At 66.0% G+C, this 57671-nt stretch carries 47 protein-coding genes (1 of these 47 running past the window's edge); 28 read left to right on the top strand and 19 right to left on the bottom strand.

The genetic code is table 11. The features are described 5' to 3' along the window. Positions 1-546, top strand: a 546-nt coding sequence (locus AB4Z00_RS09435) for a methyl-accepting chemotaxis protein (protein ID WP_442045732.1), incomplete at its 5' end; no start/stop codon positions are given. A 63-nt stretch (positions 547-609) separates the two neighbouring features. Here AB4Z00_RS09435 and AB4Z00_RS09440 read toward each other — a convergent pair. The 4 genes from AB4Z00_RS09440 to AB4Z00_RS09455 form a co-directional block, all read right to left on the bottom strand. Then, positions 610-1062, bottom strand: a complete 453-nt coding sequence (locus tag AB4Z00_RS09440; RefSeq protein WP_442045733.1) for a tRNA (cytidine(34)-2'-O)-methyltransferase — start codon at positions 1060-1062, stop codon at positions 610-612. A 65-nt stretch (positions 1063-1127) separates the two neighbouring features. Further along, positions 1128-2450 carry an NtaA/DmoA family FMN-dependent monooxygenase gene (locus AB4Z00_RS09445; RefSeq protein WP_243841195.1) on the bottom strand — a complete coding sequence of 441 codons (1323 nt, stop codon included), beginning with the start codon at positions 2448-2450 and terminating at the stop codon, positions 1128-1130. A gap of 112 nt (positions 2451-2562) precedes the next feature. After that, positions 2563-3285: a 4-carboxy-4-hydroxy-2-oxoadipate aldolase/oxaloacetate decarboxylase gene (locus tag AB4Z00_RS09450; RefSeq protein WP_134095709.1), complete on the bottom strand. Its 723-nt coding sequence runs from the start codon at positions 3283-3285 to the stop codon at positions 2563-2565. Next, positions 3282-4238 (bottom strand): hydroxyacid dehydrogenase, encoded by a 957-nt coding sequence (locus AB4Z00_RS09455; RefSeq protein WP_132266100.1) that lies wholly within the window; start codon positions 4236-4238, stop codon positions 3282-3284. Before AB4Z00_RS09455 ends, AB4Z00_RS09450 begins: the two co-directional genes overlap by 4 nt. A 149-nt stretch (positions 4239-4387) precedes the next feature. Between AB4Z00_RS09455 and AB4Z00_RS09460 the strand changes: the two genes are divergently transcribed. Continuing rightward, positions 4388-5311, top strand: coding sequence for an SMP-30/gluconolactonase/LRE family protein (locus tag AB4Z00_RS09460; RefSeq protein WP_442045734.1), 924 nt, complete (start codon positions 4388-4390; stop codon positions 5309-5311). 60 nt (positions 5312-5371) lie between these two features. Here AB4Z00_RS09460 and AB4Z00_RS09465 read toward each other — a convergent pair whose 3' ends face one another. Further along, on the bottom strand, positions 5372-8119 hold the full coding sequence (locus tag AB4Z00_RS09465) for a TonB-dependent receptor (RefSeq protein ID WP_442045735.1): 2748 nt from the start codon (positions 8117-8119) through the stop codon (positions 5372-5374). Between the two features lie 234 nt (positions 8120-8353). After that, positions 8354-10024, bottom strand: a complete 1671-nt coding sequence (locus AB4Z00_RS09470; RefSeq protein WP_442045736.1) for a family 43 glycosylhydrolase — start codon at positions 10022-10024, stop codon at positions 8354-8356. 200 nt (positions 10025-10224) lie between these two features. On the opposite strand from AB4Z00_RS09470, the gene AB4Z00_RS09475 reads away from it, so the two are divergent. Genes AB4Z00_RS09475 through AB4Z00_RS09485 form a run of 3 tightly spaced genes read left to right on the top strand, consistent with a single transcriptional unit; the run spans position 10225 to position 17286 of the window. Then, on the top strand, positions 10225-12606 hold the full coding sequence (locus AB4Z00_RS09475) for a DPP IV N-terminal domain-containing protein (protein ID WP_442045737.1): 2382 nt from the start codon (positions 10225-10227) through the stop codon (positions 12604-12606). 19 nt (positions 12607-12625) lie between these two features. Further along, the gene (locus tag AB4Z00_RS09480; protein WP_442045738.1) at positions 12626-15415 is read left to right on the top strand and encodes a DUF5695 domain-containing protein; all 2790 of its coding nucleotides are present in this window, start codon (positions 12626-12628) and stop codon (positions 15413-15415) included. Between the two features lie 2 nt (positions 15416-15417). After that, positions 15418-17286, top strand: a complete 1869-nt coding sequence (locus AB4Z00_RS09485) for an Svx/AvrXca family virulence/avirulence protein (protein WP_442045739.1) — start codon at positions 15418-15420, stop codon at positions 17284-17286. Positions 17287-17313: 27 nt separating this feature from the next. Here the strand turns inward: AB4Z00_RS09485 and AB4Z00_RS09490 are convergent, their stop codons facing one another. Beyond that, positions 17314-18210 carry a LysR family transcriptional regulator gene (locus AB4Z00_RS09490; RefSeq protein WP_442045740.1) on the bottom strand — a complete coding sequence of 299 codons (897 nt, stop codon included), beginning with the start codon at positions 18208-18210 and terminating at the stop codon, positions 17314-17316. A gap of 182 nt (positions 18211-18392) precedes the next feature. Between AB4Z00_RS09490 and bdcA the strand changes: the two genes are divergently transcribed. Beyond that, entirely contained in the window at positions 18393-19106 is a 714-nt protein-coding gene (gene bdcA / locus AB4Z00_RS09495) for an SDR family oxidoreductase (protein WP_132266089.1), read from the top strand. A 188-nt stretch (positions 19107-19294) separates the two neighbouring features. Then, positions 19295-19573: a hypothetical protein gene (locus tag AB4Z00_RS09500; protein ID WP_243654233.1), complete on the top strand. Its 279-nt coding sequence runs from the start codon at positions 19295-19297 to the stop codon at positions 19571-19573. Between the two features lie 114 nt (positions 19574-19687). Here the strand turns inward: AB4Z00_RS09500 and AB4Z00_RS09505 are convergent, their stop codons facing one another. The 3 genes from AB4Z00_RS09505 to AB4Z00_RS09515 all read right to left on the bottom strand — a co-directional run bounded on the left by AB4Z00_RS09505 (position 19688) and on the right by AB4Z00_RS09515 (position 21477). Further along, positions 19688-19840, bottom strand: coding sequence for a hypothetical protein (locus tag AB4Z00_RS09505; protein WP_165921400.1), 153 nt, complete (start codon positions 19838-19840; stop codon positions 19688-19690). Between the two features lie 5 nt (positions 19841-19845). Further along, positions 19846-20856 carry a ribosome small subunit-dependent GTPase A gene (rsgA, locus tag AB4Z00_RS09510; protein WP_431567138.1) on the bottom strand — a complete coding sequence of 337 codons (1011 nt, stop codon included), beginning with the start codon at positions 20854-20856 and terminating at the stop codon, positions 19846-19848. 219 nt (positions 20857-21075) lie between these two features. Next, positions 21076-21477 (bottom strand): hypothetical protein, encoded by a 402-nt coding sequence (locus AB4Z00_RS09515; RefSeq protein WP_132266085.1) that lies wholly within the window; start codon positions 21475-21477, stop codon positions 21076-21078. Positions 21478-21737: 260 nt separating this feature from the next. Here AB4Z00_RS09515 and AB4Z00_RS09520 point away from each other — a divergent pair, with 260 nt between their 5' ends. From AB4Z00_RS09520 to AB4Z00_RS09530, 3 genes are all read left to right on the top strand, one after another. Next, on the top strand, positions 21738-22718 hold the full coding sequence (locus tag AB4Z00_RS09520) for a sterol desaturase family protein (RefSeq protein WP_442045741.1): 981 nt from the start codon (positions 21738-21740) through the stop codon (positions 22716-22718). Positions 22719-22851: 133 nt separating this feature from the next. Beyond that, entirely contained in the window at positions 22852-23457 is a 606-nt protein-coding gene (locus AB4Z00_RS09525; protein WP_442045742.1) for a hypothetical protein, read from the top strand. A gap of 142 nt (positions 23458-23599) precedes the next feature. Then, on the top strand, positions 23600-25177 hold the full coding sequence (locus AB4Z00_RS09530; RefSeq protein ID WP_442045970.1) for a tetratricopeptide repeat-containing sulfotransferase family protein: 1578 nt from the start codon (positions 23600-23602) through the stop codon (positions 25175-25177). Positions 25178-25290: 113 nt separating this feature from the next. On the opposite strand, the gene AB4Z00_RS09535 is transcribed toward AB4Z00_RS09530, so the two are convergent. The 4 genes from AB4Z00_RS09535 to AB4Z00_RS09550 form a co-directional block, all read right to left on the bottom strand. Then, positions 25291-27711 carry a TonB-dependent receptor gene (locus AB4Z00_RS09535; protein WP_442045743.1) on the bottom strand — a complete coding sequence of 807 codons (2421 nt, stop codon included), beginning with the start codon at positions 27709-27711 and terminating at the stop codon, positions 25291-25293. Between the two features lie 207 nt (positions 27712-27918). Next, positions 27919-28893, bottom strand: a complete 975-nt coding sequence (locus tag AB4Z00_RS09540) for a sterol desaturase family protein (protein ID WP_442045744.1) — start codon at positions 28891-28893, stop codon at positions 27919-27921. Between the two features lie 275 nt (positions 28894-29168). Beyond that, complete coding sequence (locus AB4Z00_RS09545) at positions 29169-30182, bottom strand: MBL fold metallo-hydrolase (RefSeq protein WP_442045745.1); 1014 nt, start codon at positions 30180-30182, stop codon at positions 29169-29171. Between the two features lie 17 nt (positions 30183-30199). Then, the gene (locus tag AB4Z00_RS09550; RefSeq protein ID WP_442045746.1) at positions 30200-31288 is read right to left on the bottom strand and encodes an MBL fold metallo-hydrolase; all 1089 of its coding nucleotides are present in this window, start codon (positions 31286-31288) and stop codon (positions 30200-30202) included. 292 nt (positions 31289-31580) lie between these two features. On the opposite strand from AB4Z00_RS09550, the gene AB4Z00_RS09555 reads away from it, so the two are divergent. From AB4Z00_RS09555 to AB4Z00_RS09615, 13 genes are all read left to right on the top strand, one after another. After that, on the top strand, positions 31581-32054 hold the full coding sequence (locus AB4Z00_RS09555; RefSeq protein WP_132266307.1) for a CopG family ribbon-helix-helix protein: 474 nt from the start codon (positions 31581-31583) through the stop codon (positions 32052-32054). A gap of 195 nt (positions 32055-32249) precedes the next feature. Next, complete coding sequence (locus tag AB4Z00_RS09560) at positions 32250-33344, top strand: putative urea ABC transporter substrate-binding protein (RefSeq protein WP_132266073.1); 1095 nt, start codon at positions 32250-32252, stop codon at positions 33342-33344. Positions 33345-33425: 81 nt separating this feature from the next. Then, positions 33426-34241, top strand: coding sequence for an ABC transporter permease (locus AB4Z00_RS09565; RefSeq protein ID WP_132266072.1), 816 nt, complete (start codon positions 33426-33428; stop codon positions 34239-34241). Further along, positions 34238-35020 (top strand): ATP-binding cassette domain-containing protein, encoded by a 783-nt coding sequence (locus tag AB4Z00_RS09570; protein WP_442045747.1) that lies wholly within the window; start codon positions 34238-34240, stop codon positions 35018-35020. The genes AB4Z00_RS09565 and AB4Z00_RS09570 overlap by 4 nt, the downstream gene beginning before the upstream one ends. 13 nt (positions 35021-35033) lie before the next feature. Continuing rightward, a complete protein-coding gene (locus tag AB4Z00_RS09575) occupies positions 35034-35513 on the top strand; it encodes a CopG family ribbon-helix-helix protein (RefSeq protein ID WP_132266068.1) in 480 nt (159 codons plus the stop codon). Next, positions 35510-36334: an urea amidolyase associated protein UAAP1 gene (locus tag AB4Z00_RS09580; RefSeq protein WP_442045748.1), complete on the top strand. Its 825-nt coding sequence runs from the start codon at positions 35510-35512 to the stop codon at positions 36332-36334. The genes AB4Z00_RS09575 and AB4Z00_RS09580 overlap by 4 nt, the downstream gene beginning before the upstream one ends. Before the next feature lie 13 nt (positions 36335-36347). Beyond that, positions 36348-36983, top strand: a complete 636-nt coding sequence (locus AB4Z00_RS09585) for an urea amidolyase associated protein UAAP2 (RefSeq protein ID WP_442045749.1) — start codon at positions 36348-36350, stop codon at positions 36981-36983. After that, positions 36980-40576 carry an urea carboxylase gene (gene uca / locus AB4Z00_RS09590; RefSeq protein ID WP_442045750.1) on the top strand — a complete coding sequence of 1199 codons (3597 nt, stop codon included), beginning with the start codon at positions 36980-36982 and terminating at the stop codon, positions 40574-40576. The genes AB4Z00_RS09585 and uca overlap by 4 nt, the downstream gene beginning before the upstream one ends. Further along, on the top strand, positions 40573-42372 hold the full coding sequence (atzF, locus tag AB4Z00_RS09595) for an allophanate hydrolase (RefSeq protein ID WP_442045751.1): 1800 nt from the start codon (positions 40573-40575) through the stop codon (positions 42370-42372). The genes uca and atzF overlap by 4 nt, the downstream gene beginning before the upstream one ends. Before the next feature lie 60 nt (positions 42373-42432). After that, complete coding sequence (locus tag AB4Z00_RS09600) at positions 42433-43371, top strand: Vgb family protein (protein ID WP_442045752.1); 939 nt, start codon at positions 42433-42435, stop codon at positions 43369-43371. Positions 43372-43477: 106 nt separating this feature from the next. Continuing rightward, a complete protein-coding gene (locus AB4Z00_RS09605) occupies positions 43478-44416 on the top strand; it encodes a LysR family transcriptional regulator (protein WP_132266057.1) in 939 nt (312 codons plus the stop codon). Positions 44417-44508: 92 nt separating this feature from the next. Then, the gene (locus AB4Z00_RS09610; RefSeq protein WP_442045753.1) at positions 44509-44673 is read left to right on the top strand and encodes a hypothetical protein; all 165 of its coding nucleotides are present in this window, start codon (positions 44509-44511) and stop codon (positions 44671-44673) included. A gap of 555 nt (positions 44674-45228) precedes the next feature. Further along, positions 45229-45561 (top strand): UrcA family protein, encoded by a 333-nt coding sequence (locus AB4Z00_RS09615; RefSeq protein WP_132266055.1) that lies wholly within the window; start codon positions 45229-45231, stop codon positions 45559-45561. Positions 45562-45714: 153 nt separating this feature from the next. On the opposite strand, the gene AB4Z00_RS09620 is transcribed toward AB4Z00_RS09615, so the two are convergent. The 3 genes from AB4Z00_RS09620 to AB4Z00_RS09630 are packed head-to-tail and all read right to left on the bottom strand — an operon-like array spanning position 45715 to position 50085. Next, positions 45715-46647 carry a 2-dehydro-3-deoxygalactonokinase gene (locus tag AB4Z00_RS09620; RefSeq protein WP_442045754.1) on the bottom strand — a complete coding sequence of 311 codons (933 nt, stop codon included), beginning with the start codon at positions 46645-46647 and terminating at the stop codon, positions 45715-45717. After that, positions 46631-47371, bottom strand: coding sequence for an SDR family NAD(P)-dependent oxidoreductase (locus tag AB4Z00_RS09625; RefSeq protein WP_442045755.1), 741 nt, complete (start codon positions 47369-47371; stop codon positions 46631-46633). The genes AB4Z00_RS09620 and AB4Z00_RS09625 overlap by 17 nt, the downstream gene beginning before the upstream one ends. A 29-nt stretch (positions 47372-47400) precedes the next feature. Further along, complete coding sequence (locus AB4Z00_RS09630) at positions 47401-50085, bottom strand: TonB-dependent receptor (protein WP_442045756.1); 2685 nt, start codon at positions 50083-50085, stop codon at positions 47401-47403. A gap of 165 nt (positions 50086-50250) precedes the next feature. Here AB4Z00_RS09630 and AB4Z00_RS09635 point away from each other — a divergent pair, with 165 nt between their 5' ends. Genes AB4Z00_RS09635 through AB4Z00_RS09650 form a run of 4 tightly spaced genes read left to right on the top strand, consistent with a single transcriptional unit; the run spans position 50251 to position 54405 of the window. Further along, the gene (locus tag AB4Z00_RS09635) at positions 50251-51168 is read left to right on the top strand and encodes a dihydrodipicolinate synthase family protein (protein ID WP_442045757.1); all 918 of its coding nucleotides are present in this window, start codon (positions 50251-50253) and stop codon (positions 51166-51168) included. 2 nt (positions 51169-51170) lie between these two features. Continuing rightward, positions 51171-52337, top strand: coding sequence for a mandelate racemase/muconate lactonizing enzyme family protein (locus AB4Z00_RS09640; RefSeq protein ID WP_442045971.1), 1167 nt, complete (start codon positions 51171-51173; stop codon positions 52335-52337). Between the two features lie 48 nt (positions 52338-52385). Then, complete coding sequence (locus tag AB4Z00_RS09645) at positions 52386-53108, top strand: IclR family transcriptional regulator (RefSeq protein WP_442045758.1); 723 nt, start codon at positions 52386-52388, stop codon at positions 53106-53108. A gap of 1 nt (position 53109) precedes the next feature. Further along, entirely contained in the window at positions 53110-54405 is a 1296-nt protein-coding gene (locus tag AB4Z00_RS09650) for an MFS transporter (protein WP_442045759.1), read from the top strand. A 10-nt stretch (positions 54406-54415) separates the two neighbouring features. On the opposite strand, the gene AB4Z00_RS09655 is transcribed toward AB4Z00_RS09650, so the two are convergent. Beyond that, positions 54416-55438, bottom strand: a complete 1023-nt coding sequence (locus tag AB4Z00_RS09655) for an alpha/beta hydrolase (protein ID WP_442045760.1) — start codon at positions 55436-55438, stop codon at positions 54416-54418. Positions 55439-55716: 278 nt separating this feature from the next. On the opposite strand from AB4Z00_RS09655, the gene AB4Z00_RS09660 reads away from it, so the two are divergent. Then, a complete protein-coding gene (locus AB4Z00_RS09660) occupies positions 55717-56553 on the top strand; it encodes a class I SAM-dependent methyltransferase (protein WP_442045761.1) in 837 nt (278 codons plus the stop codon). A gap of 15 nt (positions 56554-56568) precedes the next feature. On the opposite strand, the gene AB4Z00_RS09665 is transcribed toward AB4Z00_RS09660, so the two are convergent. After that, on the bottom strand, positions 56569-57671 hold the 3' portion of the coding sequence (locus AB4Z00_RS09665) for an MFS transporter (RefSeq protein WP_442045762.1). The gene runs 331 nt beyond the window's last position; 1103 of the gene's 1434 nt are visible here — the last part of the coding sequence; the start codon falls outside the window, past its right edge; the stop codon is at positions 56569-56571.

A 57671-nucleotide genomic window follows, 5' to 3' on the forward strand; every position in this document is an offset into this window, starting at 1 on the left:
CGCGTCAGCCGCGTCAGCCAGAGCGCCAAGGGCATCGATTCGGTGATCGAGGGCGTCGACAAGATCGCCTTCCAGACCCGCGTGCTGGCCATGAATGCCGCTGTCGAGGCGGGCCGGGCCGGCGATGCCGGGCGCGGCTTCGCGGTCGTGGCCGATCTTGTCTCGGCGCTGGCCATGCGCTCGGAAGAGGAAGCCAAGCGCGCCCGCGAACAGCTGACCGCCACCCAGACCGACATCGGCACCGCGGTCGATGCCGTCCAGCGCGTCGATGGCGCCTTCGAGACGATCTCGGAAGGCGTGGGCGAGGTCCATGCCCTGCTCGGCCAGATGGCGCAGGACAACCAGGCGCAGTCCACCGCGATCACCCAGATCAGCGTGGCGGTCTCGACGATGGACCATTCGACGCAGCAGAACGCGGCGATGGTGGAGGAAACTTCCGCCGCCGCACGCAATCTCACCACCGAGGCCGGATCGCTCAACGACCAGGCCGCCCGCTTCGATACCGGCGCGCGCAGGCAGGAGTTCCGTCTCTCCTCCGTCGCCTGACGGCGTATCGCCCCGAATGCCTGCCCGGTTCGATGATCGGGCAGGCATTTCGATGTGCGCCGGTCAGTTCGGCAGGGCTTCCGTCTGCCGCAGCGCCTCGCCCAGCGCGAGCGCTGCCGAGGTCGCCAGGTTCATGGAGCGGACCTGCGGCCGCATCGGGATGCGCAGCCGGGCGTCGCAGATATCCGAGACCTCGACGGGAACGCCCGCGCTCTCCTTGCCGAACAGCAGGATGTCGTCGGGCCTGAACGTGAACGTGTAGGCCGATTGTTCGCTCTTCGTCGTGAAGAGGACCAGCCTGCTCGCGCCGATCGTGCTTCGGAAAGCCTCGAAATCGGCGTGGCGCGTGATGGTGACGTGGTCGATGTAGTCCATGGCGGTGCGCCGCACGCGGCGGTCGTCCCAGGCGAAGCCCATAGGCTCGACAAGGTCCACGGCCGCGCCGAGGCAGGCGCTCAGGCGCAGGATGGCGCCGACGTTTCCAGCGATTTCCGGTTCGAAGAGTGCAATGCGCATCGAGGCTCATTGGCCCCGGTCGATGCACCATGCAAGCCCGAGCATGATGCATGCCGACCGGCGTTTCAGCGCAGCCCCAGATTGGCGGCGAAAGTCCGGCCTTCGTAGTCGCTGCGGAACACCCCGCGTTTCTGGAGGATCGGCACGACCTCGTCGACGAAGTTCGTGACCGAGGAGGCCATGACCGTGGGCGTGAGGTTGAAACCGTGGCACCCGGTTTCGCGCCAGATCTCCTCGAGCCTGGCAGCGACCTGTTCGGGCGTTCCGACGATCTGCGGCATGCCCACCGCAAGGCCCCACTTGATGGCGACTTCGCGCAAGGTGAAAGGGCGGTCGCCCAGAACCGAGGTGAAAGCCTTCATTAGGCCCTGCGAAGCCTGCGTCGCCTGTTCCTGCATCGGCTGATCGAGTTCGATGCCGGAAAAATCCACGCCCATCGTCCCGGAGAGGCGGGAGAGGCAACCGTCCAGCGGCAGCCGTTCGATGAGATCGTCCAGGTGTCGCTGCGCTTCTTCCTCGGTGCCGCCGAGGATCGGTTGCACGCCGAACAGCACGCCCGGCGCCTTGCGGCCGAGCCCGGCGGCGGCTTCGTCAAGCTGGCGCATGGTGCGCTGCATGCCGGGCAGGTTGGGCTGGATCGCGAAGACCACGTCGCCATGCTCGATGCCGAAGCGCATCCCGCGCCCGGAGGTGCCGGCCTGGAACAGCACCGGCCGTTTCTGGGGGGAGGGCAGGACCGGCCCGACCGTCTGGCACTTGTGGAACTCGCCCTTGAAGTCGACGAATGCGACTTTGGCAGGATCGGCATAAACGCCCGCGTTCCGGTCGGCGAGCACGGCACCTTCGCCGATCGAATCCCAGAGGCGGTAGCAGATCTCCATATATTCGTCGGCCGCGTCGTAGCGGCGGTCGTGCTCCAATTGTTCGAGGCCGAGCGCCCGATGCTCGCCGCGCAAGTGCCCGGTCACGATGTTCCAGCCGACGCGCCCGCCCGAGAGATAGTCGAGCGTGGAAAGCTGCCGCACGATCGTCCAGGGGCGGTAGGAACTCGTGGACATCGTGGTCGCCAGGCCCAGATGCTCGGTGGCGGCGGCGAGGGCGGAGAGCAGGACCACGGGATCGTGATTGGGCCAGCAGATGCCGTACTTCACGGCGTCCTCGTGGCTGTCGCGGTAACGGTCAAACACGCCGGGTGTGTCGGCGAAGAACAGCCCGTCGAACCGGCCGCGCTCCAGCGTGCGGACTAGGTCCTGCCAGGCCTTCAGGTCGGCCATGGCATCAAGCCGGTTGTCGCCGGGGGCCGCCCAGCTGAGCACGGTGTGGTTGATCGGGGAATGGATCTGGAAGCTGACCAGATGCATTCGCCGGTCTGCAGCCTTTGCGGTCATTGGCTCTCTCCTCGCAGCTCAATTATGCCGGTTTCCCGGGGGCCGGTTTGCAGGAAGCACCGAAGCCGACGATCGCCGGCCTCGGCACTCCCTGCAAGACCCTGCCGGACCGCTAGCGGTCCCCTCCCCAGGTGCAGTCGTGAATCTCGATGCCGAGTTCGGCGACGATCCTGTCCATGCCGAGGATCCCGAAAAGCACTTCGCCTTCGCCGATGCGGCGGCGGAATTCGACTTCGGCGGCGGCGCGTGCCTCCGCCCTGTCTACAGTCTGTTCTATCAAGGCGCGCGGGATCACCAGCACCCCGTCGGAATCGCCGACCACGAGGTCTCCGGGTTCCACCCGCACCCCGTCGGCCACCACCGGCACGTTGACGGCGGCAGGCCCGCGTTTCTTCGGGTGCTCGACCGAAACGGCGGTGGACCAGACCGGATAGCCCAGCGCGCGGATGGCATCGACGTCGCGCATGGCGCCATGCACCACGGTTCCGGCCAGGCCCTTGCGCTGCGCATATGTGCAGGCGACATCGCCCCAGAGGGCACCCTGGTGCCCCCCGCCATTGGTGAGAACCAACACGTCGCCCGCTTCGGCCACCCAGAGGGCGGCGTGGATGGCGAGATTGTCGCCGGGGAAATTCCATGCGGTGACGGCGGGGCCGCAGAGTTTCTGTCCCGGCGCGATCGGCGTCATGGCAGGGCTCATCAGCCCCATGCGCCCGGCGATTTCACCCAGGCCCTCGTGCAGGTCGGCCACGCCGAACCGGGCGGCGCGGGCGACCAGGGCGGGGTCGGGTCTCGGGATCTGACGATAGATGACGGACTTCAGCGGCGCGGTCATGCAAGGGCCTCCGGATTGAGCAGGGTCTTCGGCCGCTCCCCGCGGCTCACGTCTTCGACGACTTGCGCGACGTTCAAGGCCATGTCGCGCATGCCCGCCTCGGTCACGCCGGCGACATGCGGAGAGAGCAGGCAGTTCGGCAGAGCGAACAGCGGATTGTCCGGCGCGGGCGGCTCCGCCTCGAAGACGTCGATACCGGCGCCGGCGATCTGTCCCGCTTTCAAGGCATCGGCCAGTGCCGCCTCGTTGACGATGCCGCCGCGAGAACAGTTCACGAGGATCGCGTGGCGCGCCATCATGCCCAGTTCCACGGTGTCGATCAGGCCGCGCGTGGCTTCGGTCAAAGGCGTGTGGATGGAGATCACGTCGCGGCGCAGGATCTCCTCCAGCGGCAGCGGTTCCGCCCCGGCCCCGCGGATCTCCGTATCCGGCACCATCGGGTCATAGGCCGCGACTTCCGCGCCGAAACCGGCTGCGCAGATCCTTGCCACGCAGCGGGCAATGCGGCCGAACCCGATGAGGCCCACGCGCGCGCCGGTCAGGTCGCCCAGCCGCACCGTCCATCGTTCGTTCCAGCGACCCTCGCGCACCAGGCCGTCCATGTCGCGCGTGCGGCGCAGCAGGGCCAGCATCATGGCCACGGCGCCTTCGGCCACGGCAGTGGAATTGTTGCCGCCGGGGGTATTGGCGACGATGACGCCGCGGGCGGATGCGGCGGCCATGTCGATATTGTCCACCCCGGCGCCGTGCTTCACGATCGCTTTCAGCCGCGGCATGGCCCCGAAAATCTCCGGGCCGAGCGGGCTGGTGCGGATCACGATGACGCTGGTTTCGGCGAGCCGGGCGTCGTCCCGCCAGTTCGCCGGTGCGATGATATCGTGTGCTTGCGACATCCGCTCTACGCCGATGGCATGAATCGGGTCGATGATGCAGACGAGCTCGCGAGAACTCATGGGACCTTCACCTCTCCAGCGATATGTATACGTGTTGTTGCTGTTTGGAAGGGTAGATCCTAAAAATTGGCCGTCAAGCGGAGGGCGGTATATTTAATGTATCCAATAAGTGCAAACCGTCTGGGCGATTTCAGGAAAGGATAGGAAGCATGTTCGCAGCGCCGCCCGCCGTCATGGCGGAAGTATTCTGCCGCATTCCCGACACGCTGCGCCGGTTCGGCGAAACCACCGAATGGGCGCGCGTGCAGCTTCATGGCGCCGCCGCGCCGGTCTTCCTCGAAGGGCCGGTCTTCGACGCAGAGGGCAACCTCTGGGTGACCGACATTCCCTGGGGCCGATTGTTCCGCATCGATCCCGAGGGCCACTGCAAGGTGGGTTTCGAATACGATGGCCAGCCCAACGGCATGAAGTTCCTGGCGGACGGACGGCTGCTGGTGGCGGATCATCACAAGGGCATGGTGATCTGCGACCTGGCCAGCGGTCAGTCCGAGGTCTGGTTCGATCGCTATCTGCTGGAGCCGTTCCTGGGCTGCAATGACCTGACCATCGCGCGTAACGGCGATATCTATTTCACCGATCAGGGCCAGTCGGGCTGGCAGAACCCCAATGGCCGCCTGTTTCGCGTACGCGCCGGCAGTGGGCGGCTGGAACTGCTGCTCGATGGCATTCCCAGCCCCAACGGCCTCGTGCTCAACAAGGCCGAGACCGCGCTCTTCCTGGCCGTTACGCGCGCGAACGCGGTCTGGCGCTGCCCCTTGATGGACGGCGGCGCGGTTGTGAGCAAAGTCGGGACCTATATCCAGATGTCGGGAGGTTCCGGCCCCGACGGGCTCGCCATCGACGAGGAGGACAACCTGGCGGTCTGCCATGTCGGCTTCGGCGCCGTCTGGCTGTTCAGCAACCGGGGAGAGCCGATGCTGCGGATCGACGTGCCGGAAGGGCGCTATACCACTAACGCAGCCTATGGCGGGCCGGACAATCGCTGGCTCTATTTCACGGAATCAAGCACCGGCACCATCTATCGCACCGAGATGCCGGTGCCGGGGCGCCCGATCTTCACTGCAAGCATCTGAAACGCCAGGACGCCATGACTGCCGGGTGGCAATCATGGCGTCCCGCCGATGGGCTCTGGATCAGAAGCGGAAGCGGACGCTGCCCTGGACGGTACGCGCCAGAGTGCGGACGCCGAGGGGAAGCAGGTCCTCGCTGCCGTGATAGCGGTAGACATCGCTGCCCAGGATGTTCGAGGCTTCCAGCGACAGCGTCATGAACGATATGGGCGTATAGTTGATCGCCGCATCGAGCCGGTCGGTTGCGCCGTTATAGGGCGAATACCGGGCGCGGTCCGAGCCCTGGCCGTCGAGCCAGAAGCCGATGCGATAGGACGAGCGGTAGTTGTAGGCCACGCGTGCGCTGAAGCTGGGCGTGTCGTAGAACAGGGTCGCGTTGGCCGTCCACTTCGAGGTGTTGGGGGAGTCGAACTCGCCCGGGAAGCTCTCCTCATCGTCGTATTCGACGCGGGCCTTGAGAATGTGCGAGGCGTTCAGGCTGACGCCGAAGTTGCTGAGAATGCCCGGCAGGAAGTCGAAGAACGACTGGACCGTGCCTTCAAGACCCACGAAAGTACCGTCGCCTGCGTTCCGCTGCTGCTCGACATAGCCGAACGCAGCGCCATAATCTGCGAGGTTGACGCCGTAAGCCGCCATTTCGGCCGCCGATGCCTGTTCGCGGCTATAGAGCAGGAAGCCGGTGGCCTTCTTGTAGTAGCCTGCCAGCGAGATCTGGCCGCCGCGACCGAAGTAGTATTCGGCGCTGACGTCGAAGGCCTGGTCGCGTTGCGCCTTGAGGCTTGGATTGCCGGCATAGACGATCGGCGGATTGTTGGTGAGGTTAAGCGAATAGAACGGACGCGCGTCGGAAAAGGTCGGACGTTGGACGTTCGTGGAGTAGGACAGGCGCAGCTGTGCTTTCGGCGTGAAATGGATGACGGCCGAGACGCTGGGCAGGATGTCGGCGTAGTTGCCCTGGCCCTCTGCGGCCTCGACGATATCCTGATTGCCGTTGGAGGCATCGCCCGGCCGGTAGCTGAAGCTGCTCGACGTGCCCCAAGTGTTGGTGAAGCGAGCGCCGATCAGCCCTTCGACGGGGATGTTGCCCATGTCGAAGCCGTAATTGATCTGCGCATAGGCCGCGAAGTTCTTTTCGTTGGAGCTGAAAGTCTGGCCGCGGTCGCTCGGCGGATCGATGGTGGAGAAGCGCGCGGCATTGGCGGGATCGTACTGCTGAATGAAGGCACGAACGTCGTCGATCTGGCTCAGCACCAGGGAGCCGGGGATGCGGTACCACTGCATCGTCGATCCGCCGATGTCGGGGCCGACCTGGGATGCCATATCGTAGCCGGGGAACAGGCTGAGCGGAGCGGGCGCGCCGTTCACGCGGGGCAGGCCGTCGCGGTAACCGTAGTAATTGCTCGTACGACGCTGGTTGAAGCGGCCACCGACCTGCAGGCTGCGCAGCAGCGAGGTTTCGCTGAGCTGGATCGTCAGGTCTGCCTGGGCCGCGAATTCCTTGTTCTTGGAGCCGCCGAGATTGTCCTGGAAGCGGTCGACGCCGTAGGACGAGACGTCGTTCAGGTCGGCGCCGTTGAGCGTGATCGAAGGCGCGCCCTTGCTGTAGATGTCCGAGGCGAAATCGACGGAGGCGGAGGTCAGGCCCTGAGGCTTGAGAATGCTCTCGACGAAGTAGTTACCCGTCTTCGACCAGTTGTATTGCACGCCGGTATTGATCTGGACTTTGTCCGAATGCCAGTGCGCTTCGAAGTTCGTGGTGTAGAGATCCGAGTGGATCGAGTTGTACAGGGAATCGATGCCGGCATTGACGCCATTGGCGTTGCTGACGGTCAGCGATTTCACGGTTCTGCCGTCGGGCATCAACACGATGTCGCTGTAGTTGCTGGCGTAAGGCATGTCCTGGACGTAGAGACGCTCCACCGAGCGCTTTTCGCGTGATCCAACGTAGCCGCCTTCCAGCACGAAATCGAGCTTGTCGCTGGCCTTCCACTGCAGAACCGCATTGATCGAAGGACGCTTCACGTTGCCCTGCTCGATGCCGTACTGCGCGCGATAGGGGATGACGATGGTACTGCCGCCAACGACAGTCTGCGTGGGCGACTCGCTCTCGATGAAGTTCTCGCGGTAGTTGGTCTTGGTCCAGGAGCCGTTGAGCAAGAAGCCGATCTCACCGATACCGGTCTCGATGCGGTTGGCAATCAAGAGACTGCCGTAAGGACTGACTTTCTCGGACTGATCGTCGTAGGAGCCGCGAATGCTGCCCGCGACCGTAAGGCCCTTCTTGAGATCGAAGGGGCGGCGCAGTTCGACGTTCACGGTGCCCGCGATGCTGCCTTCCACCTGATCGGCCGACCGGGTCTTATAGACGTCCACCTGCTTCAGCAGTTCCGCCGGAACATCGGAAAGGTCGATCGAGCGGCCAGCACCGAGGTTGGTGTTGTTGCCGTTGATCGTCGTCTGCACCTGGTCGAGGCCGCGGATGGTCACGCTCTGGCCTTGTCCGCGGGCGCGCTCGATCTGCACGCCGGTGACACGCGCGAGGGCTTCGGGGACATTGTTGTCGGGCAGCTTGCCGACGTCTTCCGAGACGACGGAATCGACGATCTGCTTGGAATTCCTCTTCTTGGTCGCGGCGGCTTCGACACTGCCGCGCACGCCGGTAACGAGGATGTCTACGGGGGCGGCCTGGCTCTGGTCCGACAATTCGGAAGCGGTGCCCAGCGTGCCCTGTGCCCATGCAGGAGCAGCCATCCCGACCGCGACGATCGAAGTCAGCGCCGTCGAAAGCTTCAAGACTCTCAATGATTTCATCGAAAAACCCCCTGTTTTGATCCGCGGCACCTTCGATCCGATGCCCTTACTTATATCGTATACGTCCTACGATATTCGTAACGAGTCAAGGCGATTGTGACGGTTTGGAAACATTTTTGTCCGACTAGATGGGGTTCGGCGACAGATCTGAAAAGCGGATGGCAAAAGAGGCGCGGGTTTGTAACCCGCGCCTCTCCTGAGCTTTTTGAAGGTTTGCTGACCCGTTCGGTAAGATCAGGAGCAGCTATCCGGTGGCGAATTGTCCGAGCGGACGGCAATGGGCTGAGGTTTCGGAGCCAGGACTTCCCATTCCTGGACGGCCAGTGCCGCATGGGTCTTTCCGTCCGTAGAGGCGTCCATCACCGCGCGGAGGCAGCGGGTCGTGATCGCAGGGAACGAAACATCCTGGAACGCGCCGGGGGTCGTACCGTAGGCGCTGGCCCTGGGAACGGTCTTCCAGCCGCGCTTGCCTGTAGTATTCCAGTATTCGAGATGCCAGCTTGCAGGCGGCGCCACGCCCACGCCGGATCCGGCCGGCTGGTCGTTCCAGAACCACAGGCGCGACCCGTCGATCGTCACCGGCTTGTCCCAGCGATATTCGATCCACTGACGCGGCGGATTGTTCGGTGACCAGCTGCCCCACATGTCGGGCGGGAGCGGTGCTTCCTTGACGGCGCCGTTGTTCAGGGCCTTGATCCAGAACTGCACCGGCACGGGATCGTTCGAGGCGGTGGCCCAGGCCGCGCGCGCAATGTTGCGGCTGGGCGGCAAGGGGGGCTGCGGGCGCAGGGTCGGCACGACGGTGCGAATGCGCGCGGGGACAACGCTGTCGTCCCATTCCATCCTGTCCAGCGCGACGCTGCGGCGGAAGTGTCCGCCGCCTTTCGCATCCGCCGTGTGATAGGCAAGGTACCACTGCCCCTTGAACTCTACCGCGCCCGGATGGGAGGTGGTGGAGGATACGGGATGCAACATGACGCCCCGATAAGTCCACGGTCCCATTGGAGAGGGCGCGCTGCCATAGGCGATGCAGGCATAGTAGACGGCCTGCGTGCAGTCGGATTTCGGGCCGGCGTTGTTGCCGGCGTAGAGCATGTAATAAGTGCCCTTGCGTTTCATGATCCACGGGGCTTCGAAGAAGCCGGTCAGGCCGGTGACGGTCTGTTCGGGTGCCTTGGGCGTGATCATGTCACGCGCCAGTTCCATCCCGCGAAGCTGGCCGAACGTGCCCCAGTAGATATAGACCCGCTGGTCGTCGTCGACGATCACGGTGGGGTCGATGTTCTGGATCTTGTTGGGATAGGGCACCTTCTGCGAAATGATCGGACCGGCTGGATGGGCATCGCGCCACGGCCCCAGCGGACTGTCGGCCACGGCCACGCCGATCGCGAACTTGTCCTCGGCGTCGCTGTCGCTCTCCAGCACGGGGGCATAGAGGTAGTAGCGCTTCCTGCCGTCTGCGGCGCGAGGCCCCTCGACGATCTGGCCGGCGTAGGCGCGGGCCTTCTCGGCCCAGGCGAAGACATTCTCCGGCTTGATGATGGCAGGGTAATGCGTCCACTTGCCGGAGGCGGGATCCGCGGTCTTCAGCAGTTGCCATTCGGGCATGATGAAGTCGTTGACGTCGCTGGCCGCCTCGTCGCGACCCGTGAGGATCCAGAGCTGGCCATCGGCGACGAGCGGTGCCGGGTCGGTGGAATAGTAGTCGCCGTCGGCGAGAATGGGATTGCCGGGAACCGTAAGCTCGCGGCTGACCGGGGCGGTTTCCTGAGCGCCGACCGCCGCCGGCGAAAGGCCGATTCCCAGGATCGCCGCCCATGCGCAGGCCTGGGTTCGGGCCGAGGCGGCACCGCGGCCGAGGGGAAGGGCAGGGCGCCGGCCAGTTCCACGCCTAGTTGATTGCACGCTGATACTCCTATCGAATATCGTATACAGTGGAGGCGTTCCTGGCTTTCAGTCAATAGGTTCCTGCGCAAGTTCTGGGGTAGCGCTATCAAACAGCGCATTAAGACAAAACTGATTATATATCGTATATTTTCCTTGATTATCGATTAGCCGGAGGTCATGACACGATGGTCTTCCGAAACAACCGAGCGATTTCAGCCGTGCGTGCTTCGACCTTACCTTTCGCGAAATCGATCAGCCTCGTTGCCCTGGCCTGGGCGGTGCCGATGCTCACGGTCACGGCCGAAGCGCGCGATACGCGCGGCGCGGCCGCAGCCGTCCCCAGCATCGACGCGCGTTATGCCGATGCCGAGAAATACCTGGGCAGCGCGCTGGGCGACCTCATCGACAATGCCGATGTCGCGCCTCGCTTCGTGGAGGGCGGGTTGTTCTACCGCACCGGCAACCGGCTGGAGCAGCATTACCACTTGCTGGACCTTGCCAGCCAGCAGAGCCGGGAGATCACCTCCACCGCAGCGCTGCTGGCGGCGCTGACCGCTGCCAAGGGCGCTCCGGTCTCGATCGACGATGCCCGGATCGCCGATGTCGACTACGACCCCGCGCAGGGCGAAGTGCGGTTCCGCGCCTTCGACGGTGCGCTCTGGAGTCTGGATGCGGCCGGCAAAGCCCTCCAGGTCGAAGCGGCCGATCATCGCGAGATGGATCTTGCTTCGCCGGACGGCAAGACGAAGATCGTCGCCCGGGATTTCAATCTCTACGCCGTGGATATCGCCAGCGGCCGCGAAGTGGCCCTCACCACGGACGGTACGCGGGAGCAGCCTTATGGCCGCTCGATCCCGGAATTGTCCGATATCCTGCGCGAAGGAACCGAGGAACCGGCCATGCCGGTATCGGCGCAGTGGTCACCGGACGGCCGCTACCTGCTGAGCTGGCGGCTCGACACGCGTGCGGTGAAGAAGCTTTCGATCACCCAGCAGAACCCGCCCGGCAGTTTCTACCCGCGCAGCTTCAGCTACGTCTATCCGCTGGCGGGGGCCGAGAAGCTGCCGCAGGCGACGCGCTTCGTGGTGGATGTCAGGCAGGCCCTGCGCAAGGGCAAGGCGCAGATCGTGCCGATCCAGATGCCGGCGGAATCGCTCCTCTATCCCGCGCCGCCGGACATGGGCTGGCTGGATGGCAAAGTCCGCGCGCTCTGGACCGAGCGCGGCTACGGGCAGCAGGCCGTCTACCTCGCCGATCCGCAGACAGGCGCGGCCCGGATCGTCGTGCACGAGGCGGTGAAGCCGGTCGTCACCGTGACTTCGAGCATGATCTTCCCCGCGCCCGAACTGGGCGGCGAACTCTCGATCTCCGAGCGGACCGGCTGGGCGCAGCTTTACCTCGTCACACCAGACCTCGGTCCGGATGGCGGGAAGGCGCTGACCACCGGGGCCTGGGAAGTGCTCACCGTCGATAATGTGGCGGAGGACAAGGCGTCGCTGGTCGTCACCGGCGTCGGCCGCGAAACATCGGGAGAAGGCGCGCGCAATCCCTATTGGCGCGCGCTGTACCGGGTTCCGATCGCGGGCGGCGAACTCACCGAACTCACGCCCGAGCCGCTCGATCACAATGCCCAGGTCTCGCCCGACGGCAAGTGGATCGTCGATCAGATGTCGAGCCCGACAACGCCCACGCGCGCGGTGCTGCGCGAAGGTGCGACTGGACTGATAGTCAAGGAACTGGCGCGGGCGGACGACAGCCGCCTGCGCGGAACCGGCTATACCCCGCCCGAACCGTTCAAGGGTGTTGCCGCGGACGGCACGACGCCGATCTACGGCATGATCTACCGCCCGGCGCATTTCGATCCCGGCCGCAGCTATCCGGTGATCGACAACGTCTACACCGGCCCGACCACCACGGATGTGCCTGCCACCTGGAGCGACGCGCGGCGCGTGGCCGGCAACAGCGTGGCGCAGATCGGCGCGATCGTCGTGATGATCGACGGCACCGGCACCTCGCGGCGCGGACAGAAGTTCCGCCTGCCTGCCTTCCAGAACCTCGGTGAGGTGGGGCTGGACGATCACATCGCGCTGATCCGCCAGATGGCCGCGAAATACCCTTATATGGACGTGAACCGCGTGGGCGTGTTCGGCGGTTCGGCCGGGGGCTATGACACCGCACGCTTCGTGCTGCGCCGCCCGGACTTCTTCAAGGTGGGCGTCGCCTCCTCGGGCAACCACGACTTGCGCCTCGACAAGACCTGGTGGCCGGAAGTCTCGATGGGCTATGCCGACGAGGCGACCTGGGAGCGGAATTCGAACATGGCGGTAGCGGGCCAGCTCAAGGGCCACCTGCTGCTCGTCCACGGCGACATCGACGACAACGTGCCCATCACCGAGAGCTACCGGCTCGCCAAGGCGCTGATGGATGCCGGGAGGGACGTCGATCTGATCGTGATGCCCAATGCCACGCACAACGTCTACCGGCCCTTCTTCTGGAAGAAGCTGCGCGACTATTTCACCCAGTACCTGCTCGGCGAAACGCCGCCTGCACTCGGCCCGGTACAGCCGGCCAAGCCCGCCGTCGCCACGGCCGCCCACTAATTTCCTTCAAGGATCAGAAATGAAGCGTCTCCTGAAGCCCCTTCCGCTCATTGCCCTGGTGCTCGGCACTCTGCCGGCGGCGTTGCCCACGAGCATCGCTCACGCGGAGGAGGGCGAGGCGCCGAAGCCGAAGAAGGTATTCCCCCCGATCCGCAAGACCGAGATGGAGACGGCAACCTTCGATCTCGCCTTGCGTGCGGATACCCAGACGCTGGCCCATCTCTCGCCCAAGGGTGACACCGCTTTCGACTTCGTGCCGGCAGGCCGCGAGGCCGAACGTGCAAGCGACGGCTACGTCCACATCGGCGACATCCACATCCGCCTCAAGACGGCGGGTTCCGAGTGGCAGGACTATTCTTCCGCCCATGCGCGCCAGCAGATCACGGCGCTGCCGGGCGGCAAGGACGTGCTTGCCGCCGCCGACATCACCGCGTCGATGGGCACCTCCGGAAATGGCGGGGCAATGCCGCTGCGCGTCGAGCGCCGCTGGGTGAACGAGGCGGGCGTGCTCGCCATGCGCTTTACCCTGGTCAACACCAGCAGCGCCGCGGTCGAGATCGGCGGCCTGGGCATGCCGATGGTGTTCGACAACATCATCCTCGATCGCGATCTGGACCAGGCCCATGCCGAGGCGAGCTTCGTCGATCCCTACATCGGCCGAGACGCGGGCTATCTTCAGGTCACGCGCCTCAACGGACAGGGACCGGCGCTGCTGGTGCTGCCCGAGAAGGGCACACCGCTCGAAGCCTATCGCCCGATCATCGAGGCGCGCGCCGCCAGGAATGGCGATATCTTCACTGACAAGAGCCAGCGCAGCCAGGTCTCGGAAGGGTTCTACGACTGGACGGTGGCCAGCAAGGGCTTCGCCGAGAAGGAATGGGCCAAGGCCGGCCAGCAGTGGAACGCGCCGACCAGCATCACGCTAGCTCCGGGTGAAAGCCGCACGATCGGCCTCCGCTTCGTGACTGCCCCTGATATCCGCAAGATCGAGGACACGCTGGTGGCGAACAAGCGCCCGGTCGCGGTGGGCATTCCCGGCTATGTCGTGCCGACCGACCAGACCGCCAGCCTGTTCCTCAAGACACCGAGCAAAGTGGCGAAGATCGAATCCTTCCCCGAAGGCGCGCTCACCGCCACTTCCGAGAAGAGCGGCACCTACAAGAACGGGGGGGGATGGTCCCGCTATCAGGTCAAGGCTTCCGGCTGGGGCCAGGCGCGGCTGACCGTGACTTATGCCGATGGCCAGAAGCAGACGGTCAGCTACTACATCACCAAGCCGCTCGAACAGGTGATGGCGGACATCGGCCACTTCACCACCACCGACCAATGGTTCGAGGGCAAGGGCGATCCCTTCCACCGCAGCCCTGCGATCCTTTCCTACGACCGCGAGGACAACAGGATCCTCACGCAGGATGGCCGCGTCTGGGTGTCCGGAATGAGTGACGAGGGCGGTGCCGGTTCGTGGGTTGCCGCGATGATGAAGCAGCTCGACAATCCCAATGCCGAGGAAGTCGCCAAGCTGGAGCGCCTCGTCAACGAGACCGTGCTCGGCACCCTGCAGGTCGAGGATGGCCCGCAGGCGGGCGCGGTGAAGAAGAGCATCTTCTACTACGATCCGGTCGAGTTCCCGAACTACTACGATCCCAAGATCGACTGGAAGAGCTGGACGGCCTGGTCGAAGAAGGATTCGGATGATCTCGGCCGCTCCTACAACTATCCACATGTCGCCATCGGCCACTGGGTGCTCTACCGCCTTGCGCGTGACAACCAGGGCCTGGTCAAGCAGCACGATTGGAAGTTCTACCTGGAGTGGGCCTACCGCACGTCCGTGGCGATGATGCGCGATGCGCCGTACTATGCGCAGTTCGGGCAGATGGAGGGCGATGTCTTCATCGACATCCTCAAGGATCTCAAGCGCGAGGGCCTGAGTGCCGAAGCCACGGAAATGGAGGGCCTGATGAAGGGCCGCGCCGACCACTGGCGCACGCTCAAGTTCCCGTTCGGCAGCGAGATGGCCTGGGATTCCACCGGCCAGCCCGAAGTCTACGCCTGGATGCGCTATTTCGGCTATCAGCCCCAGGCGGACGAAACGCGCGAGGTCATCCTCGCCTACGATCCCACCATTCCGAGCTGGGGCTACAACGGCAATGCCCGCCGCTACTGGGATTTCCTTTATGGCGGCAAGGTCTCGCGCATCGAGCGGCAGATCCACCACTACGGCTCCGCGCTGAACGCAGTGCCGCTGTTCGACGCCTATCGCCAGAATCCCACCGACCTGCACCTCCTGCGCGTCGCCTACGGCGGCATGATGGGCGGCGTGACCAATATCGACCAGCAGGGCTTCGGTTCGGCCGCGTTCCACTCCTGGCCCGACATGATGAAGTGGGACGCCATCACCGGCGACTACGGCATGGGCTTCTACGGCCACGCCATCACCTCGGCGACTTACATGGTCGACGATCCGCAGTTCGGCTGGCTGGGCTTCGGCGGCGAACTGACGGCTAAGGGCGCCCGGGTTCATGTCGAACCGAAGGACGGAGCCCGCCGCCGCCTCTTCATCGCCCCGGCAGGCCTGTGGATCACGCTGGAATCGGGCCGCATCAAGAGCGCCGATTATGACGCGAAGACCGGCAAGGTCGTGCTGAAGCTCGATCCGGCCACGGCGATCGCCCCGCGCGCGCGTCTCCTGTTCGAGACGACCACGGCTGGCGGCAAGACTTACGCCGCGGACACCGGCACCGCCGATCGCGGCGGCTTTGCGATCGCGCTGGGCGATGCGGAAACCACCGTCACGCTAAGCCCGCGCTGACGATGAAAGTCCTGCTTCAGGCTTCGGTGCTGGCTGTTCTTCTTTCGGGAGGGGCCTTCCCGCCAGCGCCGGTGCTTGCCTCCCCGGTCACCGGCTCCACACCGAGTGCGGCCTGCGTGGCCGGGGACTGGAAGGTGGCCGCCACCGATCCTTCGGACGCGGCGAATTCCGCGCTGCCGCTCCAGATGGAAAGCCCGCATTTCGCGCTTCACTGGAAGGCGGGCACGGTCGACCCCGAAGTGGCCAGGGCTGCCGCGAAGCATCTGGAATATGTCTGGGACTATTTCCTCGGCACTCTGAAATTTCCCGAGCCGCATTGCGACTCTGCGGGCAAGTTCAAGGTCAACGCCTATATCGGCGTGGGTTACGGCCTTACCGGCGGCGCCGATGAGCTGGGCCACATGGGCATGTGGATCGATCCGGGTGCCCTCAAGGACCGCTTCGGTCTTGCCCATGAACTGACGCATGCGCTTCAGGCCGCCACCGGCCGCCTGATGGATTCGCCCTACACCGGCTGGATGTTCGAGAGCCATGCCAACTGGATGACGGTGCAACTGCCCGAATTCCGCGAAAACACGCATTGCTCGGTGCTGCTCAAGCAATATCCGCACCTCTATTACGGCTCCACCCGCAGCCGTTATTGCAATTGGCAGTTCTTCGAATACCTCAAGGACACATACGGCTTCGAGGCGGTCAACGCGATCTGGCGGACCGCCCCTGGCAAGGACGACCCCGCGCGTCTCACTGCCGATCCCTTCTCCGTCCTCCAGGCTAGCCGGAACTGGACACAGGCGCAGCTTAACGACGTGTTCGGGAACTGGGCGCTGCGGAACGCCAATTGGGACTACACCAACCCCGATGGCAGCGACCAGGGCGCGGTTTTTCGCCGGAACTACGGGGCTTACGAGCAGACGACCGACGCCGGCATTCTCTCCGCGACAGTGCTCGATCCGGTGGACCTGCGCCGCCGCCGCTTCGCCGTGCCGGACATGTGGGCGCCGCAGCGCTGGGGCTACAATGTGGTCAGGCTGCATCCCGATCCCGGCAGCGCGCGGGTGACCGTGACGTTCCGGGGTATCGTCCAGCAAGCCAGCGCGACAAACGCGTTGCCGGGGCTGGCGGACGAGCCGGAAACGATCGCGCCGCCCGCATCCGACTGGCGCTGGGGTGTCGTCGCGGTGGGGGCGGACGGCAAGAGCCGGTACTCCCCCTTGCAGAGCGGCGCAAAGGGCGTGGCTGCGATGGCTGTTCAGGCGGGCGACACCGGCCTCTACCTCGTCGTCATGGCTACCCCTTCGCGGATGCAGAAGATCCGCTGGGACCAGCCCTATTACGCGATCTATCGCTATCCCTGGATGGTCCAGTTCGAGGGCGCGATGCCCGACCGCTGGCAGGCCGGTGCGCCGGAGTCGATCCCGGGCGGCCACCGCCACGCGAACGGCGGCGGCTGGGTCGGCCCCGCCGCCACGGTGGCGCCGGGCGCTTATGTCGGCCCCTATGCCCGCGTGGTTTCCGGCACCGTTTCCGGCAAGGCGCGGATCGAGGATCACGCCGTCGTGCTCGACAAGGCGCAAGTAAGGGACGAGGCGGTGGTTTCGGGCCTCACGGTGCTGCGCGGCGACACCGTGCTGAAGGACAAGGCCCGTGCCGCCACCGCGATGCTGGGCATAGGGGAGTACGAGAAGGGCATCGTTCTTTCGGGAACGGCGCAGAACCTTGGCGATGTCGAGCAGCGCGGCGGTTCAGCCTCCAGCGGGGTGTTCTACGGCTTCGTCGATCCCGAGAGCGTCAAGGATCCAAGGCACGGCGCGAATCTTTCCGCGCCCGTCCCGGAAGTCACCGCAAGACCGCGATACCGCTGGATCCCCTGAAAGGATCGCCCGCGCAGGGCGGCGCGGTCACGATTCCCAGTAGGGTGGATCGCCGAAGCTGCGGCGCAGACTTTCGGCCAGGGCGCGGATCTTGGGGGCGGCGCCGTGGTCGCGGGGATAGGCAAGGAACAGCTCCGCGCCCTCGGCCTGAAGCCCGATGTCGATCTCTTCCAGGGTTCCGCTGCGGACGGCGTCGTGCACGAAGAAACTGGGCAGCAGGGCGATGCCGAGGCCCGCTGCGGCGGCATCGCGCATGACCAGTCCATTATTGACGCGGAGCCCTGCATTCGGGCGGATCACGGACCATCCCGTCTCCGTGGCGAAGCGCCAGTCGCCAGACCTGTTCGAATAGAGGATGCCGCGGTGGCGCTCCAGTTCCGCCAGCGAGGCGGGCCGGCCCTCCCGCTCGAGATATGCAGGCGAGGCAACCAGCAGGCGCCGGCTGGCGGCCAGGCGGCGGGCGATCAGGCGGCCATCGCCCACCGCACCGTGCCGCAACACGGCATCGAAGCCGTCGCTGCCCGCATCGACGAAGCCGTCATCAAGCTCCAACGACACCTCGATATCGGGATATTCGCCAAGAAATCGCGCAAGGGCGGGACCCAGATGCAGGATGCCGAAGCCGACCGGGGCGGAAAGCCGGAGCGGGCCGGACAGTCTGCCGCTGCGGGCCGCTAGTTCCGCGGCGGCTTCCTCCGCCTCGCGCAGGATTCGCCGGGCGCGGGGCAGGAAGGTCTGGCCGCTGCTGGTCAGGGAGAGTTTGCGCGTCGAACGTTGGAGGAGCGTCGCGCCCAGCGAGCGCTCCAGTTCGGCCAGCCGCTCGCTCACCACGGACTTGGCCAGGCCAAGCCGCCGCGATGCCGCGCTGATGGATCCTGCGTCGGCCGTGGTGAGGAAAGCCACGATCCCGTCGAACTTCATCATTGTTCGGAAATCCCGTCGTCCAGTTCCGGCATTTGCCGGCTAGTTCGAACGATGCCCGCAAGGCATCTACAAGTCCAGAGGGCGGGCCGAACCACCTTGCCGGGATCTTCCCGGGGAGGCGGCCCACCGGCAGGATCTGGTTCCAGAACCTGAGAGACAACCACGAGAATGGAGACAAGGTCATGAACGAATTCACTGGCAAGAACGTCCTGATCCTCGGCGGCAGCCGCGGAATCGGCGCCGCGATCGTCCGCCGGTTCACCGCCGGTGGCGGCGATGTCGCCTTCACTTACGCCGGTTCGCGCGAAGCGGCCGAGGCCCTGGCAGCGGAAACCGGCGCCGTGGCGATCCGCGCCGACAGCGCCGATCGCGGCGAAGTGATCGCTACCGTGGCCGGACGCGGCGCACTGGACGTGCTGGTCGTCAATGCCGGCACGCTGGTGCTGGGCGATCCGCTGGAACTCGATGCCGACGCGGTCGACCGCATGATCGACATCAATGTTCGCGCGCCCTATCACGCCGCCGTGGAAGCGGGACGCCGGATGAACGCCGATGGCCGCATCATCGTCATCGGATCGGTCAATGCAGACCGCATGCCTTTCGCGGGCGGGGCGGCCTATGCCCTGACCAAGGCGGCCATGCAGGGCATGGTGCGCGGCCTGGCACGCGATTTCGGCGACCGGGGCATCACCGTCAACAGCATCCAGCCCGGCCCGACCGACAGCGAAATGAACCCGGCCGAAGGACCCATGGCAGCCACCATGCACAGCTTCATGGCGATCAAGCGCCATGCCCATGCGAGCGAGATCGCCGAACTCGCGGCCTTCGTCGCCGGCCCGCACGGGGCGATGATCACCGGCTCCATGCAGACCATCGACGGCGGCTTCGGGGCTTGATCGTCAGTCCGCTGAAAAGGCTTCAGTCACTTTAGCAATAGGGGCCGGGCGAGGGTATTTCCTCGTCCGGTCCGTCTGCGCGTTGCGGCTTTCCCTCATGCGCAAGACCAAATTACCCCTACTCCGATAGCCCAATTGAAACCCTTCCACGAGGCGCGCATTCTTGGTTACGTTGAGGAGACTCGGTAGTGGCAAACGAATGCATTGCGTATCGTGATTCAAAGGGGGGCCTTCACGGCTCGGCGGAAAAGGCCACGCTGGAAGACCTGGCCGGCGTTCTGGGGCGCGTGGGAGACGAAGGCGGCATGACGGCCGGCGTTGCCCGCATGATTTTCGACAAGCGGGCAGAAATCGAGCGGGTCTTTGCCGAGCACGACGCCATCATGGCTTCGGCCGACAGCCGCCGCCCGGAAGACCCGGTGGAACTCATCACCACCCCGGCAGCACAGATCCACGTCGTGAACTAGGCTGCGACTTGCGCGCTTTGCCTGGTGCTGGCGACAGCATCCAGGCGTGAGCGCGCGCTTGAAGTTCGCAGTGCCGCCGTCCGATGCCCATGCGGGCATCCTTCGGCGGAGTCTTCAGGCCTTGCGGGCCTTGTGTTCGGCCAGGAGCTTGTCCAGTTCGTCGATCCGCAGCCGCTCGGGCGAGCCCTTCGGAAGGCCTTTCAGGCGGCATTCGGCCCAGAGGCTCCTGCGTTCGGACTCCAGAGCCTTGAGATAGAGGTCAGCCACGGTGTTTATCTCCTGTCGCTGCGGCCACGCCGTTCGGGCACGCCAGCGGTGTTGTTGATGTCTTCGGCGGAGAGCTTGCGCCAGCGTTCCAACCGCTCGGGCTCCAGCGTGCCTGCGGCGAGCGCTGCCTGTATCGCGCAGCCCGGCTCCTTGTGATGCCCGCAATTGGAAAAGCGGCATTGGCTGGCGAGAAGCGTGATGTCGTCGAACACTTCGGCAAGGCCGGTGGCGGCCTCGGCCAGCTTGAATTCGCGCATGCCCGGGGTGTCGAGTAGCCAGCCGCCGCCGGTCAGCCGGTGCATTTCGCGCACGGTCGTGGTGTGGCGGCCCTTGCCGTCATGCTCGCGCACGGCTTGGGTGGCGATGCTGTCGGACCCGCGCAAGCTGTTGACCAGGGTGGACTTGCCGACGCCGGAGGAGCCCATCAGCGCCACCGTTTGCCCGGGGCCGCAGCGAAGAGAGAGATGGGCGACGCTCTCAGGGTCGCGGGCGTTGACGGTTTCTATCTCGAGGTCGGCCTGAAGCCCCAGCGCGGCCTTGCGGAAATGGTCGAGCCGATCCGTCAGGTCGATCTTGGTAAGCACGAGCACGGGCGTGACGCCCACTTCGCGAGCCAGCACCAGATAGCGCTCCAGCCGCGGCACGCTGAAATCCTGGTTGCACGAGGTGACGATGAACAGCGTATCGACATTGGCGGCAATCAGCTGGACCCGGCGGTCGTTGCCGGGCGCGGGGCGCTTGAACAGGTTTTCACGGTCCAGCAGGCGCTGCGCTTCGTGCTTTTCCCGCCCGACAAGCATCCAGTCGCCCACGGCAGGGCGGTCCTCCGGTCCCCGGGAAGCAGGCAGGCGCGACGATATCAGCCCCTCGAACTCGGCGCCGACGACGGTGACGAGGCCGCGATAGACGGCCATGATCCGTACCGGCAAAGTATCGCGTCGTTCGTCTTCGGAGAGCTGGTTGCTGAAGAACGGCCTCCAGCCGAGGTCTGCCAGCGAAGGGAGGGGCGCATCCATGAGCAGCGAAGGGGCTTTCCTGTCGATGTCCGCAAAGCTGCGGGCGGTGCTGAAACGCCGGGCGGCAGCCGCGCGGCGGCGTGACGCGGCGAGGTCCCATCGATCGGCGCCGGATCATCACGGCGCATACACATCAACGGGGCCGTTGGATATGCCCAGTTCGCAAAAAGCCGCAGTCCGGCGGCAGGGGGCGTGGCAGCCGCCCCGAACGCGGCGCTATCAGCTGCTGGCCTCGGCACCGCGATGATAGCCGTAGCCCGGTTCGGCGCCCCGAATGTCGAAAGTGAACCACGCGCTTTCGCCGTAATCGTACAGCTGGACGAAATGGTCAGTGACCTGGGCGGAATAGGCGTGGTCGGCGCCGCGGTCGTGGCCGCGGACCTTGGCACCGTCGATCTCCATGGAAACGAAGGCTTCTGCGCCGGTGTCGTAGATCTCGGGAAGGGTGCCGCCGAACTTCACCGCGCGGTCGCCATCGAAGCCCTGCAACTGGGTGCCCCGGCTCTCTGCGGCGATCTGCAGATCGCGCTTGGCCGAATGATCGAACACTCCGGCGACTTTCTTGCCGGCGACAAAGGCGTAAGCTGCTGCGGCGATCATCGCGCGGGTTTCTGGAAGCATGCCCTCATGTGCCACTTCAGGGGCAGGGAAATCAAGCCTTCTCGGCGAATCGCGCCAGCGTCCGCATTGGGAGCGGGGAGGCTGCCAAGGCGCGACGCTCCGAGCATGGCTTTCCTGCAGGAATGTGGCAGTCGATCCAAAACCCGCAGGTCCCGGCACGATTAGCGACGATATGCTGTAGACGCGAGCACGACTCCGTATTACTATGATTCCAATTAGTATTACTAAGACGGGTGGAAGAATAATACGAGGGCAGGCGCATGGACGGAGTTCGCGTAGGTAAAAGGCTGATAGGCACTCAGGCACCGGTCACGGTGGGCTGGGAAAACATTCCCCGGGTCGAGGGCGGTCCGGTCAAGCAGTTCGTTTTCACCTGGTTCCAGCCCACAGTGCTCTTCGCGCTGATCCTGTTCTGGTACTATGCTCCCAATTCCATCGCCAAGGCATCGACCGCGATCGGCATCGGCATCGGCTTCAAGGTGCTGTTGCTGGCGATGGAATGGAAATTCCCCCGCCACGAAAGCTGGAACCTCACCTGGAAGGAACTGGTGACCGACCTTTTCTACGTCGGGTTAGGCTATACCGCGCTCCGCATGGTCGATGGCTACATCGGCGATGGCGCGATGATCGAGGGCATCCAGCACTTCTTCCACTCGGACAAGTTCACTTGGTTCCTGGGCATGCCGCTGCTGCTGCAGGCTTTCCTGATCGCCTTCATCTTCGACTTCGGGCAATACTGGATGCATCGCGGGATGCACAACTGGTACCCCTTGTGGCTGTCGCACTCGGTGCACCACTATATAACCCAGCTGAACATCAACAAGGGCGCCGTGGGCAACCCGACCGAGCTGTTCCTGATCGGCCTGGGTATCGGCGGTTTCTTCGATTTCCTGCCGCGCGCCGCGCTGCTGGCCGGGGCTTTCGGCATGGCGATCGGGACGTACCAGCATATCAACGTGCGCTTCAACAGCCCGCGCTGGTGGCGCTTCCTGTTCAACACCACCGAGCATCACAGCCTGCACCATTCGCAGGACTTCGAGGCCAGCCGCAGCAATTATTCCAATACCTTCATCTTCATCGACCGCATCTTCGGCACTTGCGTCGATGGCGAGGCGGAGCTGCTCGGCATGGAAGGCGGCCGCCGCATGTCGATCCGCGAGCAGATGACCTATCCCTTCACCGAGGGCTGGAAAACGCTGAAGGAGCGCCTCGCCCGTCCCGAGGCGGTACCGGCCGAGTGAGCGCCAGAGTGAGCGCCTGCCTGCACGGTCGGCCTCTTCGCTCCGCCATGCCTTGCCCGAAGCGGTCGTTCGCGGCCCGGCTTCAGCCCTGCCGCGCGAAGCGGCAGGGCTGGGCTCTCCACAAGGAGATCACATGAACCTGCGTTTCATCGACTGGATCTGGCATGTCCGGGGCAGCCTGGCTCTCGCGCCCGACCAGTCCGGCGACGATGCCTTTGACAGGCTTCGTCCGCTTTTTCGCCAGACCGGCACCAGCCACGAGCGCAACAGTGACCGGCTGGTCTTCCAGAAGAAGGACCAGGCCGCCCAGGACAAGATGTCCGTGTTCGACGGCGGCGTGCTGCGGATCGAGAAGGGGCTGGCCGGATCGGTGCTCCATTACCACCTGACCAGCCGTGCCCTGCTGTTCTGCTTTCTGGCGCCCCTGCTTTTCCTGGCGTTTGCCCAGTTGACCGTCGTTCTCGGCAAGTTCGAGAAGCCCGCCACGCAGACCGAAAGCAAGAGCGCGAAATCGGCCAGGGATGACGCGGCGCTGCCGATGAACTTCATCGACAAGGCGCTGGGCGCTCCCGCTCCCGAAAAGAAGGATCCGAAGAAGCCCAAGGAAAAGGACAAGAAGCACTCCCCCACGCCCGGTTATGTCTTCGCCGGCATCTTCGCGTCGCTCTATGTCGTGGGGCGCATTCTGGAGGACAGGCTCGTCCGGTCCCTGTTCAGGAAGAAGTTGCTGGGATCGTAGCCGGTCGCAAGGCCCGGGCATCGGCCGCGCCGGATGAGATGGACTTGTGCGGGCGCATATGGTTTCTCTACCTCATGGTTCTGCAAAGCATGACGAGAGCGATGGGTGATTTCCTGTCTTGCTGACGGCCGTTTCGCCCGCGATGCTTGAGCGACAGGCGCGTGCCGCGCTCGCGCAGGGCGATCTGTCGCAGGCTGCCGCAGCGGCGCAGCAACTGGTCGCTGCCGATCCGCTTCGGGCCGAGGGTTACTTCCTGCTGGGCATGGCGGCGGCGGAAGCCGGCCATGTGGCCAAGGCCATTCCCCTGATCGAGGCCGCTGCCGCGCGGGGCGGGCAGGCCGAGCATCTGGCGCAGCTGGCCAGATTGCTCGTCCTCGTCCGGCGCGAGGGAGAGGCGGGCGCGGCTGCGCGAGCCGCCATGGCGGCGGGGCCGGGCGATCCGCTCACCTTCGATACCATCGGCTGCGTCCTGGCGCGGCTTGGCGACCATGCGGGATCGCTGGCGCCCTTCAGCGCGGCGGTGGATGGCGAGCCCGAAAACCTCGACTACCGCTACAACCTGGCTGCTGCCTGCGGCTTTACCGGCAAGGTCGAAGCGGCGCGGGACCACTACGAGGCGATCCTGGCGCGCGATCCGGGGCATGGCCGCGCGCATTATGCCCTGGCGATCCTGTCGCGGCAGTCGGCGCAGAGCCACCATGTCCCGCGGCTGGAGGCGGCGCTGGCCTTGGACCCGCGGCCGGAAGATGCGCTGCGCATCCGTTACGCGCTGTCCCGCGAACTGGAGGACATCGGCGAAAGTGCCGCCTCGCTGGCGCACTTGTCCGCGGCCAATGCCGCGCAGAAACGCGCGCTCCGCTACGACTTCGCGCAGGACGCAGCCATCTTCGACGCGATCGAGGCGCTGTTCGGGGGAAGGCCCGCCGAACTGGCGCGCGGCGCGGGGGATGGCAGCGAAGCGCCGATATTCGTGGTGGGCATGCCGCGTACAGGCACGACCCTGGTGGATCGCATCCTGTCCTCTCATCCGGCCGTGGAGGCTGCGGGCGAACTTCAGGCCATGCCGCTGGCGGTCAAGCAACTGGCGCTGCCACATCTGCCCGGCGCGCCTTCGCGGCAGGTCATCGACCCCGAGACCGTGGCGGCCAGCGGCAGGATCGAACCCGCTGCGCTTGGCGCGGCCTATCTGGCGCGCGCCAAAGTTCACCGCACCGGTGAGAAGCCGCGCTTCACGGACAAGCTGCCCGCCAATTTCCTCTACATCGGCCATATCCTGCGCGCCCTGCCGGAAGCGAGAGTGGTGTGCCTGCGCCGTCATCCGCTGGACACGGTGTGGAGCAACTTCAAGAACCTCTTCGCCAGCCAGTCGGCCTACTACGCCTATTCCTACGATCTCATGGATACGGCGCGCTACTACGCGCGTTTCGACCGGCTGCTTGCGCTGTGGGAGGAAATCTGGCCCGGCCGCGTGCTGCAACTGTCCTACGAAGCGCTGGTCACGGACCAGGAAGGGGAAACGCGCAGGCTGCTGGAGTACTGCGGCCTGGACTGGGACGCGGCGTGCCTGTCCTTTCACGAGAACCGCTCGGCCGTCGCCACCCCCAGCGCGGCGCAGGTCCGCCGGCCGATGAACCGGGACGGGATGGGCAAGTGGCGCGCTTACGAGGCGGCGCTGGCCCCCGCGCGCGACTGGCTGCGCACCCAGGGCATCGAGGTCTAGCCTCCCGAAAGGACAAGGGCCGCCGCCTCGGAAGGCGGCGGCCCTTGCGATGATCGGCGCGGGAGGAATGGGGCACCGCGCGGTGCCCCGTTCCCCCTGCTATCCGACGTTTCTCAGTACTTGATCCGTGCTTCCACGCCGACCGTGCGCGGGTTGACCACGGTCTGGCGATAGTAGCGCACGGCGACACCGTCGTTGACGCCGATGCGCGAACGGTCCTGACCCACAGAGACGACTGCGTACTTGTCGAAGATGTTGTTCGCGAAGAGGCTGACGGTGTACTTGTCCGTCTCGTAGGACAAGGTCGCGCGGTGCAGGACGTAGCTGGGGATCTTGTCCCCGTAGCCGCGGTCCCAGCCAATGCGCGAGACGACGTTGCCGCGGTAGGTCGCCGTCCAGTTGGCGCTGATGCTGCCTTCGCCCATCGGGACGGTGTAAGTCGCACCCAGGCTGCCCGCGTTCTTGGCCGAGCCGGGAAGCCGGTCGCCCGAAAGCGCGTCGAGCTGCGTGAATTTCGGCCGCCCGTCGTAGTCGTTCGGTGTCGTGCGGATGGTGATGATCCCCGGCACGTCCTCGGTCAGCTTCGCATCGGTGTAGGAATAGCTGCCCTGGATCGCCAGCTGCGGCACCGGCTTGAACTGGAACGAGGTTTCGAAGCCCTGCGACTTGGCCGAACCGCCGTTGACGGTGATTCCGGTCACGCCGTAATACGTGGCGGAGTCGACCTGGATGCCGTCCCACTTGATGTGGAAGACATCGAAGTTGAAGGACAGTTTACGGTCGAACAGTTGCATGCGCACGCCGATTTCCGCATTGCGCGTCTTGTCGGGTCCGTACTGGACTTCGTTCGGCAGGGCGCAGGCGTTCTGCTGGTTGGCCGGAACCGGATCGGGGCATGGCGCCACGCGGTTCGGGCCGCCGATGCGATAGCCCTTGCTGTACGTGCCGTAGACCATGAAGTCAGGCGTGAAGTTGTACGAGGTGTTGAGCTTCCACACCCAGCCGTCCTTCTTGGCCTTGCCGCCGGCGGGATCGACATCGTAGGGGCTGAGCGGGTCGCCCAGCAGAGGCAGCACCAGCGCGCCCTGCACGTCGGAACTGTACTTAAAGTAGCGAGCGCCGCCGGTGATCTGCCATTCCGGCGTGATCTTGAAGGTGCCTTCGCCGAAGACTGCCTTTTCGGTCACCTTCGACTTGGTGTAGCTGACATATTCGAGATCGTCGGGATTGCCGGTGACGCCGTAGAAGTCGGACAGGCCAGGCGTGTGCTCGGCATAGTCGTTATGGTACTTCTGCTGGTTGTAGAAGCCGCCCAGAACCCAGTTGAACGGGCCGCCATGGCGTGAGACCAGTCGAATCTCCTGGTTGAACTGCTTGCGGCGGCCGTCGCTTTCGTTCCAGCTGGAGAAGGCGGGGAACAGTTCGTAGTCGTAGTCGAGATCCAGCAGCAGGTCGGTGTTGTCGGTCTGGCTGCGGGTGCGCACGTTGGTATAGGCGGTGGTGGAGACGAGATCGACGATATCGGCGATGTTCGCGTTGATCTCCATGCTGGCGAGGTGGGCGCGGCGGTTGACCGGCTCCTCGTAGCGGGCGGCGTTCTGATACTTGCCGGTGCCCAGCACGCCGTTGCTGTTGGACTGGGCGCCGTCCGTGCGGGTGCGCTGGAAGGCGTAAGTGAAGATCGCCTTGAGGTCTTCGGTGGTCTGGATCAGCAACTGGTTGCGGGTGGTGAAGGTCCGCTCGAAGTTCAGGTCCTTGCTGCGGCGCAGATTGGCGGCGAACTCTTCACGGGTGACACCGTCCGTGCCGCCGGGCTGGGGTAGGGAAACGCCGGGCGTCTGCAGCAGCAGCGGATAGTCGATGAAGCCCGGATCGTAGTAGTATCCGGTGGCCGAGCGGAAAGCGACATGGTCGCGCACCAGCGGAATGTTGATCATCCCGTCCAGCTGGTAGCCGAAGTTGTCGGAGTGGCTCTTCGTGGTGAGGCGGCCGTGAACCTCGCCTTCGAATTCCTCCACGTTCGGGCGGTTGGGAATATAGCGAATGGCGCCGGCCAGCGTGCCAAGGCCGTAGAGCGTGCCTTGCGGGCCGAGCAGGGTTTCCACGCGCGCGATGTCGAGCAGCTTGAAATCGTAGAAGAGCGGCACTTCGCCCAGGTAGATGCCGAGGGAATCGTCGTAGTTGGCACCGTTGGAATCGACATCCGAGGCGTTGAGGCCGCGCAGGACGATGGAGCCGGTCGAACCCGGGCCGGTATCCGAGATCGTCAGGCCGGGGGTGAAGTCCGCCAGGTCGCGCACGTCGTCGATCCGCTGGCGCGAGAGTTCTTCGGCGCCGATTGCGGAGATGTTGATCGGCGTATCCATGATCGTCGTGGCGCGGCGCGTTCCGGTGACGACGATGGCGTCACCTTCCTGGATGGCCGCGGCGGGTGCGTCCTGGGCGTCCTGTGCCATGGCCTGCGTGGCACAGGCGGCGCCCGTGAAGAATGTTGCGGTCAGCAGCGCTGCCCTCAATTTCGCGCGATGTGTCATGTGCTTCCCTGTCCTTGGCTGAGGTTCCCTGGGGCTCCGGCCTGCCTGCGCCGAAGGTCTCGGGTACCGCTTTTATTGGCATGACGGGCCGGCCATCTTCGTGGATGTCGCGCCTGCGCGTCTCTGGTTCCCGACGTCGCCTTTCGGCGGGCCGAGGGTCTTCGTTTCAGTGCGGCGTTTCACTGCGGCCGGTTCGATCCCGGAGGATCAGCCGGTCGCCCGCACCGAATTGCCGCGCTTCGCTTCCGCTCGGCGCGCCTGGGCACGGTCGAGCAGGGGGCGGAAGGGGAAAACGAACTGTTCCCGGATCGACAGGCGACGGAGGTCGTCCTGTCCGACGACGCTGGCCTCGCCCTCGCGGTACGTGCCGAACAGGCGGTCCAGCAGGATCAGCGAATTGGCGTAGTTGCAGCGCGTGCTCTCGTAATCGGTCGAGTGATGCAGGCTGTGGTGCCGGATCGTCGTGAAGAAGAGCGAATAGAACTTCGGCGGATCCGCGCGCACATTGGCATGGGCGAACGTGGAGACCGCGCCCAGGATGTTCAGCCCGCAGAACACGGCGGCGGCCGACAGGTCGAACAGGGCCAGCACGCTCAGGCCGATCAGGAACAGTTCGATGGGGTTGCCGACGTAGCCCTTCGCGGCGTTGAGCTGGGTGATATGGTGATGCGGTGCATGGGTCAGCCAGAAGGGCGTGAAATTGTGCATCAGGCGGTGCATCCAGTACTGCCCGAACTCGATCACCACGATCACCAGGGCAACCTGCACCAGGAAGGGCAAATGCGCGGCCCATTCGGTGGTGATGCCCAGCGACTGCTTCAGCGCCTTCAGCGGATCGTCCGCCAGATGGGTCGAAACCCAGGAAATGGCGGTCGCGCCCAGCACCACGTAGAACAGGTCGGTAAAGAACTCGCGCCGATTCATGCGCCAGCCGGCGTGGCGCTCATTCACCCATTCCAGCCCCAGCACGCTGAGCGTGATCAGGGAGGAGGTGACGATCAGCGTCCACGAGTTTTCGATCACCGCCTTGGGCGCGAAGGCCCAAAACGCCGCGATCACCACGAGATAGGCCGGCGGCACCAGGTTGAACAACCACTGCTTCGTGGTGTCTGCGGTCCGGTCGGCGTCGGCCGATCGCTCGTTGTCCGAGAGAACCGTGCAGGAGATTGGCAGTTGTTCCATCGAAAACCCCCCATCCAGGCCAGTGGACCAGCCTGCTGTTACAGATTCTCTCTCCCGGATTTTCATCGCTCTGCCTGGCGACTTGATACACGGTATGGATATTACGTTTCTCGTCAAGCGTATTAATGTCGGTTTGACTTGTTTTGGTACAGTCGTCCTGGAAACGCAGGATTAATGCCGTTTTTCGGCGGCGAGGTAACACTGGCGCATATCGCCGCAATGGTCGGAGCGGTGCTTCCGCTGCGAAATCGGGATGTCGATTCGCCGCGGAAGGTTCAATCGTAGCGATAGGGATTGCGGTCGATGGTGGTCGTCCCGCGCGTCTGGTTGCAGAGGAACACGGTGCCGGTAAAATAAATCCCAGGCTCGGTGATCTTCTGGGCATGGGCATAGGCCTCGCGCAATTGCTGCACGGTCATTTCCACGGGGGCCTCGTCCGGCTGGTAGGTCAGGCCATAGGGATAGTCCTGCCCGTCCTTGCTGATCTCGACATGGCATCCCATGACGTGCGCGACCGGATGGGTGTCGCAGAAATCGATCAGGCGTTTCATGCTGTCGAACCAGGGCTGCCAGAAGCTGATATAGCATCGGCCGCGATAGAACATGTCGCCGGTATAGAGGATCTGCGTGTAGCTGTCGTAATACGTGAACTCGGACACGACATGGCCGGGCGAGCCCCAGATCAGGATCTCGCGGCCGCCGAGGTCCAGGGTCACGCGCTCCTCGGGAAACCGGGTCATGCCCCAGAAGCCGACCATTTCCTCGTGCGTAAGGCCCATGTACCGGGTGTTCGGCCGGTCCGCGAACTGGTTGGTCGCGGCGTAGTGGTCGGCGTGGAGGTGGCTGAACGCGACGAGCAGTTCCAGCGAGGCGGGATCGCGTCCGTTGCGGCGGCACCAGTCGTCGATGCACTGGTCCACCACGCCGCGCAGGTCCCAGTCGTTGCGAAGCTGCACGAAGCCTTCGTCCAGCAGGAGCACGCGGTCGTTGCCGAAGTAGAGCGGAGCGAACGGCGCCTCGTAGCTGTAGGCCTTGTTCTGCCGCAGGGTGGCCGTATGCGGATTGTACCAATGGACCTGAACGGGCGGATCGGTATTGTCCATGCAGGACGGCGAACCGCAGATCCAGCGCTTGGGGAAACTGCCGGCGGCAGGAAGGTTGCTCGTGAAATCGATGGGCGCCGGCCGCGCGGCGGCGGCCGCCGTGTCGGAGAGGGCCGCCAGGGACAGCCCCGTCAGCGGGACGGCGGCGACAGCGGCATTGCGCGAAAGGAAAGTGCGGCGATCCATGGAGAGGGTCCTTGGCGTCAGAAGGGGCGCGGCGGGTTGATGTCGGGCACGCCCTCGGGCCAGACCCTGGTCTTCTGGTCGGGGCTGACGCCGTTGAACAGGACGAAGTCCGGCCGGATCAGCATCATGTCCTTGCCCTGGATCTCGCGCGCGTGGGTGAGCGCCTCGTCGATCAGGTCCGGGGTCATTTCCAGCACCCGCTCGTAGGGCTTGTAGGTCGCGAAGCGGGGATAGTATTTGCCCGGCACGAACATCATCTCGACGTGGCCGCCCAGCAGCCACTTGACCGGCTGTTGCCGCACGAAGTCGCGCAGCCGCTCCAGCGAGGCGACGAAATCGCGGTCGTTGCCGATGTTGATCTTGCCGGGGAACAGCAGGTCGCCGGTGAACAGGAAATCGCAGTAGGGGTCGTGGAAACTGACCCCGTCCCGGTGCGTGCCCGGCGTCGGGATGACGCCGATGACGCGGCCGCCCAGATCGATCCGGCCCGATCCGGAAGGCCAGCTTGCGTCGAGACCGTAGAAGCGCTTCATGAGGGCAAGCGGCTTGGGCACGATCGTCGTGTCCGGCCGCCCGGCGAACTGGACCAGTCCCTGGTTCTGTGCGGCATCCTCTCCCGAGGTGAGCGCAACCGTCAGGGGCACGGACTTGCGTCCGCGGGCCTGGCACCAGCGGGCAAGGATGGCATCCACCGTCTCGCGCAAGGGATAGGCCTGCGCGTTCGCGGTGGCGCCGGTATCGATCAGCAGCGCGCCGGCATTGCCGAACAGGAGGTAAGTGAACGGCGCTTCCCAATGGACGCAGACGTTCTGTCGCAGCACGAACGTATCCTCGTTGTACTGCACCACCTGCACGCGCGGATCGCGGTTCCGGGCTGCGACGTTGGAGCCGTAAGTCCAGCGAAAAGCCAGATTACCCGGTGCCGGACCCTCGCAGGCGTAGTCATGGACCACGGCCGTCTTGCGGTGCAGCGGCACTGCGCTGTCGGTATGGCGCGCACCGGGCGGATTGTAGCCCAGCGCCGGGTTGCCGTTGGGATAGGTCCGCGCGGTGGCGGACTGCGGATTGCCCGACAAAGCGGAATTATAGGCTGGATTTTGCGCCACGGAGTTCCCCGATATGTCCGCACGAAGTCCGTCACGTTATCGATATTACCAAACTCTGCAATGGTAATATTTGCGGGCTATCCCCGTAACACGGCGGGGTTTCGGGCGCGGACCCTCTGGGCATGAAGCGCGGCACGCTCTTGACACCCGTCCCCCAACCGGCCCAGCGTCGATCGCAAAGGATCGTCCCGCCCTCCGGTTTTCGGGACGAAGCCGCAGATGCAAGGATTATGACGATGGCCCAAGGGGATGCAGCGTGAAGACCGACGCCGCCAGTCTGGCCCGGCTCAGCATGAGCCTTCCCGCCGACCTGTTTCGCCAGCTCGATGCGATGGTCGAGGAACGCGGACTGCCTTCTCGCTCGCAGCTCATTGCCGAGCTGATCCGTCACGCCCTGGCCGAACATGAAGCGCTGACCCGGCCGGAAGAGATGCTGGCGGGCACGATCACCCTGGTCTACCGGGGCGACAAGGGCCGGGTGCGGCATCAACTGGCGCAGAGCCAGGCGGAGTACCTGAAGGAGGTCATCTCCTCGCAGCATGTGTTCCTGGAGGATGACCAGTCGCTCGAAGTGTTGCTGGTGCAAGGTCCCGCCGCGCGGCTGAAGGATCTCTGCGATGCCCTGCGCGCCATTCGCGGCGTGCATCAGCTCCAGCTCGTCACCACGACGGCGCTGCTTCCGCCGCTGCATGAGCAGGACGAGCTGGCGGGGACGGCGGACCGCGCCGCACGCAAGCGGCAATCCGAGGACGAAGTGGCGGCCTGATCTCTCGGGGCGGGAGGGGGGCGCTGATCGCGCGTTCCCGCGCACATGCTCCTGAGGCCGCATCAACCGCTCCCTGCGCCGCGCCGTCACGCGCGGCAGCTGGCGCAAGTATTACAAAACACGCGCAGCGTAATAATTTTCGATGGACAACCTTTCGAATCGCAGCAATGTTGCACTGCGAAAGGGGACCGACTCATGATCGTACCGATCCGTCGCATTGCCAAGGCCACGTTGATGGCGGGCGTGCTTCTCACTGCAGCCTGCTCGCAAGGCCCGAGCGAGGCGCCCAAGCGCACCGAGTTCAATATCGGATGGTCGATTTACGCGGGGTGGATGCCCTGGCCCTATGCCCAGCAGGCGGGCATCGTGAAGAAGTGGGCGGACAAGTACGGCATCAAGATCAACGTCGTGCAAGTGAACGACTACGTTGAATCGGTGAACCAGTACACGGCCGGCAAGCTGGACGGCGTGACCGTCGCTAACATGGACGCCCTGACGATCCCGGCCGCTGGCGGCAAGGACACCAGCGCGATCATCGTCGGTGACTATTCCAACGGCAACGACGGCGTGCTGATGAAAGGCATTTCGAATGCCGGAGGGGGCGATCTGAAGGCGATCAAGGGCCAGACGGTCAATCTGGTCGAGCTTTCGGTTTCGCATTACCTCCTGGCGCGCGGCCTGAATTCGGTGGGCCTGGCGCTGAAGGACGTGAAGACGGTCAATACCGGCGATGCCGATATCGTCGGTGCTTTCGCCAGTCCCGACGTCAAGGTCGCGGTCGCCTGGAATCCTCAGCTCAACGCCATGAAGGCGCAGCCGGGTGCGAAGCTGGTGTTCAGCTCCGCCGACATTCCCGGAGAGATCCTCGACCTGCTCTGCGTGGATACGGCCACGCTCAAGGCCAATCCCAACCTGGGCAAGGCGCTGGCGGGCATCTGGTACGAGACGACGGCGCTGATGATCCGCCAGGATGCCGAAGGCAAGGCCGCCCGCGCGGCCATGGCGAAGCTGGCGGGGGCCACCCCGGAATCCTTCGACTCCCAGCTCGGCACCACGCATCTCTACGCCGATCCCAAGTCCGCCGTGGCCGCAACGGATGCTCCGGCGCTGATCACGACGATGACGCGGGTGCGGGACTTCAGCTTCTCCAAGGGGCTGTTCAAGGGATCCAACTCGGCCGACGCCGTCGGCATGTCCTTCCCGGGCGGCAAGACGCTGGGCGACGCGCAGCACGTCACGCTGCGTTTCGACGACAGCTTCATGAAGATGGCGGCTGACGGAAAGCTCTAGTTCGGCAGGCGGGGTTCGATTGCGGCAGTTTTGCAGTCGACCCGCCACGACGCCAACATCTCGCAAAGTGAGACAACGACAATGCGCTGGGTGAATCGTCACGTCGGGCGAGGGGGGCGGCTGTTCCTGGGAGCCACGCCGATCCTGCTGCTCGTGCTGGTCTATATCGTCATGGCCGCCAGCCGGCATGCGGTAAACCCTGCCGACAAGATCCTGCCGCTGCCGGGGGCCATGGCCGAAAGCATGTCGGCGCTGCTGTTCCAGCCCGACCAGCTCACCGGACAACTGGTGTTCTGGGCGGATACCCTCGCCAGCCTGCAGCGCCTGGGCATCGGCCTTGGCATCTCGACGCTGATGGCGCTGATGGTGGGTCTGGCGCTGGGGGTGCTGCCGCCGGTACGCGCTACCTTCGGGCCGCTGGTGACCGGCATCGCCGTCATTCCGCCGATCGCTTTGCTGCCGATCCTGTTCATCGCGCTGGGGCTGGGCGAGACGGCCAAAGTCGCGCTGATCGTGGTGGGCATCGCCCCGGTCATGATCCGCGACATCACGGCGCATGTCGCCGCCCTGCCGACCGAGCAGATCATCAAGGCGCAGACCCTGGGCGCGAGCAGTTGGCAGGTGATGATCCGCGTGGCGCTGCCGCAGGCGATGCCGCGGCTGCTCCAGGCAATGCGCCTGGCGCTCGGGCCGGCCTGGGTCTTCCTGATTTCCGCCGAGGCGATCGCCTCCGACGTCGGCCTCGGCTACCGCATTTTCCTCGTTCGCCGCTATCTCTCGATGGATGTGATCCTGCCTTACGTCGCGTGGATCGCCCTGCTGGCGATCCTGATCGACGTGGCCCTCACGTTCCTCAGCCGGCGACTGTTCCCCTGGGCCCATGGAGCAAGCCATTGAGCACTCTGCTGCGCTTCTGCGATGTCTGGGTCGAATACGGCGACCGCATCATCATCGAGAAACTCAACCTCGACATCGAGGAAGGTTCCTTCGTTTCCATCGTCGGCCCCTCGGGAGCGGGCAAGAGCAGCTTCCTGCGGCTGATCCTGGGACAGGAAGGGCCGAGCCAGGGCAAGATCCTGATGGACGGAACGCCGCTCACGCCCGAATGCGGCCCCGACCGCGGCGTGGTGTTCCAGCGCTATTCGGTGTTCCCGCACCTGACGGCGCTGCGCAACACGACCCTGGGCCTGGAGTGCGAGAAGGCGCCCCTGCTCGGACGCCTGTTCGGCAGTGCCCGGCGCGCGGCCGAGGAGGAAGCGACGGCGATGCTGACCGCCGTGGGCCTGGGGCATAGCCTTGACCTCTATCCGGCGCACCTTTCGGGCGGCATGCAGCAGCGTCTGGCGATCGCGCAGGCCTTGGTGAAAAGGCCGCGCATCCTGCTCCTGGACGAGCCCTTCGGTGCGCTCGATCCCGGCATCCGTGCGGACATGCATGCGCTGATCCTGCGCCTGTGGCGGGAATACTCGCTGACCATCGTGATGGTGACGCACGACATCCGCGAGGCCTTCACGCTGGGAACCCGCGTTCTGGCGCTCGACAAGCGTCGTCACGATCCCCACGCGCCCCACCGTTTCGGCGCCACCGTGGTCTACGACCTGCCGATGCGCGAGCGTGCCGAGCCGACACCCGAACAGCTCGAAAATATTACTATTGACGTAATTGGTAATAATTGAAAAGAGAGTGGGCATGGGCTCCGAATCCGCAAGCCTGGCGCGGCTCAGCATGAGCCTCCCGGCAGATCTCTTCAGACAGCTGGACATGATGGTGGCCGAACGCGCGCTGCCGTCGCGCTCCCAGCTCATCGCCGAGCTGATCCGCCACGCGCTTGCGGAGCACGGCTCGCTCATGCGCCCGGACGAGATGCTCGCGGGCACGATTACCCTGGTTTATCGGGGCGAGCGGGGCCGGGTGCGGCACCTGCTTTCCCAGACGCAGGCCAGTTACCTGAAGGAAGTGATCTCTTCCCAGCACGTCGTTCTGGAAGACGATCAGTCGCTTGAAGTTCTTCTCGTGCAGGGACCGGCCGTTCGGCTGAAGGAACTGTGCGACGCCATTCGCCGGGTGCGCGGGGTACAGCAGCTTGAGCTGGTCACCACCACCGCCCTCCTGCCGCCGCTCTACGACCAGCACGGCAATGCATTCAGACAGACCGGAGCGCATTCATGACCCAGACCCTGGCCGATCCGCTCGCCGCGMGGGACCATGCCCGCGCCATGGCAGGGACGATCGTGGAGAGCATGCCCGTGCTCCCGCCCGTTGCCGAAGACTTGCCCGAGGGCGTGGACGGCGCTGACCTCGTGTGGGAGGAAACCATCGCGGCAGGCGGCTATGCCACGCGCCGGCTCACGCGCGGATCGCGCCTGCGGCTGATCGACCTTGCCGGCGACGCCTGCGCCTCGCTGCTGGTGTTCAATGCGGAAATGCCGACCGAGCGCCTGAACGTCGCCGATACCGTCAAGGTTCAGTGGAATGCCTATCTGGGCGCGGGCAAGCTGCTGCTGTCCGACATGGGGCGCGTGCTCATGAGCATCCTCGAAGACGAGGCCGGTACCCATGACACCTTCTGCGGCACCTCGAACGCGGCCACCAATGCCGCGAAGTACGGCGATGGCCGCAACAGCGGCGACTATCCCAACGGCCGTGACCGCTTCCTGCTCGGCGCTGCCAAGCATGGCTTCGGCCGCCGCGACGTGCATCCCTGCGTCACCTTGTTCAAGGGCGCGCGGATCGAGGCGGACGGCAGGATCACGCCCGATGTCGGCCCCTTCGCCCCAGGGCGCAGCCTGGTCCTGCGCGCCGAGATGGACGTGATCGTGGTGATCGCCAACGTGCCTCACGTCCTCGATCCGCGGCCGAACTGGAGCGTCACGCCGCTGCGCGCCTCGGCATGGCGCGGCGCGGTGACGGGCGAGGACGATCCGCTGCGCACCGCCAGCCCCGAAGGCCTGCGCGCCTTCCGGAATGTCGAAGACTATTTCCGTCGTTGAAAGGACAGGTTGCATGACTGCCGACCCCCATCTCGCCGGCCTTTCGGGCGCCGTGATCCACGACGTGACCGTCCCCGCCCGCGCGCCCTGGCTGCACCATGTCCAGGCCGGGCAGACGCTGCGCATCGTCGACCTGGAAGGCAACCAAGCCGTCGACTTCCTGCTCTATGCCGCCGCCGACGATGCCGAGCGCTACAGCGCGCAGGATACCGTGGCCGCGCAGGGCAATCTCTTCCTGCGCGAGGGTACCCGCCTGCTTTCCAACGAGGGCAACGCGCTGATGACGATTGCCGCCACCTCGGTCGAATACCACGATACCATCGGCGGCGCCTGCTCGTGCGAATCCAACACGCTGCGCTACGGCCACCACACCAAGGCCGAACACGCCTGCGTGGAGAATTTCCTGGAAGCCAACCTCACCGAAGGCCGGGGCAAGCGGGACATCGTCTCCAATATCAACTTCTTCATGAACGTACCGGTTGAGCCGGACGGGTCGCTGGGCATCGTCGACGGAATTTCCGCGCCGGGCCTGACCGTTGACTTGCGGGCGGACATGGACGTCGTCGTCGTCGTCTCCAACTGCCCGCAGGTCAACAACCCCTGCAACGGCTTCAATCCTACGCCCGTTCGCATGATCGTCGCCGCATGAGCTTCGATACGGTCCTGATCGCCAACCGGGGCGCGATCGCCACCCGCATCATCCGCACCCTGCGCGGCATGGGCCTTCGCTCTGTCGCCGTCTACTCGGAAGCGGACGAGGGTTCCAGCCACGTCACCATGGCGGACGAGGCCGTCTGCATCGGCGGGGCCAAGCCCTCGGATAGCTACCTGAACATCCCGGCGATCCTCGACGCCGCCCGGCGGACCGGGGCAGGGGCGATCCATCCGGGCTACGGCTTCCTGGCGGAGAACGTGGAATTCGCCGAGGCCTGCGCCGCGGCGGGGATCGTGTTCATCGGCCCGACCACGCAGAACATCCGCACTTTCGGCCTCAAGCACAGCGCCCGCGCGCTGGCGGCAGCACACGAAGTGCCGCTGGCACCGGGCACCGGCCTGCTGACGGGCGAGGAAGAGGCTGTGGAGGCCGCTGCGCAGATCGGCTACCCGGTCATGCTCAAGGCCACGGCCGGGGGCGGCGGCATCGGCATGCGCGTCTGCGAGGACGAAGCGGCCCTGCGCGAGGCTTTCGACGCGGTCGCGCGGCAGGGCCTCAGCAATTTCGGCGATGCCAGCGTCTTCCTGGAACGCTACATCCGCCGCGCGCGCCACATCGAGGTCCAGCTCTTCGGGGACGGGCAGGGGCGCGTCATGGCACTGGGCGAACGCGACTGCTCGTTGCAGCGCCGCAATCAGAAAGTGGTCGAGGAAGCCCCGGCACCGCTGCTGCCCCAGCATGTTCGCGCCGAGCTGATCGCCTCGGCCATCCGCCTGGGCGAAGCCGCGGCCTATCGCTCGGCTGGTACCGTGGAATATCTCTACGACGCCGACCGGGAGCAGTTCTTCTTCCTGGAGATGAACACCCGCCTCCAGGTGGAGCACGGCGTGACCGAGGCGGTCATGGGCATCGACCTGGTCGAGTGGATGGTGCGCGGCGCTGGCGGCGACTATGCCTTCCTCGACGCCGGCACACCGGTGCCGCAGGGCCATGCGGTGCAGATGCGGCTCTATGCCGAGGATCCCTCGCTGGACTATCGGCCCACTTCGGGCACGCTGACGTGTCTTGAGTTTCCCGACGACATCCGCACCGAGACCTGGTGCACGGCCGGAAGCACGGTCAGCGCCTGGTACGACCCGATGCTGGCCAAGCTGATCGTTCACGCGCCAAGCCGCACCGAGGCGGTGGAAGCCGCGCAGCGGGCGCTGGACGGCAGCCGCGCCGACGGCATGGAAACCAACTTGCGCTGGCTGCGCGAAGTGGTGCGCTCTGCGCCCTTCGTCAGCGGCGAAGTCTCGACCCGTGTGCTCGATACGATCGCCTACCAGCCGCGCGCGTTCCGCGTGGTCAGCGGCGGCACCGCGACCACGGTGCAGGACTGGCCGGGCCGGCAGAAGTTCTGGGCCGTGGGCGTCCCCCCATCGGGGCCGATGGACGACCAGTCCTTCCGCCTCGGCAACCGGCTGCTCGGCAATCCCGAAGGCACTGCCGGGCTGGAAGCCACGGTCACCGGGCCGACCCTGTCCTTCGTCGCACCGGCCCGCATCTGCCTGACCGGCGCGGACTTCGGCGCCACGTTGGACGGCAAGCCGGTGGCGCGCGGCGTGCCGGTCGATGTGGCCGCGGGCCAGACGCTGGCGCTCGGCCGCGCCTCCACGGCGGGCCTGCGCGGATATATCCTCTTCGCTGGGGGTCTGGACATCGCGCCCTATCTGGGCAGCCGCAGCACCTTCGAGCTTGGCCAGTTCGGCGGCCATGCCGCGCGCCGCCTGCTGGCGGGCGACACGCTGCACCTGGGCAACGACGATGTCGGCGCCGCGCTCCCTTCGGTGCCGCTGCMCGAGATCGGCAGCGAATGGACGCTGCGCGTGCTTTACGGCCCGCACGGCGCGCCGGATTTCTTCACGGGTGAGGACGTCGAAACCTTCCTCGCCGCCGAGTGGAAGGTCCACTACAACTCCAACCGCACCGGCGTGCGCCTGATCGGCCCGAAACCCCGCTGGGCGCGCACCGACGGCGGGGAGGCGGGGCTTCACCCCTCCAACATCCACGACAATCCCTACGCGATCGGCGCGGTGGACTTCACCGGCGACATGCCGATCATCCTCGGTCCGGACGGTCCCTCTCTCGGCGGGTTCGTCTGCCCCTTCGTGGTGATCGCGGCCGACCGCTGGAAGATCGGCCAGCTCGCGCCGGGCGACAAGCTGCGCTTCGCCCCCGTCACCATCGACGATGCGGCGGCGGCGGATGCGATGCAGCGCGACCTCGTGGCGACGGGCGCCGTGCCCGCCGCTTCCCCGGTGCGGCCGGTGGAGACGCTCTCCCCCATCCTCGGCGAAATTCCCGAAGCTCCGGGCCGTCCGCGCACCGTCTATCGCCAGCAGGGCGATCGCAACATCCTGGTCGAATACGGCCCGATCGTGCTCGACATCGAACTGCGCATCCGCGTCCATGCCCTGATGACGGAACTGGAGCGCCTGGCGCTTCCCGGCATCATCGACATCGTGCCGGGCATCCGCTCGCTCCAGCTCCATTTCGACGGTGCCGCGATGGACCAGCGCGCGGCACTCGCCACGCTGATCGCGGCGGAAGAGCGGCTGGGCGACCTGGAGGATTTCACGATCCCCTCGCGCGTCGTCCACCTGCCGCTGAGCTGGCGCGATCCGGCGACGATCGAGACCATCGAGAAGTACATGGCCACCGTGCGCGACGATGCGCCCTGGTGCCCGGACAACATCGAGTTCATCCGCCGCATCAACGGCATGCCCGACCAGGCCTCGGTGGAGAACCTGATCTTCGAGGCCAACTACCTCGTCATGGGGCTGGGGGACGTCTATCTGGGCGCACCCGTCGCCACGCCGGTCGATCCGCGCCACCGACTGGTGACCACCAAGTACAATCCCGCCCGGACCTGGACGCCGCCCAACGTGGTGGGCATCGGCGGCGCTTACATGTGCATATACGGCATGGAGGGGCCGGGCGGCTACCAGCTGTTCGGACGCACCACTCAGGTCTGGAACACCTACCGCCAGACCGATGCCTTCACAGAGGGCAAGCCCTGGCTGCTGCGCTTCTTCGACCAGATCCGCTTCTATCCCGTCAGCGCCGAGGAACTCGCCGAATGGCGCCGCGAGTTTCCTGCCGGGCGCCGGTCGATCACGATCGAGCCTTCCGAATTCCGGCTGGCCGATTACCGCGCCTTCCTGGCGGACAATGCGGAAGGGATCGCCGAATTCGAGGCCCGCAGGCAGGCCGCCTTCGACGATGAGCGCGAGGACTGGCAGCGCCGGGGCGAATTCGACCAGGCAGAGGCGGCCGCCGAAGTGGAAGTCCCGGTGGAAGCCGCGATCGTCCCGCCCGACGGCGCGGACCTCGTGGAGGCACCCTACGGCGGCAGCGTCACCCGGCTGCTCGTGGCAGCGGGTGACAGAGTTGAGGCAGGCGACAGGATCGCCGTGATCGAGGCGATGAAAATGGAATGTCCGGTCGAAAGCCCCGGCGCGGGAACGGTGGCGGCACTCTACATGCGCGAAGGGCAGTCGCTTCAGCCCGGCGCGCCGATGCTGGCCCTGAGGCGCAGCGCATGAGCGGGTCCGCCATCACCGCCCTGACCGCAACCGCAGCTGGCCGTCTCGGCGTGCAGGACATCGCCGCCGCCGTCCGGGGCGGGGCGACCTCGGCGCTCGCCGTGGCGCAGGATGCCTTGGCGCGCATCGAGGCCTACGACGCGGTGCAGCCGCAGATCTGGATCAGCCGGGCCAGCCGTGAGGATGTCCTGGCTGCCGCCCGCGCCGTGGATGCCCGCGTCGCGGCCGGGGAAGACCTGCCGCTGGCGGGCGTCCCCTTCGCGGTGAAGGACAATATCGACGTGTCCGGGCTGGAAACGACGGCAGCCTGTCCTGCTTTCGCCTACGAGCCCGAGAGCGATGCCGATGTGGTTGCACGTCTGCTGGCGGCCGGGGCGATCTGCCTGGGCAAGACCAACCTCGACCAGTTCGCCACCGGCCTCAATGGAACGCGCAGCCCTTACGGCATTCCGCGCAATGCCTCGAACCTGGCCTATGTCAGCGGCGGATCGAGTTCCGGTTCCTCGATCGCGGTGGCGGCGGGACTGGTCGCCTTCGCGCTCGGCACCGATACGGCCGGGTCCGGCCGCGTGCCGGCCGCCTTCAACCACCTGATCGGCTTCAAGCCCACCAAGGGCCGCTGGAGCACGCGCGGGCTGGTGCCCGCCTGCCGTTCCATCGACTGCATCACCGTCTTCACTGACAGCACGGCCGATGCGCGGCTGGTGGACGGGGTGGTGGCAGGCTTCGACCCGGCCGATCCTTACTCCAAGCCACTGGCCGACCGCCCGCTCGCCCTGCGCCGCATCGGCGTTCCGCGGCGCGAGCAGCGCGTGTGGTTCGGCGACGGCGAATCCGAGTATCTCTACGACCAGGCCCTGGCCCACCTCGCCGCGCTGGGCGAAATCGTCGAGATCGACCTCGCGCCCTTGCTGGAGGCAGCGCAACTCCTTTACGGCGGCCCCTGGGTTGCCGAGCGCACGGCGGCCATGGCCGGGATCCTCGCCTCCAACCCGCTCGCCGTGGACCCGACCGTCCGCGCGGTGGTGGAGCCGGGTGCGGCTATCGCCGCTACCGAGCTGTGGAACGGGATCTACCGCATGGCCGATCTCAAGCGCCATGCCGATCTCCTGTGGAACGAGCTGGACATGCTGGCCTTCCCCACCACCGGCACCACGTACCGCGTGGCCGAGATGCTGGCGGCGCCGGTGGCGCTCAACAGCAACCTCGGGCTCTACACCAATTTCGTGAACCTGCTGGACATGGCCGCACTGGCCGTGCCCGCCGGGATCCGCGCCAATGCCACCGGCTTCGGGATCACCCTGATCGGCCCTGCCGACAGCGACCGTGCCCTGTTCGATGCTGCCGATACCTATCTTTCGGCCGCCGCGCTTCCGTCAACGCCACCACTCGATCTGGAGGGAAAGATGCAGACCGTTAAGCTTGCCGTCGTCGGCGCCCATCTCAAGGACATGCCGCTGCACTGGCAGCTCACCTCGCGCGATGCCGAATTCGTGGGGGCTTTCGAGACCGCGCCCAACTACCGGCTCTACGCCATGGCGGACAGCGTGCCGCCCAAGCCCGCGCTCGTCCACAGCGCGGATGGCGCACCGATCAAGGTGGAAGTCTACGAACTGGGTGTCGCCGAGTTCGGGAGCTTCGTCGTCGACGTCCCGGCGCCGCTGGCCATCGGCACGGTTACCCTGGCCGACGGCAGCAGCGTCAAGGGCTTCGTGGCCGAGCCCCGTGCCCTTGACGGCGCCGAGGACATCACCAGCCTGGGCGGCTGGCGCGCCTTCGTGGCGCGCGCTGCCTGAGCGGGCGGCTCGACACAAGCCGGTACGAGCAAACACCGGTACGAGAAACAGGGGGTTAGCATGCGCAAGTGGATTTCGATGGCGGCTCTGACCGGCGCTGCCATGGCCGGCGCCGCGGTGGCAGGCATTGGCCAGGCCCATGCGGAGCAGGTCATCGCCGTGCCGGGCTTCGCAGACTTCCTGGCGGTGGACGGCAAGACGGTCTGGACCACCAACCGCACCAGAGTGGAGCAGTGGTCCCGCAAGGGCAAGCTCGCAGAAGTGCCGGTGAGCCGCGCCTGCGGGGCGATGACGGTGGCTTATGGCTCGCTCTGGCTGGCGGACTGCCAGGAACTGGCCGTTAAGCGCATCGATATCCGTTCGGCCAAAGTGCTCGCCACGATCCCCACGGGCATCGCCAATCCGCAGGGCGAGCTGAACGTCGTTGCCGGCGCCGGCTCGATCTGGGTGGCCAGCGATGACAAGGGCGCCGTCTCGCGCATCGATCCGGCGACCAACCAGGTCATTGCCTCGGTAAAGGTCGATCGCGGGACCTGGTACCTTGCGTTCGGCTTCGATGCGGTCTGGGCGGTCAGCGCGGCGGAGCGCTCGGTCCAGCGCATCGATCCGGCCACAAACACCGTCACCGGGCGCGCTCCGCTCGGTGCGGAACCGGGCTTCCTGGTTGCGGGCGAGGGGGCGGTCTGGGTCCAGGAACAAGGCGATGGCACACTGGCCCGCATCGATCCCCAGACCGTGACGGTTGCCGGCCGCACGAAAGTCGGGGAGAACCTGAAGTGGGGCGATATCGACGCTGGCAGCGGCAGGATCTGGCTGCGCACCACGGACGACCAGGTGTTTGCGGCCATCGACGCCGGGACCGGCGCCGTGGAATCGCGCTTCGGCAAGCCGGCCGGCAGCGGCGCGCTGCGCTTTACGCCGTCAGGCGTGTGGACGACGGCGCACGACGAGCATACGCTGACCTGGTGGCCGAAGTCGGAATTGAAGAAGAACAGATAGATAGCGTCGGGAGCGGCCGGACTGCGTTCGCTTCCGCTTCCGGTTGGCCGATCCGTCCGGTTCTGTTCGATCGCTGCGGTACCGGCGCCGATGGGACAGATGACGCATGAGCGAACCTACGCCGTTGACTGACAGGAAGTTCGCCAGCCGGGTGGACTGGAACCTGATGCGCACTTTCGTCGATATCGTGCGGGCAGGGGGAATCGGCGCAGCGGCGCGGCAGCTTGGCAAGCAGCAGCCCAGCGTCAGCGCGGCGCTCAAGCGGCTGGAAGACCATGTCGGCGCCACCTTGCTGCATCGCTCCGCCAATGGCGTGGAGATGACCGCCGCCGGCAAGGCGATGATGATCCTGTGCGAGGACATGCTCGAATCGGCGCGGATGATGCCGCATCAGGTGGCCCAGGCCACCAGGCGGGTCGAGGGGGTGGTGCGGATCCAGATCGTGTCCGCCATCGTCTCTCCCGAATTCGACGAAGCGATCGCGAGCTTCCACCGGCGCAATCCGGACATCCGCATCGAAATCCGCGTCTCCGCCTGGCGGCAGGTGCTGGAGGCGCTGGAGGCGGGCGAGGTGGAAGTGGGCATCGGCTACGACAACAGCGTGCGCGGCAGCCTGGTCTACGAGCCGCTGTTCGTCGAACGCCAGCAACTCTACTGCGCCCGCAATCATCCGCTGTTCGGTTACCGCATCACTCAGCCGCGCGAACTGGAGCACGAGGCTTTCGTGCTCATGGGCAGTGACGAGATCGAGGTCATCACGCATCTGCGCCGCCGCTACCGGCTGGGCACGCGGGTGACCGGCCTGGCCGACGACATGAACGAGGCGCGGCGACTGATCCTGTGCGGGGTGGGCATGGGTTTCCTGCCGATGCCTGCCGTGCGCGCGGAAGTGGAGCGGGGCGCGCTCTGGCCGCTGCTCCATGCGGATATCGAACCGGCTTACGACATCTTCCTGCTCGCCCGCTCCGAGCCGGAACGCGACACGGCGACCCAGCTGTTCATCGACGAAGTGTTTCGCCGTCTGCGCGCCCAGCCTCGATCATAGATCCGATCTATGGGCGGCATCGGGATTTTACCCCTGCCGTGATGACCTCCGGCACTGCAGTCTTTTCACCAGACACAAGGTGAAGGCGGTAGATGAGCGTCAGGAACGATCTTCCCAGCAAGCACTCCCGGCAGGCAGGCCCGCTGCGCATCGCCGCTTCGGCGGTCCTGCGGTTCCTTCGCGAAGGCATGGAGGCGCGGGCAGGGGCGATCCGGGGCGCTACGGGCGGTAACGCGCAGCGCCGGACCAGCCGATGAGGCGGCGTTTTCCCCATCGCGCCGCAGAAGTTCGGGCCGGGCGGCGCAGGCCTCTTGGCGGACTGGCTCTCGGGGTTCTGGCTCCCGGGGTTCTGGCCGCCGCCATGACTTGCGCGCCTTCGGCTCAGGCTGCCCAGCACCCCGGAGCGAAACTGGTTTCCTGCGCGGATGCGGACTGCCTGCTCGTCTCGGGCGCACGCAGCGATCCGCAGGCGCAAGTCCTGATCAACGGGCATCCGGTAGAGGCGGAAGGCCGGCGCTCGTGGAAAGTGCTGCTTCCGGTCGAGACGGTGCGGGCCTGGTCGGCGTCCGGTGCGCGGAACATTGCCGTCACCACCCTCGGGGCGGGAAGCGACAGCAGGGATACCCGGCAGGTTAAACTGCCGATCGGAATGCTTGGAAGTATTACTGAACTAGCAGTTCTAGTAATACGCTGAACAAATTTTGCCGGTTGGAGTGAATAAATGAGCTGATCGATTGTCATTTCTTTGATCGGGCGCTATGAGTGCGGTGGTCGCCACCGTGTGACTCCTTGTGTCTGCTTGGGAGAAGATGATGAAGATTGGCGTTCTTGCGCTGGCGTCGCTGGCTTTTGCCACGTCGGCCACTGCAGCTACCGGCGAAAATCCGTTCGCGAAGGACCAGACGGTTCTCGAAATCAAGGGTCTCGATCTCGCCACGGCAGACGGGCAGCAGCGCCTTGCCATTCGCATGGACCAGGCCGCGCGCACGGTATGCGGTGAAAAGATGGCCAGCGTTCACCTCGCCGCCGAGCGCAAGGCTCAGGACTGCCGCGCCGCCGTCGTGGCCGACATTCGCAGCCAGATCGAAACCCGCCGCGCGGATGCATCGACTGCGCCTGCCGCCAAGCTGGCCCTGGCCGACTGACGTTGCACCGGCGCTATCCGGTTTGACCTGAGTGCCTGGCCGGCCCCGCGGGCTTGCCATTGGCACTGCAGGTATACGCCGCGGCATTCAGATGCCTTGGCGGTGAATGCCCCAGCCGATCAGGCGCAGCGTGTTCCGCCGCCCCTCTGGCTATCAATCCCCGTTCCGCGCATCATGGATGGCGCGAAATCCTTTCAGGCAGGCCTCGCCCGAGGGGATGAAGCGGGATTCCAGCCCGATCGACGCCAGCGCGGCCGCGTAGAGACGCGACAGCGGGCCGTTGCCGATCAAGGGGATCTGTGCCTTGCCGAAGTCCGCGCTGACATCCAGCGCATCCGCCAGCTCCGAGCCGATCAGCAGTCCGCGCAAGTAGGACGCGCTCTCGCTGCGCTGGAGGTCGCCGCGAACCACTTTCGCGCGCACGCCGAAAAGTTGGGTGGCAAGACCGGGGCTCCGCGACTTTCCGGCCGCAATGCCCGCGTGGAAGGCATCACCTTCCACCGCCTCGCCCTCGACGACGGAGGCGAGCAGGCCCTGGAGCGTGAGGCGGTCGAAGATTTCCCCCGACATGGCGGTGAAGAAGTCCGCGATGCGGCCGTCCTCGATCCGCACCCACTTGGTATGAGTGCCGGGCAGGGCCGCGATCCCCTGCGCCTGCCCCATGGCGAGAAGTCCGAGAAGCTCCACTTCCTCGCCGCGCATCACGTCGGGCGCGTCGTCGAATGCCCGGCGACAGGCAATGCCGGGAACGATCCGCAGCGGCGTGCCGCCGATCTCGACCGGGACGCAGGCGGAGGCGACTTCGCCCAGTCCGGCAGGTGCCAGCGCGTAAGGGGCCTCGGCCCAACCGATGTTCGATCCGATCATACCGGACGCATAGATCGGCCCATGGTCCGGCCAGCGCGCCACTAACCCGGCCACGGCCTCCACCATGCCGTCACGGTCGAGCGCGGCGACGCCGGTGGGCGCGGCATATTCGTCGATCGCGGAACCATCCGGCGCGATGCGATAGGCGCGGAAGTTGGTGCTTCCCCAGTTTATGCCGACGATATCGGCTTCGGATTCGGTCTTAGCGGCGTGTGACACCGGCGCCTCCATCGATGGGGTGTATGGCGCCGGTGATCCATCCGGCGCGGTCGGAGGCCAGGAACAGGGCCAGTTCGGCCACGTCCTCGGCCATGCCCAGCCGCCCGAGCGGGTGGCGCAGAACATTGTCTTCGCGCGCCCGGATCGGGTCCGTCCGGCTTTCGAACGAACTGCGCAGGAGCGGGGTGTCGATCGAGGCCGGGGCAATGGCGTTGACGCGGATGCCTTCGGGCGCAAGCTCCAGCGCGACTGTGCGCGTCAGGCTTTCGAGTGCGGCCTTGGATGCGGCGTAAGCGGCAAGGCTGGGCGTGGCGAAGCGCGCGTTGATCGAGGAAAGCAGGAGCACCGATCCCTTGCGCCGGTTGCGCATGCCGGGAACGACACCGCGCAGCAGCCGCACGGCGCCGATGACGTTGACGTCGTAGATATCGGCATAAGCGGCAGGATCGGTATCCAGGGCGCCGCCCGGAACCGATGCCGCAGCCGCGTGAACGAGGATATCCGCCCGGCCGAGTTGCTCCTCCATGTGCTGCACGGCCGCTGCCACGGCCGCATCGGAGCGCAAGTCCGCCAGCAGCGGCAGGTCGGCCTCTTCCGCGGGTTGCAGGTCCATCCCCGCAACCCTGGCTCCGGCGGCGCGGAGCCGCCGGGCAATCGCCGCGCCGATCCCGCTGGCCGCGCCGGTGACAAGCGCTACCCGGCCGTTCAGTTCGCTTTCTTCCACTCGGCTTCCCTTTCGGCCGTTCGCGTCCGTCAGAACTTCATGCTGACGCTGGCCTTGTACATACGCCCGAAGAACAGGTTGGTGCGCAAGGCGTCCTGCGTGCCGTCATACGTGCGCTGGTGCTCGTTGAGGATGTTGTTGGCCTCCAGGTTGAGCGAGACGCTGGGCGTGATGTCGTACCGGAACGTCGCCGAAAGGTCGGTGTAATTGTCGTTGTAGATGCCGGTTCCGGCAGCCGAGAGGCTGACGAGGTAGGCATCGCGCCAGTTGTAGGCGACGCGCAGGCTGACCGGCCCCTTCTCGTAATAGCCCACGAGATTGACGTTGTTCTTGGAAAGTCCCGGGAAGGCCAGGGTGCGGCCCACCACGTCGCGGATCGGTGTGGTGGAGTCGATGTAGGAGTACGTCGCCATCAGGCCGAAGCCGTCGAACGGATCCGGCAGGAAGTAGAACGGCAACTGCACCAGTGCCTCCAGTCCCTTCACTTTGGCGCCGTCGCCGTTGACGCGGCGGTTGATGAGGTAGTTCACGCCGCCGTAGACTTCCGCGCTCTGTTCCGAGACGATGAAGGTCGAGACGTCCTTGTAGAACAGACCCAGCGAGGCCATCGCCTGGCGGCCGAAGTAGTATTCCAGCGATCCGTCGAACTGGTAGGCCTTGTAGGGATCGAGATCCGGCGCGCCGCCGTTGCCGGTGCCGGGCGTGATCTGCACCCCGTCCACGAAGACCGCCGTGTTGAACAGGGTCAGACCGTTGTTGAGGTCCGCGGTATTGGGGAAGGCCAGGACTTTGGCTGCGCCCAGGCGCAGCACCAGCCCGTCGGCGATGTCGGCCTTCACGGTTGCGGAAGGCAGCCATTCGTTGTCGTTGCGGCGGAACGTGGTGGGCGTGGCCGCGCCGGTGCTGCTGATCAGGTTGCCGATCGAGGTCAGCCCCCGATGCAGATAGCGCAGGCCGATGTTGCCGCTCAGGCTGAATCCGCCCTGGGTGGCGAATTCCAGCTTGCCGTAGCCTTCGTAGAAGTTCTCCTTGATCTCGTAAGTCCCGGCCTGCGACGTCGTCGTGGCGGTCGGGTTGAGGCAGGCGGCGGCCTGGGATACTTGCGGGAAGTCCGTCCAGCTGCTGCATCCGCCCGTGATGAGGTCGGTGGCGACGAGATAGGATCGCGGCAGGCCGGCGAAGTCGCCGCTGGCGAAGTCCGGATTGGAGCGCAGGCGGACGTAATCGCCCAACTGGGTCGCCGGGATGCCGCCGGCCGGGCGAATGTCCGCCAGCGAAGGGTTGGCGCGGGTGTCGAGCCGCTGGTAGCGCGCGCCGACGCGCAGCTTGTCGAGGAAGCCGTCGCCCAGCTTGAAGTCCCAGTCGTTGCGCAGCGCCGTGGCCTCGGTGCGGGCGCGGTAGAGGTTGTCGAACAGGATCGTGAAGCGAAGCTGGGCAGGATCGGTCAGGTCGATGCCGTTGATCGAATAGGCGCCCAGGTCGCCGCTGGAGAGATCGAAGTCGATCGTCGGCGTGATCCCGGCGACCGGCTGCAGGCGCAAGTAGTTCTGGTCGTAGCTGGAGGTGGAGCGGTTGTACGAGACTTCGGCGCTGGTGTGGATCGTGTCCGTCACCTCGAAGTCGCCGTGCAGCGCGGTAGACCAGGTATCGGCCTTGGTCTTGGCATATTCGGTGTTGGTCAGGACCGGCGCGGTGGACCGGCCGGAGATCAGCACGTTGTCCGGCGAATACGTCGCATTGGTGAGGCCCACCAACGGGTTGAACGAGAGCCAATAGCGTTCGCGGTCGGAAACCAGCTTGGAATAGAAGCTGTCCAGCGTCAGTTCGATGCCCGGCGAGGGGCGCCACTGGATCACGCCGTCGAGGCCGAACTTGCTGCGCGTCTCGTCGATTTCCTCGGGCCGCGCATCGGAAAGCCCGAAGTGCGTGGCGCCGGCTGCATCGGTGAAGCGGGTATAGCCTGCAAACGTGTCGAGGCCCTGCTGCGAAAGGCGGCGGCGGCCGTAGGAGGCGGAGACGAGGACGCCCAGCGTGTCGTCCGCGAACTTGTGCGAGGCCAGGCCGAACATCTCGTAGCTCGGCTTTTCGGTGAGGTCGTCGTAGCTGATACCGCCGCGGGCGGCGATCTGGTTCGGCCCGTCCAGCGGCATGCGCGTCTCGATATCGACGATGCCGCCCAGCGCGCCGGCGATCTCGTCCGAGCCGGCCAGCTTGGTGACTTGCAGGCGGGAGATCAGTTCGGAAGGCACCAGCGCGAGCAGGCCGTAAGTGGAGCTGCCCAGCTGGTCCAGCCCGGTGCCGCCGCGGCCGGTGGCGTCGAAGATCTCGCGGCCGTTGAACAGATAGACGTTCTGGCGCAGGCCGCGCACGGAAATGTTGGAGCCTTCGCCGATGCCCCGGTCCACCTGGACTCCGGAGACGCGGGCCAGCGATTCCGCCACGTTGCGGTCGGGCAGCTTGCCGATGTCGTCGGCCACGATGGCATCGACGAACTGCATGGAATCGCGCTTGAGATCGCGCGCTGCGCCCAGGCTCTGGCGAATGCCGGTAACGATGATTTCCTGCGCGGCCTCGTCGGAAATCGGCGGATTGGAACCGGTGGCCGGTGCGGCGGCTTCACCGCTCGTTTGCGCCTGCGCGAATGCCGGTGTGCAGCAGGCTGCCGAAACCAGCGCGCTCGACGCCAGCAGGCTGCGAATCACATGCTCCTTCATCGTTCACCCCTCCATTTTCTTCGTTGTCGGCAGGTTTTCGGTCGTGTCACCGCCCTGTCTCTGGAATCGCTAATAAAGCAACATTACTAGTCGTGCAAGCGCATTGACATCTATAAATGAGTGGGTGTACCGCACATATAGCAACAGAAACATCGGGAGGGTTATGTGATCGAACTGAAGGGGGTCCTGCCGATCCTGCCGACGATCTTCACGGAAAGCGGCGCCATCGACGAGGCCGGCACGCGCCGCGTGCTCGACTATATCGTCGAAGCCGGTGCGCAGGGCGTGGTCTTCCCCGGCCTCGCCAGCGAATACGACATGCTGGACCGTGACGAACGGCTGCACCTGACAGCACGGATCGGCGAATGGCTGGATGGCCGCATTCCCTTCGTGGTGGGGGGCAGCACTGAAAATACGGACGAGGCGATCGCTTATGCCGAAGCCGGCGCCCGGGCCGGCGCGCAGGCGGCCATGATCCTGACGCCCAAGGCCTACGCTGCCGATTTCGAAGGGATGAAGCGCTTCTTCGAGGCGGCCCATGCGGGTTCGGGAATTGCGATCATGGTGCAGAACGCGCCGCCGCCGATGGGGATAGGCATGCCGCTGGAGCAAGTCGCGCAACTGGCGCACGAGGTTCCGGGCATCCGCTATGTCAAGGAAGAGGCCGCGCCTTCGGGGCAGCGCATCACCCGCCTCAGCGAACTGGCGGGCGGCTCGCTCGACGCCGTGTTCGGCGGTGCCGGTGCGCGCTACGTGATCGACGAACTCGTGCGCGGCGCGCGCGGGACGATGCCCGCCTGCGAAGTGACCGAACTTCACGTTCGCATGCTGGCCGCGTTCGACGAAGGGCGCGAGCAGAACGCGCGCGATCTGTTCGAGCGGACCTTGCCCCTGCTCAGCATGCAGGCGAATTTCCGCTGGCGTCTGACAAAGGCGGTACTCCAGCGCCGCGGCCTGATCGACAGCACTTACGTTCGCGCACCCGGCCCGGAACTCGATCGCTACGACCGCCTCGAACTCGATGCCTTGCTGGCGCGCCTTGGCGATCTGCTGCCGCCCGGCATGGTGCAAGGAGCAGCGTGACGATGCGGATCGCGGCGGTCGACACCTTCATCGTCACGGTCCCCCGCGACACGCCCTATCTCGGGCCGCTGGGGCCGGGGGAGCGGGTCAACGCGCGCGGCTACCTGGTGCGGAAGGGCAATGGGACGATCTACCCGACGGTGGATCGCTCCATCGTCGTGCGCGTGACAGACGGCGAAGGCAATGTGGGCTGGGGGGAAACCTACGGCATCTGCGCGCCGCGCGCGACATGCGAGATCGTCAACGATCTGCTTGCACCCGTGCTCATGGACGGCGTGGTTTTAGACCCGGCCGAAACGTGGGATCGCCTCTACGATCTCATGCGCGTGCGCGGATGCACGGGCGGTTTTCACGGCGACGCGCTGGCGGCGATCGACATTGCCTTGTGGGATCTGACCGGCAAGCACCGCGGGCTTTCCGTGCGCGAACTGATCGGGCCGGCAGTGCACGGCGCGATCCCCAGCTACCTCTCGGGCCTGCCTGCCGCCACGCTGGACGAGCGGGTCGCCCTGGCCCGCGACTGGCAATCGCGGGGAATGACGGCGTTCAAGTTCGCCGCCGTCGTCAGCCACGAAGGCGTGGTCGAGGAAATGGCCGCCCTGCGCGGCGCGCTCGGTCCCGATGCGGAAGTGCTGATCGACCTGCACTGGAAATTCTCGCCGGAAGAGGCGCGCGCCCTGATCGCCCGGCTCGCACCCTTGCGCCCGGGCTTCGTGGAGGCTCCGCTCAAGCCCGAGGACATGCCGGGGCTGGCGCGGCTGGCGGCGGAGAGCCCGGTTCCGGTGGCGGCCGGCGAGGAGTGGTACACCGCCTATGAATTCGCCAATCGCCTGGCGTTCGGCCCGATCGCCTATGTCCAGCCGGAGATGGGGCACACCGGCCTGACGCAGTTCCTGCGCATCGCTGCCTTGGCCGAGGCCCACGGCGTGGCGGTGGCGCCTCATGCCACCATCGGCGCCGGCATTTTCCTGGCGGCCAGCCTCCATGCCTCGGCCACCCTGCCGGGTCTGTGGAAGCATGAATGGCAGCACTCCGTTTTCGAACGGAACCTGGCGGTGCTCGATACCGATATGACCCACGGACCGGATGGCTATCGCCTGCCGACCGGGCCGGGCCTTGGCGTGCGGCCCAATGCGAAATTCCACGAGCTGGCGGAGCACGTCGCGTGACGGCGCTCCGATTGGCAACGATCGAACCTTGGTGCATAGGACCATGTTGTGCGCGCTAAACTCAATGCCCAGCCGAACCAGAGCCTGATCGATGGCATTGCCACGCTCCAGGCGCTTGCGACATCGCCGGAGCCGGTCGGTTGCCGCGAACTGGCGCGGCGGCTGGATGCCGATCCCACCAAGATCAATCGCCTGCTCAAGACGCTGGCCTACCTGGGCATCGCGCGGCAGACCGCCAATCGCAAATATACCGCGGGGGCGGGCATGCATGTCCTGGCGGCGCAGAGCCTCTTCGCCTCCGGCCTGATCCGCCGCGCGCTGCCGGTCCTGGAGGGGCTGCGCCGCTTCGGCCACACCGTGGCGCTGGGCGTGCTGTGGGGAGACAGCGTGAGCTACCTGTTCCACGCGCCGCCGGGCATCGAGGCCTCGGCGGGGCTGGGGCGCATCGGCCTGCTGCCCGCGACGACCAGCGGCATCGGCATCGTTCTCCTGTCCGATCACGACGACGACGAAGTGCGCGATATCTACCGGGACCGCGAGATTCCGATGTTCCCTGATGGGATCGAGCAATTGATCGCCAAGCTCGCCGAAGTGCGCGAGCTGGGCTACGCCCGCGTTCACGTTGCCGACGAACGCGATCATCATGTCGTGGCGGTTTCCACCGGCGACCCGGCCCATGCGGGCCTGGCTTTGTCGGGGTGGATTCCGGAAGCCGCTACCGAGCCGCTCGTCGCGGCGCTTCGCGAGGCCGCGCCCGAGATCGGAGGCTGACATGGCCTCACCCGTTCAGGCCGCCTCCGCTTCGGCCGCTCCCGCGCCGAGCGCGGGTGCCGAGGCCGCTGCCCCTGCCGCGCCCGGCCGCATGCGCTGGGCGATACTGGCGCTGCTCTTCGCTTCCACGGTTCTCAACTACGTGGACCGACAGACGCTCTCGATCCTTGCGCCGATGGTCCAGAAGGACCTCGGCATGGACGATATCGGCTATGCCCAGGTCGTCCAGTTCTTCCTGATCGCCTATACCATCGCCTACCTGCTTGCGGGCTGGCTCACCGACCGACTGGGGACGCGGCTGGCACTGGCGCTGTTCGTGGGCTGGTGGTCGCTGGCCAACATGGCGACGGGTCTGGTCCGCAGCGCCGGAGCGCTGGGCGGCGCGCGCGCCATGCTGGGGCTTGGCGAGGCGGGCAACTACACCGCCGGGCCGAAAGCGATTTCCGAGCACTTTCCGCCGCAGGAGCGGGGCTTCGCCTTCGGTACCTATACTGCCGGCGCCATGGTCGGCGCGACGATCGCCCCGCCGCTGATCGGCTGGCTGGCCCTGACCCAGGGCTGGCGCGCGGCTTTCGTGGTGACGGGGGCGCTGGGCTTCGTGTGGCTCGCAGCCTGGCTGGCGATCTATCCGCGCGGCAAGGTCGGCCCCACCGTGACCGCCGAGCCGACGCTCTGGCGCGCGATCCTGCGCGAACGTCCGCTCTGGGGATTTGCGCTGTCGCGGATGCTGGCCGATCCGGTATGGTACTTCTACTTGTTCTGGTTCCCGAAATACCTGTCCGACGAGCGCGGGCTGAACCTGGCCACGATCGCCGCGACGGCCTGGATCGTCTATCTGGCGGCAGACCTTGGCAGCATCGGCGGCGGCGTCTTCTCCGGCAGGCTGATCCGGCGCGGGATCGACCCGGCGCGCAGCCGTCTCATCGGTCTGGCCGTGGCGGCCGTGCTGGCGCCGGTGGGCATGGCGATCTCGACCGGGCCGGCCATCCCGCTGACTTTCGCAATCGCCGCGGCCGTCGCTTTCGCGCACCTCGTGTTCCAGATCAACCTGAGCACCCTGGTGGTCGATCTGTACCCCACGCGCGTCGTGGCCACGGTGTTCGGCATCGTCGCGGCGGGCAGCGGACTGGGCGGCATCTTCTCTACCCAGCTCGTCGGACGGCTGGCGCAGTCAGGGCACTATGACCAGGTGTTTCTGCTCATGGGCATGCTGCACCCGCTGGCGGCACTGGTGGCCTGGCTTTCGCTGCGCAGCCAGCCGCGCTCGGCACTGCGCTCCCCCGATCAGGCGGACTGAACGGGGCGGCTCAGGAAAGGCCGTTCCGGACCTGCCACTGGCGTGCGAGATCGGGCCAGCGGGCAATCGGCCAGGATGGGTCTGCGCGCAGGCCCAGGCCATGGGCGCCGTCCTCGAACAAGTGCATGTCGATCGCCCCGCCCGATGCGCGCACGGACGCGAACAGCGCGAGCGCGTGATCGACCGGCACGACGCGGTCATGCACGGCATGGACCAGGAAGATCGGCGGCGTGATCCCCGGCAGCTTGCCGTCGAACGACCACTGGGCAATGTCCTCGGGCGAAGGGTCCGGGCCGAGCAGGGCGAGCCGCGAGCCGACATGGGCGCCGGCCCCGAGCGTGACCACGGGATAGAGCAGGATCGCCCCATCCGGCCGGGTGAGCAGGTGGTCGGCCTCGTCCAGCACCGGATAGGTGCGGTCGTAGACCTTGACGCAGAGGCTGAGCGCGAGGTGCCCGCCCGCGGAGCCGCCCATCACGGTGATCCGCTTGGGATCGACGCTCCACCGCCCGGGACCGCCCGCGCGGATCAGCCGCATGGCGCGCTGCGCGTCCTGAAGCGCCACCAGCGCCTTGCCGCCCCAGCGGTCCGCTGGAAGCCTGTAACGCAGCACGAATGCCGCGACGCCCTGCGCATTCATCCAGCGCGCGGATTCGTACCCTTCGCGGTCGATGCCGACGCGCGAATAGCCGCCGCCCGGCACGATCAGCACGGCCGCCCCGGTCGGGTTGGCGGCGGCGAAATAGGACAGGGTGGGCCGGGTGACATGCTCGGCCACGCGGTAGCGAAGGCCGGCGTTGTCCCACTGGTCGTCCACGGATTCCGTCACTTGCGGCACCGGGCCTCCGGGCATCCGGCGTTCCGGCCAGAGGGGAAGGACGAGATCGGGTTCGCGGGTGTCCTTCGAGAAGCCGAGGATCTCGGTTGCCGAAGTTTCCGCCTGGGCCAGCGCGTGCGGCGCTGCGAGCGCGCCTGACAGCAGGGTGGCGCCCGCCAGCAGATCGCGGCGGGACGGCTTGGGCAGGTCTGTCATTTGCGGCGTATTCCTCCCTCTCCCTGGGCCTCCTGGCTCCAGGCGAAGAGTGCGGGTTTGTGGCGTAGTTAGCAATATGAATTTGCGGCCAATTCGATAAATGCGCCAAATGATCCGATCATACGGTCATAATCGTGGCTATATATGCAACGGTGGTCCGCGCCGTTCCGGGCACCGCCGCCCGTCACCCTTACCCCGAAAAGACGAAGTTTACCGTCAGGGATAGGTGATATTCTCCGCGCACAAGCCGAGGATCGGCCCGACCGTGGAGAGCTGGGATGCAGGAGGACAATAGCGCGAAGCCGCAGAATGCGAACAAGGCCCTGTGGGAGAAAGGCGATTTCACCCGTCTTGCCGCAACCATGCGGGAAAGCGGTGAGGATCTGGTCGACTGGATCGCGCCCGAGCCGGGCATGGAGGTGCTCGATCTCGGCTGCGGCGACGGCACGACGGCGGTTCCGGCGGCGCGGCGCGGCGCGCATGTGCTGGGCGTGGACATTGCCTCCAACCTCGTTGCCGCTGGCAATGCCCGGGCGCGCGCGGAGGGGCTGGAGAACTTGCGCTTCGAGGAGGGCGACGCCAGCGCGCTGACCGGGCTGGGCGATGCCCGTTTCGATCTGGTGGTCAGCATCTTCGGCGCGATGTTCGCGCCGCGTCCGCACGATGTCGCCGCCGAGATGGTTCGCGTCTGCCGGCCCGGCGGAAGGATCGTCATGGGGAACTGGATACCCGGCGATCCGACGCTGGTTGCCATGGTGCTGAAGACATGCGCCGCTTTCATGCCGCCGCCGCCCGAGGGCTTCGTCAGCCCGGTGAGCTGGGGCCAGGAAGACCTCGTGCGCGAACGCTTCGGTGCCGCGGGCATCGCACCGGAGCGGATCGCCTGCGAAAGGGCGACCTATACCTTTCGCTATCCCGGAACGGCTGCGGCGTTCCTCGCCGTCTTCCGTGACTACTACGGACCGACGATGAACGCTTTCGACGCGGCGGGGCGAGACGGCCGGCGGGACGCGTTGCAGGCGGAACTGGAGGCGCTCTTCGAGGCCGAAAACCGGGGCACGGCCGGGCAGACGGTGATACCTGCGACATATCTGCGCGTGACCGTCGAGAGGTAAGGCTCCAGAGGTGGCTCACGGCGCGGCGGGGGCGGCGGCCGGGGTGCCGCTTTCGAGTGTGAACAGGGCGACGAGACCCGATGCCACTGCAAGAACGGCTGCGACGATTGCGGCGGCCTGGAATGCCGCAGTGAGTTCCGCCGCGGAGACGGCGATGACCGCGCCGGCCACTGCGGTGGCGACGAGCCCGCCGGTGCGGGCAATCGCGCTGTTGAAGCCCGAGGCGGTGCCGGTATGGCGCTCGTCCACCGAGGAAAGCACGGCAGTGGTCAGCGGTGCCACCGCGCCGGCCATGCCCAGCGCAATCACGGCGATGCCGGGCAGGATGCTGGTCCAGTAACTGGCCGTGGGATCTGCGCGCATCATCAGGGCGAAGCCGGCGCCGGTGACGATGGGGCCAAGAGTGAGCGGCCAGCGCGGGCCGATGCGCTCGGTCAGGCGCCCGGCAAGGCGCGAGACGGTGCCGATCACTATCGAGAACGGCAGGAGCGCGAAGCCGGCCTGGGTCGGGCTATAGTGTCCGCCGACGATCAGCAGGTAGGGCAGCAGCATCAGCAAGCCGCCCAGCGCGCCGTAGAGCAGCAGGGTCAGCAGGGTCAGGCCCACGAAGGGGCGGGAGGCGAACAGGGCCAGCGGCATCATCGCGCGCTCGCCCAGGCGGCGTTCCGTCATGATGAACAGGGCCAGCAGCAGGATACCCGCCCCCAGCCCGATCCAGGTTCCGGTCGATGCCGCGTGATGGCTGGACCACAAGGTCAGCGCCCAGGTGATCGCGCCGAGGGCGGCGGTCGCCAGCAGTGCGCCCGTCCAGTCGAGCGGTTCCCGCCCCTTTTCGCTCTCCTCCACATAGCGCCAGGCCACCAGGATCGCCGCGGCGGCCACCGGGATGTTGAGGTAGAAGATCGCGCGCCAGCCGACGCAGTCCACCAGCCAGCCGCCGAGCGGCGGGCCGACGGCGCTGGCGATGGCGCCTGCCGCTGCCCAAGTGCCGACGGCGCGCCCCCGGGCCTCGCCCTCGAACGAACTGCCCAGGATGCCGAGGCTGTTTGGCATGAGCATGGCCGCACCGATGCCCTGCGCCGCGCGCGCGGCCAGCAGCATCGCCAGGTCCTGGGCAA

This window comes from Novosphingobium sp. YAF33 (assembly GCF_052113265.1).
Classification (GTDB): domain Bacteria; phylum Pseudomonadota; class Alphaproteobacteria; order Sphingomonadales; family Sphingomonadaceae; genus Novosphingobium.

What these genes read in the sequence shown, in the direction of transcription:
- AB4Z00_RS09440 (WP_442045733.1), bottom strand. Translation starts at nt 1,062, where the DNA reads ATGCGCATTGCACTCTTCGAACCGGAAATCGCTGGAAACGTCGGCGCC.
- AB4Z00_RS09445 (WP_243841195.1), bottom strand. Translation starts at nt 2,450, where the DNA reads ATGACCGCAAAGGCTGCAGACCGGCGAATGCATCTGGTCAGCTTCCAG.
- AB4Z00_RS09450 (WP_134095709.1), bottom strand. Translation starts at nt 3,285, where the DNA reads ATGACCGCGCCGCTGAAGTCCGTCATCTATCGTCAGATCCCGAGACCC.
- AB4Z00_RS09455 (WP_132266100.1), bottom strand. Translation starts at nt 4,238, where the DNA reads ATGAGTTCTCGCGAGCTCGTCTGCATCATCGACCCGATTCATGCCATC.
- AB4Z00_RS09460 (WP_442045734.1), top strand. Translation starts at nt 4,388, where the DNA reads ATGTTCGCAGCGCCGCCCGCCGTCATGGCGGAAGTATTCTGCCGCATT.
- AB4Z00_RS09465 (WP_442045735.1), bottom strand. Translation starts at nt 8,119, where the DNA reads ATGAAATCATTGAGAGTCTTGAAGCTTTCGACGGCGCTGACTTCGATC.
- AB4Z00_RS09480 (WP_442045738.1), top strand. Translation starts at nt 12,626, where the DNA reads ATGAAGCGTCTCCTGAAGCCCCTTCCGCTCATTGCCCTGGTGCTCGGC.
- AB4Z00_RS09485 (WP_442045739.1), top strand. Translation starts at nt 15,418, where the DNA reads ATGAAAGTCCTGCTTCAGGCTTCGGTGCTGGCTGTTCTTCTTTCGGGA.
- AB4Z00_RS09490 (WP_442045740.1), bottom strand. Translation starts at nt 18,210, where the DNA reads ATGATGAAGTTCGACGGGATCGTGGCTTTCCTCACCACGGCCGACGCA.
- bdcA (WP_132266089.1), top strand. Translation starts at nt 18,393, where the DNA reads ATGAACGAATTCACTGGCAAGAACGTCCTGATCCTCGGCGGCAGCCGC.
- rsgA (WP_431567138.1), bottom strand. Translation starts at nt 20,856, where the DNA reads ATGGATGCGCCCCTCCCTTCGCTGGCAGACCTCGGCTGGAGGCCGTTC.
- AB4Z00_RS09515 (WP_132266085.1), bottom strand. Translation starts at nt 21,477, where the DNA reads ATGCTTCCAGAAACCCGCGCGATGATCGCCGCAGCAGCTTACGCCTTT.
- AB4Z00_RS09520 (WP_442045741.1), top strand. Translation starts at nt 21,738, where the DNA reads ATGGACGGAGTTCGCGTAGGTAAAAGGCTGATAGGCACTCAGGCACCG.
- AB4Z00_RS09525 (WP_442045742.1), top strand. Translation starts at nt 22,852, where the DNA reads ATGAACCTGCGTTTCATCGACTGGATCTGGCATGTCCGGGGCAGCCTG.
- AB4Z00_RS09530 (WP_442045970.1), top strand. Translation starts at nt 23,600, where the DNA reads ATGCTTGAGCGACAGGCGCGTGCCGCGCTCGCGCAGGGCGATCTGTCG.
- AB4Z00_RS09535 (WP_442045743.1), bottom strand. Translation starts at nt 27,711, where the DNA reads ATGACACATCGCGCGAAATTGAGGGCAGCGCTGCTGACCGCAACATTC.
- AB4Z00_RS09540 (WP_442045744.1), bottom strand. Translation starts at nt 28,893, where the DNA reads ATGGAACAACTGCCAATCTCCTGCACGGTTCTCTCGGACAACGAGCGA.
- AB4Z00_RS09545 (WP_442045745.1), bottom strand. Translation starts at nt 30,182, where the DNA reads ATGGATCGCCGCACTTTCCTTTCGCGCAATGCCGCTGTCGCCGCCGTC.
- AB4Z00_RS09555 (WP_132266307.1), top strand. Translation starts at nt 31,581, where the DNA reads ATGAGCCTTCCCGCCGACCTGTTTCGCCAGCTCGATGCGATGGTCGAG.
- AB4Z00_RS09560 (WP_132266073.1), top strand. Translation starts at nt 32,250, where the DNA reads ATGATCGTACCGATCCGTCGCATTGCCAAGGCCACGTTGATGGCGGGC.
- AB4Z00_RS09565 (WP_132266072.1), top strand. Translation starts at nt 33,426, where the DNA reads ATGCGCTGGGTGAATCGTCACGTCGGGCGAGGGGGGCGGCTGTTCCTG.
- AB4Z00_RS09575 (WP_132266068.1), top strand. Translation starts at nt 35,034, where the DNA reads ATGGGCTCCGAATCCGCAAGCCTGGCGCGGCTCAGCATGAGCCTCCCG.
- AB4Z00_RS09585 (WP_442045749.1), top strand. Translation starts at nt 36,348, where the DNA reads ATGACTGCCGACCCCCATCTCGCCGGCCTTTCGGGCGCCGTGATCCAC.
- atzF (WP_442045751.1), top strand. Translation starts at nt 40,573, where the DNA reads ATGAGCGGGTCCGCCATCACCGCCCTGACCGCAACCGCAGCTGGCCGT.
- AB4Z00_RS09600 (WP_442045752.1), top strand. Translation starts at nt 42,433, where the DNA reads ATGCGCAAGTGGATTTCGATGGCGGCTCTGACCGGCGCTGCCATGGCC.
- AB4Z00_RS09605 (WP_132266057.1), top strand. Translation starts at nt 43,478, where the DNA reads ATGAGCGAACCTACGCCGTTGACTGACAGGAAGTTCGCCAGCCGGGTG.
- AB4Z00_RS09610 (WP_442045753.1), top strand. Translation starts at nt 44,509, where the DNA reads ATGAGCGTCAGGAACGATCTTCCCAGCAAGCACTCCCGGCAGGCAGGC.
- AB4Z00_RS09615 (WP_132266055.1), top strand. Translation starts at nt 45,229, where the DNA reads ATGAAGATTGGCGTTCTTGCGCTGGCGTCGCTGGCTTTTGCCACGTCG.
- AB4Z00_RS09630 (WP_442045756.1), bottom strand. Translation starts at nt 50,085, where the DNA reads ATGAAGGAGCATGTGATTCGCAGCCTGCTGGCGTCGAGCGCGCTGGTT.
- AB4Z00_RS09640 (WP_442045971.1), top strand. Translation starts at nt 51,171, where the DNA reads ATGCGGATCGCGGCGGTCGACACCTTCATCGTCACGGTCCCCCGCGAC.
- AB4Z00_RS09650 (WP_442045759.1), top strand. Translation starts at nt 53,110, where the DNA reads ATGGCCTCACCCGTTCAGGCCGCCTCCGCTTCGGCCGCTCCCGCGCCG.
- AB4Z00_RS09655 (WP_442045760.1), bottom strand. Translation starts at nt 55,438, where the DNA reads ATGACAGACCTGCCCAAGCCGTCCCGCCGCGATCTGCTGGCGGGCGCC.
- AB4Z00_RS09660 (WP_442045761.1), top strand. Translation starts at nt 55,717, where the DNA reads ATGCAGGAGGACAATAGCGCGAAGCCGCAGAATGCGAACAAGGCCCTG.